Source organism: Oceanobacillus sp. FSL K6-2867 (assembly GCF_037963145.1).
Taxonomy (GTDB): domain Bacteria; phylum Bacillota; class Bacilli; order Bacillales; family Amphibacillaceae; genus Oceanobacillus.
This window is the reverse complement of the sequence record NZ_CP150144.1, coordinates 1,614,802-1,672,472: the sequence shown is the minus strand read 5'-3', so window position 1 is coordinate 1,672,472 and position 57,671 is coordinate 1,614,802. Positions and strand designations below refer to the sequence as shown.

Below are 57,671 nucleotides of genomic sequence, written 5' to 3'. Positions count from 1 at the left end.
TCGAGTTCTCATTGGAAGATATGCTGAAATTTGAAGGAGCAACTGGACCTTACGTACAATACACACATGCAAGAGCCTGTTCCATCTTAAGAAAAGCCGAATATGAAGATACAGTAATGAACGGCTTAAATGATAGCTCTAGCTGGTCTGTTGTGAAACTGTTAATGGAGTTTCCAGCAGCCATTGAGCGAAGCTTTAATTATCATGCGCCATCCCAAATTGCAAAATATCTCATTGAACTATCGCAGGAATTTAATAAATACTATGGAAATGTTAAGGTTTTAATTAAGGATGAGGAACTAGAAAGCCGGCTGGCATTGGTAAAAGCTACAACGATTGTGTTAAAAGAGGGATTGCGATTGCTAGGAGTAAATGCCCCGCATGAAATGTAACGTGAAAATGGTGCTCCCCTCTATATTAATAGAGGGGAAGAAGTCTTACCCGACCGGTGTACCATTTTCGACGACTTCATCAGGAGCAAGCAGGATGACGTCATTTGCCCCTGCAACACCACCAAGTACCAATACTTCTGATTTATACCCCGCAATACGCATTGGCGGGAAATTGACGACTGCAACGACTTGACGTCCAATCAATTGCTCGGGTGTATAGCGCTCGGTAATTTGAGCAGAGGAATTTTTCCTGCCCACTTCTGCTCCGAAGTCAATTTCCAGCTTTATTGCAGGCTTGCGTGCTTCTTTAAAAGGCTCCGCGTGAATGACAGTACCAACTCGAATATCTAGTTTTTGAAAGTCTCCAATTGTTGCCATGTAGATACGCTCCAATTCATAAATGTTTTTCTATTACTATACTACAAGTGTTTCATAATTGAAAAAATATAATACTTAGTTGTGTTGAAAAACAGTACTGTAGTGATAAAAATGAAAGCAATATTAAAAATCCAACTATCACTCTAGAAAAATACAATAATTATTCTTTAAAGAAGTGTGACATTTTCCAAATGTTACACTTCTTTTACTTTTTCCTGTTATAACTGTCCGTAAGATTTTATCTTATTCACTAAGCCTTAAGGCTTAGTGAGATTCAGCCCTAAGCGCAATGTTAGGAATATTTAGTTAGATTATAATCAGATTAGTTATGAATAGAAAGAAGGAGGACTAAAGAATTGTAACATTTTTGTAAATAAACAATAAAAAACAGATAATTTTAACTATTTTGATCTATACTTATTTGGATGTTATCAATTCAGTTGAAACTTTGTTTGGGGATAGGAGGATTTTCATTGGTAAAGTTTATTTTAAAAAGGAAGATTCTGGTAAGCTTGTTAACAGTTTTGGTTCTTATTTTAGGTGTTTATGCTTTAACAAAGTTGGATGAAGAATTAATGCCAGAAGTTGATTTTGATGGGGCATATGTAAGTGTTAGTGCAGGAGATATGGCCGCCATAGAAGTAGAACGAAATATAACTACGCCCCTTGAGCAAAGTTTTCTAGGAATTGATGGGGTAGAGGATGTTTTCTCAACAACTAACATTGGATATAGTAGTATTCAAATAATGATTGAAAAGGGGCGGGGTGAAGAGGTTTCTAAGGAAATTCAATCGATAGCGAATAGCATCAAGGCTAATGTCTCAGATGTGACAGATGTTATCGCAGATCAAATGAGTATGAGCTCCAGTTACGAGTTTTTCATGGATGTTTCAGGAGGAGATATGGATGAAATGACAACTTTTGCAAAAGAGGTACTCGAAGCTCGTTTGGAGGACTTGTCAGAAGTAAAAGATGTTGCCTTAATGGGAATTCAAGAATATGAAATGGTCGTAGCGTTTGATAGAGAAGAGCTTACTGAGAACACATTAGATAGCACGCAGGTTATCTCCATTATTCAACAAGCCAATACGGAAGCAACCTTAGGAGAATTTACTGGTGAAGAAGAGCAGCCAGCACTCCGCTTTGAAACCGAGCTTTCTTCTGTAGAAGATGTTGAGAGTATTCCGATACAGACACAAAATGGATTGGTCCAAGTAGAAGATATCGCTACTGTTTCCTTGCAACCATTAGAAACCTCTTCCAATGTGTGGAAAGAAGGATCAAAAGATTTTATTTTTGTTCAAGTTGGTCGTGCAGCGGATGTTACACAAATCGAGATGGCAGATGCGATTAGACAAGAGCTTCAGGAAGTAAAAGATGAAGGATTAGTAGCTGGATTTGAATTAAATGAGCTTGTCGCACAAGCGGATTATGTAGAAGACTCGATTGATGGAGTAACTGAAAATATCCTCATAGGAGGTATTATCGCTATCATTGTGTTACTCCTATACTTACGTAATGTTCGTGCAACGGTTGTTATCGCGATTTCCATTCCAACTTCTATACTATTAACATTTATTACGATGTGGTTATTGGACTATAGCTTTAATATGTTAACCTTGATTGCGCTTGGATTAGGAATAGGAATGATGGTTGATTCCTCCATTGTTATCTTAGAGTCTATCTTTAAGAAAAAAGAACAGGGACTTGCAGCATTTGATGCGGTAGTGAAGGGAACGAAGGAGGTAGCATCGGCTGTTATCGCTTCTATGCTAACTACCATTGTTGTGTTTTTACCAATTGGGTTAATGGGTGGTGACGTAGGGCAGTTTATGGTAATGCTGTCTGCTGTTGTTGCAATAACCTTGATCAGCAGTGTGATAGTCGCCTTTACTATTATTCCAGCACTATCTGAGAACTTCCTGAAAACCGGTAAAAATAAAAAAGCAAAGGAAGGCATATTGATCAGGGGTTATGGTAATTTTATTTCATGGGTTGTTAAGAAAAAGCGTAATAGCATTGCCATGATTGCAGTATTCTTCCTTATGTTAGTTGGTTCCATCTTTTTAGTATTTAGAATACCAATGACGATTATGCCAGATGTATTAAATCGTTATACGGAATTAATGATTGATCTGGAAACAGGTGTATCTATTGATGAAAAAAATAAAGTGGCAATGAAAATAAGTGAGACATTAGAGGAAGTTGAGGATACGGAAACCAGTTATATTATCGATGATGGATCCATGTTTTTCATGCTTATTAATATGACAAAGGGCGATGAAATCACAAGAGAACAAAAAGAAGTCAATGAGGAAATATTAAGTTCTTTGCGCGAGTTAACAGATGATTATCCAATTAAAAGTGTACAGAGTGCGATGTCTGTAAGTTCCGGCCAGCCTGTTCAGATTCAAGTTAAAGGAGAAAGCTATGAGGAACTGCAAACACTTGCTGCAAATGTCACGGAACGGTTAGAAGGAATTGAAGGAGTAGTTGGAATTACGAATTCAGTTGAGCGGACTTCAATAGAAAAAGTGGTAGAGCTGGACTATGAAGCGATGGAGGATAGAGGAGTAACAGAAATGCAGCTTCTCCCATTCGTTCAAGAAGCCTTTCTTGATATGCCAATAGGTGAAGTAACGGCAAATGAGGGTACAGTTCCTTTAGTAGTGAAGTGGGATGAGCAAATAGTAAATGAAGATGAATTACTCGATTTGAAAGTTCCTACAGTAGAAGGAGAAACTCGTTTATCTACTTTTATCGATTTACGAACTGTGGATACACCGAATGAAATCTCTCATAACAATGGTGAAAGGTATATAACCGTATCTGCAGATATTGAGGATACAGATTTAGGAACAGTAAATAGAGAGGTTCAAAGGATGATTAATGACCTGGATACACCAAGTGGATATACAATCTCTGCTGGAGGGGACTTGGAGACACAGCAAGAGCTCTTAACCGATTTGATTCTTATCTTCGTTATCTCTATTTTTCTGGTATACCTAGTAATGGCCGTGCAATTTAACCATTTAGCACATCCAATTATTGTAATGTCGGTTATTCCAATGGCCTTTGTGGGTGTTGTTTTAGGTTTATTCGCCACGCAACGGGAGCTAAGTATCATGTCAGGTATGGGGGTTATTATGCTTATTGGGATTGTATTAAATAATGCAATTCTGCTTATTGATCGAACAAACCAATTGCGCAGAGAAGGTATTCCTGTGAATGATGCAGTAGTCAGGGCGGGGAAAGATCGTATTCGGCCAATTTTTATGACGACTTTTACTACGGTTGGTGGCATGCTGCCACTTGCATTAGCAACTGGAACAACTGGAAATTACCAAGCACCAATGGCAACAGCAGTTATTTCTGGACTGATGTTTGCAACATTGATTACATTAGTTTTAGTTCCAGCAGTTTACCGTACATTCAATGCAATAGGATATGGTTTAGGTCGATTGTTTAAAAGAAAGAGTAAAGCACAAGAAACAGTAGAGGATGAAGCGGTATAAAAGATAAGAGTTCCTTCCAAAATAGAATTGGGAGGAACTTTTTATGGATTGCTATTTTCAAGCTATAATGTAAAATAACAATCAGCATTTACATAAAAATTAGTACCAGTTACTAATACTATATGCTAAAATAGATATATACTATTATTATAGAAAAGAGGAATAAGCCATGTATTATTTTGCAGCTTATTTATTAAAGTTCATTCTAAGCTTATTTGGCAGAATCAAGGTATACCAAAAAGAAAACTTACCTCAATCCGGAGGATATATTATAGCATGCACCCATACAGGATGGGTTGATATTTTATGGTTAGGTGTATCCGTATTACCAACAAAAATTTATTATATGGCAAAAAAAGAGCTATTCCAGACCGGTTTTACGAAATGGCTAATGGAAGGCCTGCACGCCTTTCCGGTTGACCGGGAAAACCCTGGACCAAGTTCGATAAAAACACCGCGAAAATTACTAAGGGATAACAAAGTAGTCGGGATATTTCCCAGTGGGACGAGAACAAGTGAAGAAACGCCATTAAAAAGAGGGGCAGTAACAATAGCAGCACATTCGAAGGCTCCGATTGTTCCGGTTGCTTATACTGGACCAAATAATTTCCCAGAACTATTTAAAAGGAAAAAAGCAAAGATTATTTACGGTGAACCTATTTACCTGTCTGCAGATCACCCGAAAAAGGAAGCAATGGAAATCATGATGAATGAATTGAATGCGGAGATGAATCGGCTGCAGAAGGAGATAGAGTAATAGCAGGCCAGGCTCCATCTATCAATTCGGAAAGTAAAAGTTACTTCTGGAAACTTTTCACTCCCTAAATTTCACGGCGGTTAATATTGAAGTGTAGGAACGAATGTTCTATAATGGGATTAGGTATCAAAATATGGAGGGGATATTGCTGAGGCCTAATTTAACAAAAGATATGAGTATCCAAAGTTTCGAAGATTTCTATTGGCTGAAAGAAGAATTACAAGCATTTTGCAAAGAAAATGGAATAAGTGCATCAGGATCCAAATTAGAGATTTCTGACCGGATTGAATCTTTTCTTCGTACAGGAGAGATAAAAAAGCCAATTCGAAAAGCAATGGAGAACAGAACAGTGCTACAAAGAGAATTAAGTCTTGATACAGTCATTTCAGAAAACCATCGTTGCAGTCAGCGGGTAAGAGCTTTTTTCAAAACCGTTATCCCTAACTTTCATTTTTCTGCTTATATCCAAAACTATTTCAAAAACAATACTGGAAAAACGTATCGTGATGCTGTAGAAGCTTGGTATAAAGAGGAGGAACGCAAGAAAGACCCATCGTATAAAAGACAAATTGCACCTCAATTTGAATATAATCAATATATTCGTGATTTTTTTGCTGACCCGGCTAATCAAGGAAAGAGCCGAAAAGAAGCAATCGAAGCATGGAATACGATTAAAAAACTTCCTGGAAGCAATAAATACATGCCCGATTATTAATTATTGAGGCAACTCTTATACTAAAGGGAAAAAGCAAGCATATGGATAGTATGCTTGCTTTTTTATACGCATATTGCTTTTTAAGAAACCGAATAAAGCTCAATTCGCCAAATAGATGTATCTGATTCAAAGGTTTGCTCATGCTCTAGCCCGAGTTCTTCCGCATTCTCAATGGGAACAGCTGAAAGAATATAGTCCCCGCCCAGGTTTTTCAATGCCTCAGTGTCGATATTCAGCTGGTTGATGGCTCCATCCCTGTTCTTTGTAAACATATAATCTTTGCCATGTTCCGCAACATACATATATAATCTTCCACCCCATGTATCAAAGTAGTTTTCTAATGTTGCACTTTTATCTAGTTCACCAGCAATAACTTCTCTGAATGCATGCTTGTATTCGAGTGGAAAAGAGTTGTTGTACGTATCGAGTGTATAGAATCCGTTATATTGTGCGATTGTTGGGTGCATGCCAATGCTAACAACTCGGTATTCCGACTGATCTCTTGCGATATATGCCTCAATTTCGTCAAAAAGATCTTCAGAATAAAACTCTTTAAATGTTGGTGTGTTAATAGCTTCATATCTTAATTCTTCTGTAGTCCCAAATGCCAGGAAACATTGGAGCGAGATAAGAATGCAAGCAATGATTTTTCCAAATTTCAAATGCCTCCAGAAAATTACTAAAGCTAATGCAAAGCAAATATACCAAATTGGCGGATCAAGAAAATGCACTCGAGCAAAATTGAATGTATTTGCTAGTGAGAAATGATCCTTCACAATTCTTAAGCCTTCCCAATACCAAAATGCGTACCAAACAGAAATAACAAAATTAAATACGAAAAGGCTCATCAACAGTCTCGGTTTTACATTACTAAAGGCCGCAACGAGCAAGGCAATTAAAATTGTTGGAATGATCAAATACGTTTGCAATGCCATATCATGCGTATGACCGTATAGAAAGTTTTCCCATGATAGCTCAACACTGCGTTCAAACGTATTATAACCAAGGTCTAATTCACCACGATGGGAGGTAAAGCCCTTATCAAAAAACATCGATACGATTAGCAAATAATCTTTGATTAAATAGATGCCTGTCATTGCTGCAATAGCAATGAAAAATGGCCAATTTACTTGTTTTTTCTTTATCCAGTCAATCAGCCAAAAAACGCCTAGTAATCCAAGGAAGAAGATAAAGCTAAGTACAAAGTTTGAAAAGAATGGGATGATAAATAAGAGAATCCAGTAATATTTCGGTACATCCCAACCATCTTTTCGTATCGTTAAAAACAAATGCAATGCAAGTGGGATACCAGCAATCGACAGTACGCCTGAAGGCCAGTATGGAAGCATTGCGAAACCTAGAGAAGCTCCGACTGTAATGATGTGTATGTACGTATTACAACCGGAACGAAAAATATGCCTTGAAAGCAGGAAATACATTCCAAAAAATGCGGCAAACCGCATGATCGTTTGGCTGATACTATAAGCTGTCATTGGTTCAAACAGAACATAGAGCCATACGACAGCATCGAAGCCAGAAGGAAGAGCGCTTCTTGGTAGACCATTAATCACATTCGGTAATGCAGTGTCTGTCAATGTGAAAATCTGCCCGCTTTCGGCAAGGATTTTATACCAGACGATATTTGAATCTAAATTATCATGCATGCGGATATGCGTGTCCTCGCCTAATAGGTAGTAGGGGAGGAGGTAGCCTATTAGGATAAGGGTCGCAATCAGCATGTATTTATTTTTGATAAAAAAGTTTAATGGTTTCGATAACATGGCTGACATCCTTTGTGTTTATTCCATAGTAAAGCGGCAGTCGAATGATTCGTTCGCTATCTGTCGTGGTATACTGATCCATCCCAATAAATTTCCCGAACCTTTGCCCAGCCATAGCTGTATGTAATGGGACATAATGGGAGACAGCCATTATATTATTTTCTTTTAAATAAGATGTTAGATCAGAGCGTTCTTGCTCATCCTTTGCTTTGATATAAAACATATGAGCGTTATGCTCACAATCGTCCGGTATATGTGGCCCTTCAATAATCCCTTCCTCGATTAATGGCCACAGTCCGGTTGCATACTGGTCCCACGTCTGTAAACGATCGTTATTTATCAATTCCGCATGCTCAAGCTGAACGGCCAAATAGGCGGCATTCAACTCGCTTAATAAATAGGAAGAGCCAATATCTCGCCATGTATACTTATCGACCATGCCTTTCATAAATTGTGAGCGGTCAGTTCCCTTCTCTTGTAAAATTTCTGCCCGTTCAATAAGAGATGGCTCATTAATAATAAGGGCACCACCTTCTCCAGAAGTATAGTTTTTGGTTTCATGAAAGCTATACGTTCCAAGGTGCCCAATTGTTCCAAGAGCCTTCCCTTTATAAGTACTCATGACACCTTGTGCAGCGTCTTCAATCACCCAAAGCCCGTGCTTATTTGCAATTTCCATAATCGCGTCCATATCACAGGAGACACCTGCATAATGAACAACGACGATTGCCTTTGTTTTATCTGTTACTGCCGCAGCAATTTTATCTGGCGAAATGTTCATCGTGTACGGGTCTACATCGACAAAGCGCAAGGAAGCTCCCCGAAGTGCAAAAGCATTCGCTGTGGAAACGAATGTATAAGACGGGAGGATTACTTCATCACCTTCACTTATCTCTGTTAGTAATGCGCTCATTTCAAGTGCAGCAGTACAGGAAGGCGTTAGGAGTGCTCGTTTACATGGAAGATTGTTTTCAAACCAGTCTGTACACTTTCTCCCGAAAGGGCCATTTCCAGAAAACGTATTATTAGTTAAAGCTTGTTGGATTGCTTCAATTTCGGTACCAATTTTGCATGGCTGGTTAAATGGAATCAATTTTCATCACCTCATTACGATAATTCCAAGCACAACAAATCCCATACCAATCGCTTTCTGTACGCTGATTGGTTCGTGAAAAAGAAAGGCTGACAAGATGAACACAAGGACAAATGATATGCTCATAAACGGATAGGCATAGCTAATATCAAACTTTGTCATGGCGGCCATCCAGCATAGGGCAGCGCAAAATGCCGCAATAAACCCGGAAATAATCCAAGGATTTAAGAGTAGCTGCAGCAAGAAAATAATCTTATCCATAAAAGGTTCAGGTAAGCTTCCTTGCTGGTCAATTTTCCACTTTAAAATAAGCTGCCCATATACGGTAAATCCGATAGTTCCAAAAATATATAAATAACCCATATGTCAGCCTCCATAAGGAATGGAACCATTTAATTTATGGTACACATCGGTTGATTTTCGAAGTCGGAATCCTAAGCTAATAAACACGTTTAATGATGCGACATTAGACGGTGAAATAGATGTTTTTAATTCCGAATGTCCCATAGCAAATTGCTCTTGTACACAATAGCTTGTAAATGCCTTAGCGAGACCTTTTCCTCTATAGTCCTTCGACATAGCAAGGAGCAATATTTTATCCTGCTCATAAGCATAAAAGCCGGCGGTTTTCCCTTCATAGATAAGTGCTATTATAAGATCCTTTTCTATTAGATCATGCACCCAGTTCATGTAACGTTTATCTGCCATATGATTGGGAATATTAAAGTCACGATGGAAGCGACCGCCTTTAAACGCTTCTTCTGCGATTTCCAAGATTTCATTTCGGTCATAGTGACGCGACATTTCAATTCCTTGCTGTTCATACGGCTCAAAGTTCTCAGCCTTACAAACTGGTTCTGTAAGTGTATCTGCATAATAAAAGCTATATTTCTTTAGATTTTCCGTGTTTTCCAACGGATCGATTTTTAATGTAAAGTGACCTTCTATGTTATTCGTTTGTTGTAATGCCTCCTCTGAACTGGAGGTTACCTCGTACGTATCAATAATAAAGCTCCGTTTGTCCCACGGAGTAGGCTGTAAGTAATTTTTCATTGTTCTATCAGCTCCGATTTTCCATGTTGTTGTTAGTCGTTTCCCGAATTAAGTATAGTGGTCTTCCTTTTACTTCGTTAAAAATCTTCCCGATATAAAGTCCAAGGACGCCGAAATTGAAAAAGATTAACCCCGCAATGAAGAAAAGGGATACCATGACACTTGTCCATCCTGGAACAGATACATCAAGAAAGAAGTAGCGTATAAACAAATATAACCCATAAAGAAAAGAGCCAACGGCAAGCAAAAAGCCAAATTGAATCGATAAACGCAGCGGCTTATTTGATTGGGATATGATCGCATCGGTTGCCAAGTTAATGAGCTTCTTAAGATTGTAGGAAGACTTTCCTTCCTTTCTCGCATCATGTTCAATAGGAATGTGAATTGTTTTATATCCCATCCATTGAATAAATAAAGGGAAGAAACGATTTTGTTCTCGCATTTTGCGGAAGCCCATGACAACCTTCTTAGCGTTAATACTAAAGTTGGCTGCCATATAATCAGAATTGCTGTTTGTAAAATAATCATATACACGGTAAAAGACTTGTGATGACTTTTTCTTCCACCAGTTGTCCTGTCGTCGGATTCGCTTACCGAAAACAACTTCATAGCCTTCCAGTGCTTTAGCATATAATTTAGCGATTTCTTCTGGGCGGTCCTGGAGATCACAATCCATTACGACAACCCAGTCACCGTTCGCATAATCAAGTCCGGCAGTAATGGCATGGTGCTGGCCAAAGTTTCGCGCAAAGTCAATTCCTTTTATATTGCTATCCTGTTCACTTAATTGTTTAATCGTCTCCCATGCATGGTCTGGACTTGCATCATTTACTAAAATAATTTCGTATTGGGCTGGAATAGCTGTTACAGTATTTTTTATTCGATTGCAAAGCTCAACTAAACAAGTCTTACAACCATAAACAGGAATGACAACAGAAATTAATGGGTTAGGCTTGTTTGCCGCCATTTTTGTACATAGCCTTCCACTGTTTTCCGAAGCCCTTCTGTAAAGTCCTCGGTTGGTTTCCAGCCCAGTTCAGTTGTTAGTTTTTCAGCATCGACAGCATATCGGCGGTCATGTCCCTTTCGATCTTCAGTAAAAGTAATTAATTCTTTAAAACTAGTGATAGAAAGTGCTGACTTTCTATTGAATGCCAGTTCATCCAGGATGTCACAAATCTGTGTTGCTATTTCAATATTTGTTTTTTCATTGTTTCCGCCGACATTGTAAGTCTCAAGCTTCTGGCCGCAGTGGTAGATTAAATCAATTGCTCTGCAATGGTCGTTTACGTAGAGCCAATCACGAATATTCTTTCCGTCTCCATAAATTGGAATTGGTTTTCCTGCTAAAGCGTTTGAAATAATCGTCGGAATTAATTTTTCCTCATGCTGTTTTGGTCCATAGTTATTGGAACTGGAGGAAATTACAACATTTATGCCATATGTGTATCCGAAGCTTTTAACCAATAAGTTTGCGCTTGCCTTCGAAGCACTGTAAGGATTACGTGGATCATAAGGAGTTTCTTCTGTAAATACGCCCTCGTTATCTAAGGAACCATAGACTTCATCGGTAGAGATTTGATGAAAGCGTCTCGCAGTAAGCTCTCCTTTTTTCTCCCAGTCTAAACGTGCTGCTTGCAGAAGTGTCAGTGTCCCTAGAATATTGGACTGACCAAATGCTTTCGCATCGTTAATTGACCTGTCAACATGCGACTCCGCAGCAAAATTGATAACTCCGGTTATATCATGTTCTTGAAATAGTTGGTTAACAAGGATATCATCCGCAATGTCGCCATAAATAAATTGATAGTTTTCAAGGTTTTCTACTTCCGTTAAATTGTCTGCCTTCCCTGCATAGGTAAGTTTGTCTATGTTTAAAATTTGTCTGTTTGGATATTTTTTCATGAAATAAGTAATGAAATTAGAGCCAATAAACCCGGCTCCGCCTGTAATGAGTAAAGTTTCTTTTCGTTTATTCATTTTGCACCAGTCCTAACATTGGATGATGTTCAATTGAATCCCAGTATTGCTGTGTATACTTGCGATCTGCAATCTCCAGTAAATACTGGCCATAATCATTCTTCTCCATTGCCTTCCCTTTTTCATAGAGTACTTCCTTGGAAATGTAGCCGAGGTAATAAGCGATTTCCTCTAGGCAAGCAAGCTTAAAGCCTTGGCGTTTCTGAGTAATTCGGATAAATTCAGTAGCTTCAAATAGGGATTCATGGGTGCCAGCGTCCATCCATGTAAAACCTCTTCCGAGTAACTCTACATCTAGTTGGTTGCGTATTAAATATTGTTTGTTTAAGTCTGTGATTTCTAACTCGCCACGGTTAGAGGGTTTCAGTCTTTTGGCTAGTTTGACAGCCTGCTGATCATAGATATAGAGCCCAGTAATGGCGAAATCTGATTTTGGAGTCTCTGGCTTTTCCTCAATAGAAATGACTTTTTGATGATAGTCAAAATCAACGACCCCGAAACGCTCTGGATCCTTTACACGGTATCCAAAAATGGTTGCGTGCCGATGATTTTTGATTGCCTTTCGGAACAGTGTGGTAAAACCATGCCCAAAGAAAATGTTATCGGCAAGAATGAGTGTTACCTTGTCGTCCGCAATAAAGTTTTCTGCAATTGTCAATGCTTGTGGAATACCCTTCGGCTCGTGCTGGACTTCGTATTCGATTTGAATGCCAAATGCAGATCCATCACCGAGCATTTCTTCAAATCTACCAACATCTTCTGGTGTACTAATAATCATAATCTCTCGAATACCACCGAGCATCAGTACGGATAATGGATAATAGATCATCGGCTTATCGTAAACAGCTAATAAATGTTTGTTTACAGAATTTGTACTAGGGTATAGTCTAGTACCACTACCTCCAGCTAAAATAATCCCTTTCATTCCAAATCACTCCCTTAAAAGCGGTGCATCCTATGAAACGAACAAATGAGAGTTTCCTGTTCATTAAAGTAGTTGCTTCTAATCTATGCCCTCCTCACAAAAAAATAATCTTACACTCTGATTACAATTTGATGTCATTTGTAAGAAAAGATAGGAAAAAGAGATTACTTTTAACAGAAAGAATCGCTTTTATAAGGAGAAGAATTTACTTTTTCATATAATTTATAAAGATAATATCCGCCATGAAGCTGTTCCATAATTAAATAATCCATATAGATAAGAGAGTCCTTGGCTATTTTTCTAGCATTTGTGAGATTATCCTGATCGATTTCATTCACAACATCACGGACAATATCTAAATAAAAAACAGCTGATCTTATTGTACGAATGATTAATAGCTTTCTTATGTCGGAGCGGTTATAGATTCGATAACCATTTTCAGGATCACGTTTAGGAGCAATTAATTTTTCCTTTTCCCAATGCCTCAGTGTTGAAGGTGGTACATCAATTTTCTCTGCCACCTCACGTATCGAATAACTTTCCTTTGTTAACCGGGTAGAGAAGTGCTCAAGCTCTTCCAATTCCAATGCTTGAAGTGCCTGCTCTGCTTTACGTTTTTCCTCATGCTGCTTTGCTTGAGCTTCATTTACAATCCATAAAGCCTCTGTTAGTTTATTTTCCTGAATAAGTGGCATAATTTGACGTATTAGGTGCATGCCAAAACCTGGATTCATTGCACGTATACATTCAAAGTAAGCAACGTGCACCTCTGTGTACATGCGATAACCATTAGCTGAACGTTCTGGAGGCGGAACGATTCCCCATGATTCATAATGCCGCAATGCACTTGTACTAATACCTAACTTTTTAGCAATTTCAATTGGTTTAATCAAAAAAGAATCACCCTTACCTCATCCTGATTTTAAGAAATTAATCCAGCCATTCAGAATATGGCCACTATGTAAAAAAACCTTCAAGTACCATGACGGATCAATTTATAAATATCCAGTATTGTCAATCGTTATTTAATTTAACCTTATCATTTGCATTAATGTTATACAATTATACTGTAAGTTAAAAGAATTAGGAGGAATGAATTTGAACGAATCGATACGTATAAAAGGTGCGCGTGAGCACAACCTGAAAAATATTTCCTTAGAAATTCCGAAGCACAAGTTTGTTATTTTAACAGGCCCTTCAGGATCAGGGAAGTCAACATTGGCACTGGATACACTGCAACGCGAATGCCAACGACAGTACATGGAATCAATGGGGATGGTTACAGACGGCATCAGTAAACCTAAAGTTGACTCCATGATTGGTCTATCCCCATCGATCAGTGTTGGGCAGCATGTCACGAATCGAAACCCTCGCTCAACCGTTGGAACCGTAACAGATATGTATACCTACCTACGCCTTATTTATGAAAAGCTAGGCGAGCGCCCATGCCCAAACTGCCAGCATATGATTTCACCAACTATTGATAAAGAAGAATATGACGAAGAAACAGGATTCAAGCAATTTATTCATTGTCCGCATTGTGATTACCTCTTGGTAAAATTAACACGATCTCATTTCTCTTATAATAAGCCAGAAGGTGCTTGTGAGACATGTGATGGACTTGGAAAAGTTTCTGAAATTCATCTTAAATCGGTATTTGATCAGGAGCTTAGTCTAAAGGAGGGCGGCGTTAAAATTTGGGCAGGAGCATATGGCGATTATCTAAGAGATATTGTAAAAAATGCTGCTGCTTATTATGGGATAGCCTTCGATGATAGCCTGCCATTAAAAGAATTAGATGATGTCACTCGTGATTTGCTCTATTACGGGGTAGAGGATGAGAAATTCACTGTTCATTTCCCAAATACAAAGCCGCCCAAAACAGTTGCTAAAGGTAAATTTGAAGGTGTTTTAACAGGAATGTGGAGAAGGTACATTGAAAAGGGTGGAAATTCAGGAGAAGCGGCACTCTTCTTTTCTAGTCAATGTCCAGACTGTAAAGGAAAACGACTAAAGAAAGAAATGAGAGAAGTGCTTGTTGCAAATAAATCGATCACCGATGTTTCAAGTTTTCCCTTGGAAGATATGCAAACATGGCTAACAAATCTTCACGCATCTTTATCTCAAGAAGCAGGTGAAGTCGTTGAAACATTTTTACTGGACTTGATCGAGAAGGTTACTCGAATTATTAATGTAGGCTTAGGCTATTTATCATTAGATCGCCAAACGGTATCACTATCGGGCGGGGAAGCGCAGCGACTCCGATTAGCCTCGATTATTGGTTCTGGATTAACTGGTGTACTCTACATTCTGGACGAACCGACAGCTGGGCTGCATCCAAAGGACACAAAAGGTCTCGTAAGTGTAATGAAACAGTTACGTGACTTAGGAAATACCGTTCTTGTAATCGAGCATGATGCAGATGTGATGCGTGAAGCTGATCATATTATTGATATGGGACCTGGCGCTGGCAGTCGTGGTGGAACCGTAATTGGAGAAGGTAGCTTAGAGGAGCTGATGAACCAAGAAGAGTCAATTACTGGGGCTTACTTAAAAGAAGGCCGTCCACAAGCAAGGCAACGTCGTGAAGGAACAGGACAGTATTTAACCGTTCATCATGCAACAAAACACAATTTAAAAGATATTACTGTATCCTTTCCTTTAGGTAAATTTGTCTCTGTAACAGGTGTATCCGGTTCAGGAAAATCAACGTTAGTTTTTGACCTGCTTGCTTCATTTGAAACGGGTGTATATAACGGCTGTGAGGAAGTCTCAGGTCATGAAAATATTGAACGAGTCATCACGGTAAATCAATCACCGCTTAGTCGTATGCAACGATCCAATATTGCTACGTATACGGATGTCTTTACACCATTACGCAACCTGTTTGCAAGCTTACCGGAAGCGAAGGAAAAGAAACTTAAACCAAAGGATTTTTCTTTCAATACAGTTGGCGGAAGATGTGAACATTGTCAAGGGCTTGGATTTGTAACAACCAATATGCATTTCCTCCCAGATCTTGAAGTACAATGTCCGGTTTGCCGTGGCAACAGATTTAAAGAAACCATATTAGAAGTAACGTACAAAGGCTATTCGATTACGAAGCTGCTTGATATGTCGATTGAAGAGAGCTTGCCTCTTTTTAAAGGACAAAAGAAGATATTCCAGGTAACCCAGCTTTTATGTGAAATTGGACTCGGCTATTTAAATTGGGGCCAATCCGTTAAAACGCTATCTGGCGGGGAAGGACAGCGTCTCAAATTAGCAAAGGAATTAAATAAACAGTCGAATAAACGGACACTTTACCTGTTGGACGAGCCATCGACAGGCTTGCATCCAAGTGATGTCAAACGACTGCTGCTTTTATTAAATCGACTTGTAGATGTAGGAAACACGGTCATTATTGTAGAGCATAATAGTGACGTAATTCGTGAATCAGACTGGGTAATTGATCTCGGACCAGAAGGTGGCAATGCTGGAGGTATGCTTGTAGCTCAGGGCACACCGGAAGAAATTTCAAAAGCAGAAGCTTCTCATACAGGATCATTTCTGTAAAACGTAATGAAGATAAATGGAAACTTAATATTTCAGATTACCTCTTGAACCTCCAGTTACGTGAGGTCTTATAATAAGAATATGTTTATATAAGGGAGGAATCGTTATGGGTGAAAATAACAATTATTCTATTGGGGAGTTTTCTGATAAGACTGGGGTATCAATTCGTACCTTGCATTATTATGATGAAATTGGACTGTTGCAGCCGGAAAAGAATCAGACGTCAGGTCACCGCATATACAAGGATCATGATATTCTCGTCTTACAAAAAATTGTCAGTCTAAAGTTCCTAGGATACAGCCTGGAAAAAATCACGAATTTATTACATCAATCGATTATTACAGTTGATTTAAATGAGACATTAGCCCTCCAGTTAGAAGTATTAAAAAAAGATAAAGAACGAATCGAACAGTCCATGACAACGATTCAGAGGGTCATTAAGTTACTGGAAGAAGAAGGAGAAGTGGATAGTGCCATTTTATTCAGTTTAATCCATAATATGCAAACGGAAAGTGTGCAAAATGAATGGCTGGAACGCCATAACTTAACAAACGTGTTGGAGAACTTGTCAAAGAAAACCGAAGAGGAAAAGATAACCTTAGATCAAACCTTTATTCAAATGGCTAAAGAAGTTAAAAAACTATATGGAAAACCAATAAAAGATCCAGAAGTGCAAGAAATGATTAAAGCATATATAGAAACGTCATTTGAATTTCTTGGCGAAGATTTGGTGCAGCAGCTAGCCGATGCAAACGTGGAAGAGCTGGATATTCAAGAACTTGAAAATTTAACCCCTTCTCCATTCACAGAGGATGAACAGGAATGGCTTAATCAAGCAATGGAATATTATATGAAGGAAGCTGGGATGGAGTAGAACCAAATGAACATTGTCCCGATATTTTAAGGAAGAGCATGTTCCTTATGAAGTATGCTATATTATTTATAGGAATTTAGTAGGGGTTAAAAGTGAGGGGAAGAATATTCCCTCTCCTTTATAATTAAAAAGAAAGACAGGAGTTATCCAATGGAAAAATCGCAGAAAAATGGTGTTAAACCCTTTTTATCTTTAATTGTATCTGCAAAAATCCCAAAAGCTGCATTGACTTTTGGTTTGATTGGAAGTGTTATTACTACACTTGTCGGACTGACAATTCCAATGTTGACGAGGGAACTAGTAGATGGATTCTCTGTAGCGTCTTTGAGCGGAACACTCGTTATTGCTATTCTGGCAGTCTTTATTATTCAAGCAGTAATTGATGGGCTGTCCACCTATTTACTTGCTGCAGTTGGACAAAAAATCGTTGCTAGACTGCGCCAGAAAATGTGGCTCAAGCTGATCCGTTTGCCAGTTAGTTATTTTGATAAACAAGCAAGTGGGGAGTCGGTAAGTCGTGTGATTAATGATACAGGGATTGTGAAGGATTTAATCTCACAGCATTTCCCGCAATTCATTACTGGTCTTATCTCCATTATTGGTGCAGTCATCATTCTATTTATTATGGACTGGAAAATGACGTTAATAATGCTGATTGCTGTTCCGGTTACGGTAGCAATCATGGTGCCATTAGGGACGAGAATGGCTAAGATATCAAAAGGCTTGCAGGATGAGACGGCAACATTTAATGGGAAAATCCAACAAACAATCAGTGAAATCCGTTTAATGAAAGCATCTACTGCGGAACAAGCTGAAGCAACAAAAGGGATTAATGGTATTGGGAAATTATTAAGCTATGGATTGAAAGAGGCGCGCATTTTTGCGTTGATCGGTCCGTTTATGTATACCATTGTCATGTTAGTTATCGTTGTCATAATAGGTTATGGCGGGATCCGGGTTGCAGAAGGGACGATGTCCACAGGTTCACTCGTTGCGTTTTTACTGTATTTATTCCAAATCATTTTTCCAATTACAACCTTTGCAATGTTTTTCACAGAATTGCAAAAGGCAAAAGGTGCTACAGAGCGGATTATTGAGATTTTAGAAATCCCTGAGGAAGCTGGCCAAGAAGGCAAAGATAAAGATATTGCGAACCAACCAATCGTTGTTTCGAACATGTCATTTGCATATAGTGATGACGAACCAGTTATCAAGAATGTTACCTTCGAAGCTTTGCCGGGTGAAATGATTGCTTTTGCAGGTCCGAGCGGTGGTGGGAAGACGACCCTATTCGGATTGATTGAAAGATATTATGAACCAACAACTGGAGAGATACGAATTGGGGACACACCAATTCAGGAATTATCACTTACATCTTGGCGCAGTCAAATTGGTTATGTTTCTCAGGAAAGTGCTATGATGGCTGGAACAATCCGGGAAAATTTAACGTACGGGCTAAGTAATGCAGCAGAAATTTCCGACGAACGCTTATGGGAAGTTGCTAAAATGGCTTATGCCGATCAATTTATTAAAACATTTGCAGAAGGCTTGGATACAGAAGTAGGGGAGCGCGGTGTGAAATTATCTGGCGGACAACGGCAGCGGATTAATATCGCGCGAGCATTCTTACGGAATCCTAAGATCTTAATGCTGGATGAAGCAACGGCAAGCTTAGATAGCCAATCAGAGCATGCTGTCCAAGAAGCATTAACACGATTAATGGAAGGCCGTACAACATTCGTCATTGCCCACAGGCTATCAACAATTGTTGATGCAGATAAAATTATTTTTATTGAAAAAGGGCACGTAACAGGAATGGGTACACATCAGGAATTGACAGCGTCACATTCGCTGTATCATGAGTTTGCCGAGCAGCAGTTGACGTGAATAAGAATCGGAAACCACTGTTTCAAAAGGAACGGTGGTTTTTTGATTACATTTATTGTCTGGTGTGGGGGCTGAAACTCAATCAAAAATATTAGATGGTGAATATTTTCTTAAAATATTTATAATTTGTTTTCCATCACTAGCATGCTTTTCAGAGTATTGCACAGGGAAAAGAGAAAAGAACATATAGTAAATAGTAAAGTAGCCAAACTGATAGAAAAATTGCGTCTCGGGCAACCAGCCTATAATAATAAACAGATTGACTAAAAGAATAGAAATCAAGTTTAATAATACGCCTCCGCCATGAACGAGCAGATGTGTTAAACGCGTATTTTTTCTCAGGGATTCATAATGGCAATAGGAATCTAAGAAATAATATCGATTCACTGTAATGGTGCCTATTTTGAATAACAATTTCCCTCTCCCTAGAATTATTTCTGACCTCCCGCCAAATAAAAGTGCCATTAAATAATGACCTAATTGATGTATAAGTGCGACTATTGGAAGCAATACAAAGAACGCCCAAAATGCAGTTATTAAATCTTTCCATTCGAACATTATCTCAACCCCATCTCTACAATGGACTAATATCCGATTTTTCACGTTTTTAAACCGTTCCTTTTTTAAAAATTAGTTTATATGGTTTTTGGATATTATCAGATGTTTCGAATGAAAAGCTAAGCAGAATTCTTTCTGCTTAGCCTGTCTGAATGCTATTTTTTGCGATTCTTAACGACTTGCTGACCAACAAGCCCAATAATTAATATGATAATTGAAATGATGCTGTAGTCTATAAAAAAACTTGTGAACGGGAGATCGAGTAATAGAAATACCGCTGTTAGAATCCGGCCCAGCAGCAGTATCAGTCCTACAACGATCATCCAATCAAATAACTTCGTTAGCATATCTAATCTCCTTTACTAGCTTCTGGGGGAGGAAGCTTAATTCATCTTATTGTATCTGTTTTATAAAATTAGCATAAGTCTTCAGATATCTTTTCAATATGCTATACTACGTCTAAAAGCATACGGCTATTACATGGTTATCCATACTATAATAATGGTTGACACTATGTTTAATATAGCACGAATCATTTAATGGGGCTTCCCTAATTCGTAAAAGCTGGCACAGACAAGAAAGTAAGATAGTTATGAAGGGGTGGGAGTATGGAGGCATGGGATGTTTACGATAAAGACAGGAAACTGACAGGTAAGCAAATGAATCGGGGGGATCCATTCGAACAAGGTGCTTACCATTTAGTGGTTCATGTCTGTCTATTTAATCAACTTGGAGAAATGCTGATTCAACAGAGGCAACCAAGTAAGGGAAATTGGAAGAACATGTGGGATATTACCGTAGGCGGCAGTGCAATAACAGGTGAAACAAGTCAACAAGCTGCGGAAAGAGAAGTGAAAGAAGAAATTGATTTTGCGCTTAACCTGCAAAATAAGCGCCCATCTCTAACTGTTAACTTTGAATATGGATTTGATGATTATTATCTTATTGAAACGGATTTAAACATCGAAAGTCTTTCATTGCCAACTGAAGAAGTAAAACAGGTAAGATGGGCGTCGCAGAATGACATTATCAATATAATTTCAGAAGGTCTATTTATACCTTATCATAAGTCGTTAATTGCATTGTTGTTTGATATGAGATACAGCATGGGAGCGCACAACCAAAGAATCGGTCAATAAATTCAGGAATATAGGATCCTATAATAATAAAATGAAGAAGGAGTTGGAATTCTTGTCCCATACAATAACCATAAGGCAGCAAACCATCGGAGAAGGTGCTCCGAAAATATGTGTTCCATTAGTTGGCGGAACTCATGCTGAATTAACGGAAGAAGCGACATTTTTAACGTCCTTGGATGTGGATTTAGTGGAATGGCGTGTGGACTTCTTCGAGATGGCAGAAGACATTGAGAAGGTTAAATCAGTACTTATTGATCTCCGAGAGATATTGGGGGATATGCCGCTTATATTTACGTTTCGCAGTGCGAAAGAGGGCGGAGAAAGAGAACTCTCATCTGGTTCATATTCGGCGCTAAACACAGCCATGATTAAAACTAGATTAATCGATATTGTTGATATTGAGCTATTTAATGAAGAACAAACCGTGAAATCATTGATACATATTGCACAGGAGAACGGAGTATATGTAATCCTGTCTAACCATGACTTTAAAAAGACTCCAACGAAAACTGAAATGATAGGTCGTTTAAAAAAAGCTCAGGAACTTGGAGGAGATATCCCTAAGATTGCAGTAATGCCAAAGAATGCTGGTGATGTCTTAACATTATTAGAAGCGACAAACGAAATGAAGGAGCGCTATGCAAATCGCCCGATTATAACAATGTCGATGGCTGGTGCGGGCGTAATTAGCCGTTTGACAGGGGAACTATTTGGTTCCGCGATTACGTTTGGAGCAGCGAAAAAAGCATCTGCACCCGGACAGATTGATATCCATGAATTACGATCAATCTTAAATGTTATTCATAAAAATCTATAGCTTGTTAAAAGAGTCTCTTTCCTATTTTAGAAAGGGATTTTTTATTTTTTAGACAAAAGTAAAACCAGTCATGTTAAAGATCCGCGAAATAACCCATCCTCTCACATTTCAAAGTCTCGTAGAGCAGCTGGATTTGTCATCAATAGGAGTTTTACTTCACCAAAACATTGTACAGTAAATGTTTCCTTAGGGAAAAATAATACACTATAACAAAAACACTTGACAACAGCTAATAATAGGATTAAATTTATAATTAACAAATAAAGTTTACCAAGAGAAAAACTAAAGGGAGGATACAAAATGGGAGGTTTTACACAAAAGATATGGAGGTTGGCATTATTTGCTGTGATTATTTTGCTTGCAGCGTGTAATTCAGAAGGTGGAGCATCTGGGGAAACGGATGGACCGGGAGATGAAAAAATAAAGGTGCTAACGACGATTGCCCAAATAGGTGAACCACTATCGAAAATTGGTGGGGATCGTGTAGATGTTGAAAGTCTAATGGGGCCATCGGTGGATCCGCATCTTTACAATCCGACCCAAAGCGACATTTCAAAGGTAAATGAAGCGGAGGTTATTTTTTATAACGGCTTAAATTTAGAAGTGAACATGGTTAAAGTATTTGATTCAATTGGTGATACTAAGCCTGTCCTGGCAATTGGTGATAGTCTTTCAGAAGATGCTTTATTACATGATGAGGACGGAGCGATTGATCCGCATATCTGGTTTGATCTTGATTTGTGGAAGGCGGCATTGGATGCAGCAGTTGAGGAGCTGAAAGCATACTCACCAGAGGATGCGGATTACTTTGAGGAAAATAAAACGCAATATTTTGCTGAATTGGAAGAGTTAAAGCAAGAAGCAGAGAAGCTAGCGGATATTCCGGAAAGTGGACGTGTTCTGGTGACAGCACATGATGCATTCGGGTATTTTGGCAGAATGCATGATATGGAAGTAATAGGTCTCCAAGGGTTGAGTACGGAAGATGAAATTGGGATTTCTGATATTAACGATACAATTGCAATTATTAAAGAATACCAGGTTCCTGCAATATTCGTAGAAAGCAGTATTAATTCAAGTTCTATTGAGGCTGTAATTGAAGGTGCTAAAAGCGAAGGGGTGGACATTGAGTTAGGTGGAGAACTATTCTCTGATGCGATGGGTTCACCTGAAAGTGAAGAGGGGACGTACATTGGAATGTATCGTCATAATGTGAATACAATTTATGATGCATTAACTGGGGGAGCTGAGTAACATGGCAACACCAATTTTACAGGTAGAAAATTTATCCGCTTCATACCGGAAAAATACGGTGCTTCATGATGTTAATTTTGAAGTGAACGGAGGTTCTTTAACAGGAATCGTTGGACCGAATGGAGCGGGAAAATCAACATTATTAAAAACGATATTAAATCTTCATCCTTCCTTAACGGGATCTGTAAAATTTTTCGATCTTCCATTTGCAAAAGCAAAGAAACGGATTGGGTATGTTCCACAGCGTGGTTCTGTCGACTGGGATTTCCCAACGGATGCACTTGATGTCGTGACAATGGGACTGTATGGGCAAATCAGATGGTTGAGAAGACCATCCCGTTTGCATAAAGAAAGAGCATATGGGGCATTGGACAAAATGGGAATGGCAGATTATGCGAATCGGCAAATAAGTCAGCTTTCCGGTGGTCAGCAGCAACGCGTCTTTTTAGCCCGAGCTTTAGTACAGGATGCGGATTTTTACTTTATGGACGAACCGCTTGCCGGTGTAGACGCTGCTACAGAGCAAGCAATCATGAAGATTTTAAAAGAGCTGAAAGCAATAGGTAAGACCGTTATGGTTGTTCATCATGATTTGCAGACGGTAGAAGATTACTTCGATCACGTCCTATTGTTAAACCGCACTGTTATTAAACATGGAAAAACGAAGCAGATTTTTACTAGAGAAAATATTTCCAATACTTATGGAGGGAATATGCGCTGGATGGGAGAGGAAAAACGTCATGCTGTCCATTCTATTGAATAGTAATACAGGGTGGGTGCTGTTGAGTACGATGATCTTAGGTATTGCTGCAGGGACCATAGGTTGCATGGCTTATTGGAAACGGCAAAATCTGATGAGTGATGCATTATCGCATGCCGCATTGCCAGGTGTTGTAATAGCCTTTCTTATTATTGGAGAGAAAAATCTGCTTTTACTTATAGTTGGGGCTGCAATCAGTGCATTAATCGGTGCATTTTTAATCCAGTGGATTACAACAGCCAGCCGGATTTCAGAGGATTCAGCTATGGGGATGGTGTTAGCTATCTTCTATGGTTTCGGAATCATGCTCTTAACCGTTGCCAATCGATCTGCGGGAGGAAATCAAAGTGGATTGGATGGCTTTATTTACGGGCAGGCTGCAGCGATGGTTCGTACAGACGTAATCACGATGCTGCTGTTAGCGCTGCTTGTTGTTTTCATTGTATTTCTTGGTTTTAAAGAATGGAAGCTTTATCTCTTTGATCAGCAGTTTGCCAAGGGAATAGGACTATCTATTAAAGGGATGAATACATTATATACGGCATTGCTTGTTACAACCATTGTAGTTGGAATTCAAGCTGTCGGTGTTATTTTAATGGCAGCGATGTTAATTATTCCGGCTGTAAGTGCTCGTTATTGGACACAGTCTTTTAAGGTCATGATTCTATTATCTGCAACCTTTGGCGGACTAGCGGGTGCAGCAGGCACGTTAATCAGCGCGTTGGGGAGCGGTCTTCCTACTGGTCCGTTTATTGTAGTTGTAGGTGCCGGATTTTTTGTTATATCACTTGTTTTTGGTAAAGAAAAAGGTATTCTAATCAATTATTTGCAATTTAAGTTGCATCAGAGGACAGAGCAAACAAATGCTCAAACACTGAAACAGGAAGGGTGGGAGAAATGACGTATACAGTATGGATTATTTTAACTGCTGCCCTGGTAGGGCTTTCCTGTGGTGTTATCGGCGTTTTCCTTATATTAAGGAAAACAGCAATGATGGCAGATGCAATTAGTCACACGGTTCTATTAGGTATCGTAATCGCCTTTATTATTACACGTGAAGTAAGTGGGACTGCAATGTTAATTGGAGGGATACTGGCAGGGGTTTTTACAGCTTTTCTTGTGCAGTGGCTGCATTCTTTGAGTGTACAGCATGATGCATCAATGGGAATTGTTTTTACCACATTATTCGCTGTTGGAGTTATATTAATTGCTACCTCAGCTGGAAATGCACACTTAGATGTAAAGCATGCATTAATGGGAGAAATAACATTTATTCCATTCCATACTATTACTTTGCCGTTTATCGGTTCCATACCGGCAGCGACAGCGTTACTATTAGCAGTTCTGGCGGTTGTTCTATTTTTTATTATTGCTTTTTATAAAGAATGGAAAATTACATCGTTTGATCCAGCATTAGCGGCAAGTCTTGGTATACCAGTAATACTCATGCATTATCTTTTTATGGGCCTAGTATCAGTAACAACAGTTGCTTCATTTGATGCTGTAGGAGCGATTATGGTTGTAGCTATGTTAATTACGCCTGCTGCCTCGGCTTATTTATGGACGGATAGGCTATCCTTAATGCTTTTGCTAAGTGGTGCCTTTGGGGTGATTTCTGCAGTATCTGGGTATTATATCGCAGCTTGGATTGATACATCGATTTCAGGTTCAATGGCTTTCGCAACTGGCTTGGTATTTATGATAAGCTTTATTTTTTCGCCGAAGCATGGTTTGATTGCAAAACGTGTGCGACCGATTGAAACAATGTAAAAGCGCTGCTTTTAAAGCAGCGCTTTTACATTGTTTGTTATTCTGTGGTCTAACCATGATCCTGAATTTTAATAAGGCTCTGCATCATGTCCTTTATCAATTGCCTCTTTTACTGCTTTTCCAGCATCCTTCGCACCAAGCGGATGTATTTCTTCAGCAGATTCCATCTTGGTAGAACTTGACTTCTTGCTTGCTTCAGCTATTCCTTCGCGTAATCTACGTCCATATTCTTCGTCAGCTTGCTCTGCTAATGCAATCATTTTGTCCTGGATTACCTTTGCGCAGGTTGAAAGGTCACCAACAAGATTGGAAATTAATTCGTCTTTTTCCCATTGTTCAAATTTACGATATGTTTCTCCTGCTTGCTTTGTATTATCATTTCGATCAATGGATTCCCGTACAAGATTGCCTTCAACCTTTGGTGTGTACTCTTTTCCTGTTTGTTCACCTTCTTTTAATCCACCTAAGCTGGATGGCTCATAATTCACATGAAGATTCTGGCCTGGCGCTTTGTCGTTATGGTAACGTAATTGCCCGCCTTCTTGATTTGTTGCTACTCGCTTTTTAGCGGCGTTTATTGGAACTTGCAAATAGTTTGCACCTACCCGATACCGCTGTGTGTCAGAATAAGAGAATGTGCGGCCCTGTAACATCTTATCGTCAGAGAAATCAAGTCCATCAACAAGGACACCAGTTCCAAAGGAAGCTTGCTCTACTTCATTAAAGTAGTTTTCCGGGTTTTTATTTAGAACCATTTTTCCAACTGGATGCCATGGAAACTGATCATCTGGCCATAATTTCGTATCATCGAGCGGATCAAAGTCTAATTCAGGGTGAGGGCCATCCTCCATAATTTGTACGAACAGTTCCCACTCCGGATAATCGCCTTTTTCAATTGCTTCATATAAATCCTGTGTAGCATGGTTGAAATTTTTCCCCTGTATTGCTTCTGCTTCTTTCATTGTTAAATTTTTGATCCCTTGTTTTGGTTCCCAGTGATATTTTACAAGAACCGCTTTACCTTCATTATTTACCCATTTATACGTATTAACGCCAGAGCCTTGCATCATTCGATAGTTTGCTGGGATCCCCCATGGTGAATAAATAAAGGTCACCATATGAAAGGATTCTGGAGAGTTTGCACAAAAATCAAAGAAACGCTCACTATCCTGGATATTTGTTACTGGGTCTGGTCGGAAGGCATGGATCATATCTGGGAATTTCATGGCATCCCGGATAAAGAAAATCTTAATATTGTTTCCAACCAAATCCCAGTTTCCATCCTCTGTGTAAAATTTGACTGCAAATCCACGAGGATCACGAACTGTTTCTGGAGAGTGGACACCATGAACAACCGTTGAAAAACGTACAAAGACAGGGGTTTGTTTACCTTTTTCCTGGAAAACCTTAGCTCGTGTATATTTTGAAACAGGGTCATCACCTACCGTGCCATATGTTTCAAAGTAGCCATGTGCTCCAGCACCTCGTGCATGCACAATCCGTTCAGGAACCTTTTCACGATCAAAGTGACTAATCTTCTCGATAAAGTCATAGTTCTCAAGTGTCGCCGGACCACGGTTGCCAACCGTTCGGATGTTCTGGTTGTTTGTAACTGGATGTCCTTGGCGGGTTGTTAACGTATCTTCATTTTCAATATTTGTCTTGGAATTTTCATATGATGGATCTTTACCCATTAAAACATCTCCCATTCTTCGTGTTATTTCCAATTAAAGTTTATCCATCATTAGCGTTTCCATATAATCCAGAATTAATCAGATATTTTCAGATGGAAATGGAATTACTCATAACTAATAAAGCTGGACCACGTCTTTAAATAGCGTATATTTACAAACTACGGTCAATAGGCTATTTATAATTGGTCACTATTTTTCAGTTTTCATTGTGAACATAAGAATTCGGCTAGTGTAAAATCAGCCATGCAAATACCATGAAAAGTGATACAATAAAGAACGTATTGCTTTGTATAGAAAGGGAGAATCATAGATGACAACAAAGGTGACGCAACCTCTTATAACACCTTTAAATGACCCGTGGGAAGCCTATATGGATGTAGAAGCATATGGCGAAATGACTTTATCAAATATTGAATTTACTACAACTAACATGTGTAATATGCGCTGCGCTCATTGTGCGGTAGGTTATACGCTGCAAAACAGTGATCCGGATGCACTGCCAATTGAGCTGCTTATCAAGCGTTTAGAGGAAATCCCAAAGCTTCGCACACTAAGTATTACCGGCGGAGAACCGATGATGAATAAAAAGATGGTTCGTAACTATGTAATTCCTTTACTAGAATATGCCCGTCATCGCGGTGTAAAAACACAGATGAACTCTAATTTAACATTGCCTTTCGCACGTTATGAGGATATTATTCCTTACCTTGATGTATTGCATATCTCTCACAACTGGGGGACTGCTGAAGAGTTTGCTCAAACTGGGTTTGCGATGATGGAACGTAAGCCGTCACTTGAAAACCGGAAAAAATACTTTGATCGTTTAGTAGAAAATTCGCAGCGTCTGTCAGCGAATGGTGTCATGGTTTCAGCAGAAACAATGCTGAATAAGCGAACATTCCCATATTTAGAACAAATTCATGACCATATTAATGAAATGGGCTGTGCAAGACACGAGGTGCATCCAATGTATCCAGTTGATTACGCAAGCACAATGGAAACGTTAAGTTTAGAGGAAATGCGAACAGCAATCGAGAGACTTTTAGAACATCGCAACCCTGATATGTGGATGCTGTTTGGAACGTTGCCGTTTTATGCTTGCAGTGCAAATGAAGCGGACTTAGCATTGTTGAAACGCCTCTATAAAGAAAAAAACGTAACGGTTAGAAATGACCCAGATGGCAGATCACGCTTAAATGTCAATATTTTTACGGGCGAAGTAATTGTGACAGATTTTGGTGACGAGCCATCCTTAGGAAACATACAAACGACTTCTTTGCAGGAATCGTATAATCGATGGATGGATACGAAAACAGCTAAAAGCTTAAACTGCCATTGCCCTGCAGTGAAATGTCTTGGACCAAATGTTTTAGTGAAAAATGCATATTATCCCGATGTTGATTTTCAGAGACGAGAAGCAATGATTAGACTTTAATTTGTTTATTCTTGTTATAAAAAGTATAAACTCTGCTTTAGGAGCAGGGTTTATGCGATCCAAATCGTGAGAAAATCGAATACCCCCTGCCAATTTTAAGCCGCTTTGCCAAAAATTCAATATTCATTCTAAGAAGAGCCATCCTATTAAGCGAAATTATCAAAATATAACTAAACTTTTAACTTGAATTTTTTATTGTAGGTATTACAATGAATAATAACTTAATAGTATTTTTTCCGGAGGGGGATCATATAAAAATGCCGATTAGAATACCGGGACAATTGCCGGCGAAGGAGATTCTGGAGCAGGAGAATATATTTGTAATGGAAGAAGAGCGTGCGGTTACGCAGGATATACGACCATTGAATATATTAATACTGAATTTAATGCCTGAAAAACAAAAAACAGAAGCACATCTCCTTCGGTATCTTGGAAATACGCCAATTCAAGTAAATGTATCTTTTTTAAAGATGACAACACATTATTCTAAAACAACGAGCAAGTATCATTTAGACACATTCTATAAAACATTTTCTGAAATTAAAGATAAACGCTTTGATGGAATGATTATTACGGGCTCTCCTGTTGAGCATTTACAATTTGAAGAAGTAGATTACTGGGAAGAATTGCAAGAAATTATGAATTGGTCAAAAGAAAACGTTACCTCGACACTGCATATATGCTGGGGAGCGCAGGCGGCGCTTTATCATCATTATGGAATTAATAAGCATGAACTGCCACAAAAATGCTTTGGTATTTTTGAACATGAGGTATTACACCGGAATGAGAATCTCGTTCGTGGCTTTGATGATTATTTCCTTGCTCCGCATTCAAGATATACAGATATTTCATACAAAGAAATCGCTAATCATCCAGAGTTAAGAATCTTGGCCCATTCCGATAAGGCGGGTATTTTTCTAATGGCATCAAAAGATGGAAAAAATATAATGGCAACGGGTCATCTGGAATATAGTGCAACTACATTGGCAGAAGAATATCATCGGGATCATAAAAGAGGCATTCCGACGCAATTGCCGGAGAACTATTTCCCGAATGATAATCCAGAAGAAAAACCATTACATCGCTGGAAAAGTCATAGCAGCTTATTATTCTCGAACTGGCTGAATTATTATGTGTACCAAACAACACCATATGAATGGGATTGATTAATAGAAATTCGGGCTGTGCATCCTCGGCAAGGGAGGTTGTTGCAGCTCTTTTTGCTTGGAAAGGATAAAATTTATTAACAGTGCGCCCTGAGATTTTGCTCTTGACATAAATCTATAAATGACAAGAAAAATAGGATATACTATGAAAATAGATTGACTCGGAGGTAGCAATATGTTTTGGAAGGAAATTTTTACATATGAGCATTTAATTCAGATTGGAGTCAGTATTGGTATATTTCTGCTCTTCCTTTTATTAAGGAAGCTGTTTACGAAATATGTTTTTTCTATATTGCTGAAGGTGACTCAAAAAACACGGGCAGATTTTATCAGGGCGATATTTCTTGCATTTGAAAAGCCGGCACAATGGTTATTTATCATTATCGGGCTTTTTATCGCTATGATTTATTTTCCATTTCTAAGTCATACGAATGACTTGTTTTTAAAAATAATCCGATCCTTCATTATTATGATGATTACCTGGGGACTGTATAATTTAGCATCTTCGTCATCTGTATTTTTTACAAAAGTAACTCAAAAATATCAATTTGATGTGGATAACCTGATCATTCCGCTGCTATCAAAAGCACTTCGATTTATCATTGTAGCCATTAGTATTACTGCAATCCTTCAAGAATTCGATTATGAAATTAGTGGATTTATTGCTGGTCTTGGGCTTGGAGGGCTAGCGATTTCACTGGCTGCAAAAGATGCTCTTGCCAATATGTTTGGCGGTATTGTGATTATTATGGAGAAACCTTTTCGAATTGGGGATTGGATTATGACACCGAGTGTGGAAGGAACGATTGAAGAGATTACGTTCAGAAGCACTAAAATAAGAACCTTTTCAGATGCTTTAGTGACCGTTCCAAATGCAACGTTGGCTAATGAATCAATTACAAACTGGAGTAAAATGGAAAAGAGGCAAATTTCCTTTAATGTACAATTCCCTCCTGATACGCCAAGCGAAGAATTGCAAGATTTTATTAGACAAATGGATTATTTATTGAAGAATCACTCTGGAATTGATCAGGAAACAATTCTTGTAAACTTTGATAAGTATCAAGCGGATGGCTTGGATGTATTTCTGTATTTCTTTACAAAAACAACGGTATGGAAGGAATACTTAGATATAAAAGAAGAGATCAATTTCCATATTCTTGATTTACTTCATAATCAAGCAACAATCGAAGTGATGGAAAATAGCACGGTTGATCAGTATGAAGCAGAGGAAGATTAAAATCCGGATGGAATGGTACGGGATAGTCAGAAATGAATCATTCTTTGCTTCCCCCCTTTTTCAACAGGGGGAAGCAAAGAATGATTTGATGTTTTTAGGAAGTAGTAATTGTTACTTTCGATTCCTCTAAAGCTGCTTCTTCATAGCTGGCGATTAATCCCTTAGCTGAAAGATCATTCTTTGATATAACTTTTTGTTTCACGATAACATCAAACGGCTCTTCAAATGGAAAATCATCCAGTACAACTGTGTTCCCATTTTTCCAATGCAATTGTAAGGTGGAATTGCAAAATTCGTGCAATGCTTGATTCATGGGAATTCCTTCTTTAAAAAAAGGATGTTCTGCTTCTTTATCAATGCCAGGTTCATTCACACAAAGATATAAAGAAAGGTTATCACTGAATTGAATAAGACCGTAATGAAAATTAAACAAACGTTTGTTGAATGCATTTCGGGTATCAATAATTGCCTGTTGTCGTGTGTTTTCTGTTGTAACAAATTCCTGAGCTTCTAATGAGGTATGATTCATAAGGAAGCGTTTATAGTGCTCGCTGCATAAGAGAGCCGCATATGAATCTACCTGTTCGACAACATCAATCCCATGCTTATAAAGAACAATTTTTGGCTGAATGGGGAAATCGAAAAAAGAGTAGGGGATTCCTTTTTCATCGTTCAGAAATGGTTGTTTGTCAAACTCCTTCCAGCCACAGTCATGCTGGTATGCTGCAAATTCAACAGAGCTTCGTAAATCAACTCCTGGAAAGTAATCTTTTTTCCATCGTTTCACAATATCACCGGAAATAGCTGCATGGTGATCCTGCTGAATCAATATAAAATCGTGATCACGTTCTCGAACAATCATGCTATCCATCCTCTCCGACTTTACGTAACCTTAGTATAAGCAAAATCTGCATATGATGGAAATAAAACAACCCCTTCATTCGCATGCGAATGAAGGGGTTGTTTTAAATAAGACGACCAAATTTTAATCGCTTATTGAGGGCGTAAATAATTGGAATACCGATAGCTAATACAACGAACTCACCAACAGCGGTTGTATACCATGTCAACATGAATGGAAATTGTAAAGCTAGCTTCAATTCAAATGCGATAATAAACATATTGAACGTAAAGACTATAGTATTCGCAGCGAGCAGCACCCAAATATTTTTAATATATTTTGCTAGTAGGATGATGATAGCTAATGAAATTGCGGAATGTGCTACGCCAAAGACTAAATCAAACCACCCTAAAGGTGAAAATAATAGGTTATATAAAAATACCCCTATTACAATTCCGAAAAAATACCGCTTATCGAATACGATAAGATGGTTAAATACCTCAGAAACCCGGAATTGGATGTTTGTAAAACCGAATGGAACAATAAGTGCGGAAACAGCAATATATAACGCTGCTATTAGCCCATTCACCACAAGGGTTCTTACTTTCATTGTTAATCTCTCCTTAGTTTTTTATCGTGGGATGTTTTCGAACCACGTGAAACATATGCTATCATACCAGTGTTTATAAGCTGTTGTAAATACTATTGTGTAAAATTTACTAATGGAAAAGATAGGCACATTACATAAACACTCCTCATACAATGAATTTGGAATAGTAATGAAGGGAATGAGTAAAGTGTATTATTTTTATCCTTATCCTTTGCCGTACTATACGAACATGCCGCATTATCCTTACGATAGACAGTTCTGTTATGGAAGTCTTATGAATGAACAATTACAAGAGAAACAAGATTTTCGAATTAAGGATTATGGCCCGCAGCCATTTGTTATTAATATTAACCAGGCTGCAAGAAATAATAATACGTATCGTACTGCCATGTGGACAGGAGAGCATCTGCAAGTTACATTAATGAGTATTAATGTTGGTGATGATATTGGTTTAGAAATGCATCCCGATACCGATCAATTCCTGCGAATAGAGCAAGGGCAAGGGATTGTAAGAATGGGGGAAAGCAGTAATAACTTGAATTTTGAACGAAGCGTGTATGACGATTCGGCAATTATGGTGCCTGCTGGAACATGGCATAATGTAATCAATACAGGCAATATTCCATTAAAGCTTTATACCATATATGCACCCCCGCATCATCCGCATGGTACTGTGGAGGCAACTAAGGAAGAGGCAATGCTGGAAGAATAGAATAGTGTTTCCCTGTTAAGGACACTGGAAGCTGGTATGTAGAGATAAATTATATCCAGCAATATGAAAGTTTAATTATTTAAGAACAGTTTACGCTTGTGTGTATTTTTTCCGTTTTCTGTATTTAAAGGCTAACCATGCAGTTTTCAATGAAGAATAGGTTCCAACTGCCGCAGAGCCATAAAAAGCACCCATAAATATACCGGCCCATAAATCTCCCCTATGACTGATGAAGATGGAAATAATAAATCCGATTACGCTTGCTATGGTAGGAAAGTATTGACGTGGAATAGGAAATAATTTAAAGCACTGGGTTAATAACACGACAGCAGGTACAGCAATAACACCGTCCCAGAAATTTGTATGAATAGTTGGGAAGTCCATAAGAATCGATTCCTTTCCTGTTAAATACTTAAAAACTTCAATTGAGCGATTTATTTTCTAAAACAATGATTTTACTATTTCTTGAAATACTTGCTTTCTTGGTCTGTTCAACTAATCGATTAATACGATTGCAGCACTGTTTAGCACCAACTATAAGTAATGGAACACCGATAAAGTCAATATGCAGACCTCTAGAGAAAAATCCTCCGATTGACATTGCTAAAGGTACAGTTGGTGAAGTATTGGATATTATTATTTTTTCATTAAAACTATTTTTTTTCTGTATTAGTTCAATAAAGGTTTGTAATGCAGGAACAACATATTTATTATTCTTTCTGCCTATGGTATAAACAGCATTTCTATCTTCATCTAAGCCATGAAATATCAATTTCCCAAGATCGTGTTTTGTTAATTTATTAAAATAATCTACATTCATAATCTCCTCTTTTGAAAGAACTTTGTCAGTTGGGATTTTTTTTAGATGATATGCTGCTGCGAGTGAAGTCGTATGTGTTCCGCCATAGTCATTGTATATAAATATCACGATAATCATCCTCCGCTATTAGTTTAGCCCAAGATCATCTATTTTATAAAAAAGAGAATGCATGTAAGGCTTTGTGTAACAAGTTTAAAATGATTGCATAAAGGTTATAACACCGATTGATTTTAATCGCATGTCGAGGCTGGGACAAAAGTATTTTTATGAAGTAAAAGCCGAACATGGTTGGTACAAATAAGCCGCTCCGAAAATATACTCCACGGACCTTAGGGTGGCTGGTGAGCCCCTATGCTAACGCACTACGGTGTCTCACCTATACTTTTCCTTCCGCAGGAGTCTGCGTATATTTCCTTCGCTAAGTTCGTGCATTGTTCGTCTCGAATATTAACACTTTAGTTATGTCCCAAACCTCTATTTATGTTTAGAGAATAAGCCATGTATGGAAGGCAATTGACCAGAAAAAAAAACCAAATTTAGATTAATAACAAACCAAGTGTTTGAGTAACACGTTTATTTAAAAACATAACACATATAAAATCGATATATATTATCACCCAAGTCTTAAAATATATTTTATTTATTGACTGTATGAAGCCAAAATGATAAATTAGAATAACTATTAAGTCGCGTAAAAAGTGCAATTTTTTTCGATGTTTCAGTGTTACATAATCAACAATTCGTGTTACTGACGTTTTTGCAAGCAATACAATAGAATAAGAGCAATTATTTAAATTGAGGTAATAAAGGTGATTAGTTAAGGAGGAAATCATGGACGATTCAGCATTAAAACGGTTTAGTGTATCAATGGAAGGACATTTGCTTCGAAAATTTGATGACTTAGTAAATCAAAAAGGTTATGAAAACCGATCAGAAGCAGTTCGTGATCTGGTGCGAGATGCATTAACACAGCATTCGTGGGAGCAGGATGAGCAAATTGTTGCAGGAAGTGTTCTTTTATTTTACAACCATCATCAGCGAAATTTAGTGGACGAGCTTACAAAAATCCAGCATCGTATGCATGATAATATCCTTGCTACAACACATTTTCATCTGAATCAAGCAAGCTGTTTAGAGCTGATTATTGTAAAAGGAAAAGCAAAAGACATCCAGCTGCTGAGCAATCAGTTAACAAGTATAAAGGGCGTTGACTACGGTAAGTTTACCTTAGCACCTGTTGAGCGAATCTAATTTTGAACTAAAAAATATATATGGAGTGGTGTGAATGAATAGAAAAATTATTGGATCTGGTTTATTGACCATGCTTATTTTTACTATCTTATTAGCAGGCTGTACACAATCGGAATCAGATCAAGCAGACGATGAAACAAACAAAAATGAGGAAAATAAAGATGAGCTTGTATTAGCACTTGGATCAGAGCCGGAAACTGGATTTGACCCAACAACAGGGTGGGGACGCTACGGTTCTCCGTTATTTCAAAGCACGCTCTTAAAAAGAGATGATGATTTGCAGATTGTAAATGATCTGGCTACTGATTATGAAGTTGATGGTGAAGTTTGGACCGTAAAATTACGTGATGATGTGACATTTTCAGATGGAGAGCCTTTAACTGCTGAAGATGTTGTGTTTACATTTGAAACAGCGATGGGTAATGGATCTGTGGTAGATCTTAACAACATAGAGAAGGTAGAAACGGTGGACGACTATACTGTGAAGTTCACGTTAAAACAACCGCAATCAACATTCGTTAATGCTCTTGTAGCAACAGGGATTGTACCAAAGCATGCCTATACAGAGGACTATGCTGAAAACCCGATAGGTTCAGGACCATTCCAGCTTGTGCAGTGGGATAAAGGGCAGCAATTGATTGTTGAGGCAAATCCTGAATATTACGATACACAACCTTATTTTAAAAGGATTGCCTTTTTATTCTTAAGTGAGGACGCTTCCTTTGCTGCTGCCCAAGCAGGTGAGGTGGATATGGCGTACATACCAGCAGCATTTAGCAACCAAGAGGTGCCTGGTATGAAGCTGGAGTCAGTGGAGACAGTAGATAATCGTGGAATTGTCTTTCCGTTTGTAGAGTCAGGAGAAGTTACAGAGGACGGTTTACCAATTGGTAATGATGTCACAGCTGATGTAGCAATTCGTCAGGCAATAAATATTGCAGTGGATCGCCAAGCCTTAGTGGATGGCGTGTTAGAAGGATATGGAACTCCTGCATATACATCTGTTGATGGTCTGCCGTGGTGGAATCCAGACACTGTTATAGAAGACGGTGATATGGACCGCGCACGAACCCTATTACAAGAAGCTGGTTGGGAAGATACAGATGGTGACGGAATTTTAGAAAAGGACGGCTTAAAAGCTGAATTCTCCCTTTATTACTTAGCAAGTGATGCAATACGGCAATCCCTTGCAATAGCCGTTGCTGATATGATGGAGCCGCTTGGAATTAAAATTAATGTCGAGGGTGGAAGCTGGGATGTTATTGGCCAGCATATGTATTCAAGTGCTGTATTAATGGGCTGGGGAAGTCATGACCCGCATGAAATGTATAATATCTATGGCAGCGATAATGTAGGGATCGACTATTACAATACTGGCTATTATGGGAATGAAACCGTGGATGCTTATTTTGAACAGGCGCTTGCAGCTTCTAGTGAAGAAGAGGCAATCGAATTTTGGAAAAAAGCACAATGGGATGGCGAAACTGGCGTAAGTGCACAAGGTGATGCTGCGTGGGCTTGGTTAGTAAATATTGACCACTTATACCTAGTAAAAGATAATTTGGATATTGGTGAGCAGCGTATTCACGTCCATGGTCATGGATGGCCGGCGACCGATAATATTGCTGATTGGAAATGGAGCAACTAAAAGTTATGTTTAAAAAGGAGGATAAAAAGACCGAGAAGTTCGAGGCGGTGAAGCTTTGAGTATCGGGCTTCCACACGATATGGTGACTTCGACGTTCGACACAGGACGTGTCGGTAGTTAGTCGAAGATTCCATGTTCTCGATGTGTCATTTTTACCGGACTTTTTGAGCAACCTCTAAAAGGTGTGTTTGAAATGATTAAAAAGATAAGCTTTTTTCTTCTAATGAAAGGGATACGAATGGCTACGTTATTAGTAGCCATTTGTTTTATTTCCTTTTTATTAATTAAAAACTCTCCGATTGATCCGATTCAAGCTTATATTGGAGCAGATATGCTAAACGTAGGTCCTGAACAACGTGCCAAAATAGCAGCATACTGGGGGCTTGATCAACCAGTCGGTGTGCAATTTTTAAACTGGGGATCTGCAATTCTTTCAGGTGATTTAGGTACATCAATGATTTACCGACGTCCTGTCGCTGATATTATTGGGGAGCGATTTGTCAATTCCCTTGCACTGATGCTAACAGCTTGGGTGCTATCAGGGATTATTGGGTTTGTTCTCGGTGTTGTTGCCGCAATGAAAAAAGGTACTTGGCTTGACCGCATTATAAAAGGTTACTGTTACACACTAGCCTCCACACCAACATTCTGGATGGGGTTACTTGTGTTGATTGTTTTTGCTGTATGGCTGAAATGGTTCCCGGTTGGTATGGGTGTGCCTGCCGGTGTGCTTGCTGAGAACGTCACATTACTTGATCGGATTAAACACCTCATTCTCCCTGCATTAACATTAAGTATTCTTGGAGTGGCGAATGTAGCCCTCCATACACGTCAAAAAATGATTGATGTCCTTCAAAGTGATTATGTTTTATTTGCTCGTGCAAGAGGTGAGGGTGGGTTTGTACTTTTTTGGCGGCATGGACTCCGTAATGTAGCTTTACCGGCGATTACCTTGCAATTCGCCGCGTTTAGTGAGTTATTCGGTGGCGCTGTACTAGCAGAGCAGGTTTTTTCTTACCCTGGTTTAGGGCAGGCAACTGTTGAGGCTGGTGTCAGGGGAGATGTTCCCCTTCTATTAGGGCTTGTTATTTTTAGTACGGTATTTGTTTTCATTGGAAATCTGATTGCGGATCTTATTTATTTAGTGCTTGATCCTAGGATGAGAGGGGGCAAACGTTATGCTTTCTACTCCAGAAAGAAAAAATAGACAACCACTCCTTAATCAAAGGAGACGGATGCTTATTATAATTGTGATTGCATTTCTATTTTTGATTAGTGTTGTTTTAGGTGGACTATTTATGGATGAAGGAAGGATAGTGACTAATCTGAATGAGCGAAATGCTCCTCCATCACTTGACCATTTATTTGGCACTGATTGGCTGGGAAGAGATATGTTTAGTCGGACAATTATGGGGCTTTCACTCAGTATCGGGGTTGGTTTATTAGGTGCGGCAGGCAGTGCGCTGATTGCCCTTGTCCTGGGTGTAGCTGCAGCATCGCTTGGGAAAATAGCGGATCGCATAATTTCTTGGATCATTGATCTTTTCTTGAGTGTGCCGCATTTAGTCACACTGATATTAATTGTCTTTACATTAGGTGGAGGCTTTAAGGGGATTGTAGTTGGATTGATGCTGACACATTGGCCAAGCCTTGCCCGGGTTGTTCGGGCGGAGGTGCTTCAGGTTCGTTCAGCAGAATACGTTCAAATGTCGAAACAGATGGGAAGACCGCGTTGGTGGATCGCATTGCATCATATTTTACCGCATATAACCCCACAAATTTTAATTGGTTTTATGCTGCTATTTCCACACGTTATTTTGCATGAAGCAGCTGTTACATTTTTAGGGTTAGGCCTTTCCCCGCATGAGCCAGCAATCGGAATTATTTTGTCCGAATCGATGAAGTACTTATCATCTGGAATGTGGTGGCTTGCTTTCTTCCCAGGGCTTTGTTTGTTAATTGTTGTAAGGACGTTTGACCAAATTGGAGAATATTTAAGAATGATGCTCGATCCGACAAGAGCCCAAGAGTAAAAGTGTTTAAAGGAAGTGGAGTTAACGAATGTCTATTCTCGAAGTAAAAAATTTATCCGTTTCGTTCAAACAATATACAACTGGAATGAAACAAAAGAATCTCCAGGTTATTTCCGATCTGAATGTTTCACTAGAAGCGGGAAAAATCCTTGCCGTTGTCGGCGCGAGTGGTTCAGGGAAAAGCCTGCTTGCGCATGCGATATTAGGTGTGCTTCCAAGCAATGCAAGAATCAGTGGATCGATGTTATATGAAGGCGAAGAGCTGACACATGCTCGGAAAATCGCATTAAGAGGGAAAGAGATTGCACTTGTTCCACAATCGGTTAACTATTTGGATCCACTTATGAAGGTAGGAAAGCAGGTGCGTACTGCTGCAAGAACTGGAAATCCAGAAGAAGCACAAAAGAAGGTGTTCGAACGTTATCAATTAAAACCTGAGGTGGCTGGAATGTATCCATTTCAGCTCTCCGGTGGAATGGCGAGGCGAACATTATTAGCCACTGCTATAGTCAGCGGTGCCAAGGTCATTATTGCGGATGAGCCAACCCCTGGACTTGATCCTGCTGTAATGAAAGAAGCGCTTGGGAATTTTCGGGAATTAGCAGATAGTGGCTGTGCTGTTATGCTGATTACTCATGATATTGATTCGGCTTTAACCATTGCAGATGAAATTGCAGTCTTTTATGCCGGTACAACGGTTGAGATTGCTTCTGTTGATGACTTTACTGGAAAAGGAGAAGCATTACGGCATCCATACAGTAAAGCATTATGGCGAGCATTACCCCAAAATGATTTCATTCCGATTAAAGGCTCGCAGCCACATGCAAGTGCCTTGCCTTCAGGGTGTTTATTCGAACCGCGCTGTCCGTGGGCAACGGCTGCCTGCGGAAAGGACCGTCCAGAGATGAGAGAATTAAGAGGTGGGACGGTGAGGTGTATCCATGCAACTTGAGGCGAAGAATGTAGGATTTCGATATGGAAATGGGAATTGGCTATTTCGCGGTGTGAATTTCACGATAAATCCCGGCGAGATTGTAGGGATCGTCGGGCCAAGCGGGCAAGGAAAAACCACCTTTGCTCGTATATTAGCAGGATTTGAGAAGCCGATTGAAGGGGATGTTATCCTTGGTCGCTTGCCATTACAGAAAAAAGGATATCATCCAGTACAGCTCGTGTTCCAGCATCCGGAAAAAGCAATAAATCCGCGCTGGAAAATGAAAAAAAGTCTGCGCGAAGGCTGGGAGCCAGAACAGGCTTTACTAGATGCATTCGGTATTGAAAAGGAATGGCTGATGCGATGGCCGAATGAACTGTCCGGTGGAGAACTGCAGCGTTTTTGTGTAGTACGTGCATTAGGGCCGAAAACACGCTTTCTGATTGCTGATGAGATGACAACGATGCTGGATGCAATTACCCAAGCACAAATCTGGCATGCTGTTTTAGAAATAGCGAAGAAACGAAATATGGGTGTTATTGTTATCAGCCATGAAGAAAAGCTGATTGAAAGACTTTGTGATCGGGTGATTACGTTAAGTACAAGTGATGAATAACGAGAAAGAAAATGGAAAGGATTGAGTGATGATGCTCGATCCTTTTTTTATTGGGTAATCCGCGTGATACTGTCTTCCTGGATGCCTTGACAGAGAAATGAATAAACGATATTATAATTACATAAAGTAACAAAGTTATAATTAGTTATATGTTAACCTAATTTATAAGAGGTGGGAAATCAAATGGAGAAGAAATTTTTTGAAGCACCAACGATTCATATTGGTAGTGTTGATATAAATGTACGTGACCTTGAAAATTCTCTTTTATTTTATAAAGGTGTCCTTGGTTTTCAAGTGCTGGAGCAGACAGATCGTAAAGCTGTCTTAACGGCAGACGGAAAAAATGCTTTGATCACAATCAACCAGCCTAAGGATGTGATTCCGAAGCAGCAAAGAACAACAGGCTTATATCATTTTGCCATCCTGCTTCCAAGTCGTGCGGATTTGGCTGCATTTCTAAAGCATTTTATTGGCACAGGTTTAGCAGACCGACTAGGCTTTGGTGCGGCTGACCATGTTGTTAGTGAGGCGTTGTATTTTTCAGATCCGGATGGAAATGGTATAGAAATCGCACATGATCGACCAGCTTCAGACTGGAGCTGGACAGCTGGACAGGTTACGATGCGAACAGATCCGCTGGATGGAGATGGAATTTTATCGGAGCTTAAGGAAGAATGGAAGGGAATGCCTGCAGATACTGTAATGGGGCATATTCACCTGCATGTTGATGATTTAGAGAAAGCAAGGGAATTTTATATTGATGGATTAGGATTTGATATAGTTACCAACTATCCTGGTGCGCTTTTCACATCACATAATGGCTATCATCACCATGTTGCAGTAAATGTATGGAGTGGGGTAGGAGCCCCTAGACCAGCTGTGAACAGTATTGGACTTAATTGGTATACGCTTGTTTTCCCAGATGACTCTAACCTGAAAGAAACAATTAATCAATTAGAGAACGTAGGTGCTACTATAACAAAAGAAATGAACGATTATATAACGGAAGATCCATCAGGTAATAAAATTAAATTAATCGTTCGATCGTGAAAAAAATTAATAAAACACCGTTCATACATAAGTCTGTGAACGGTGTTTCTTTTTAATTGCCATACCAGCTGGCTGCTGCTTTTACTTCGTTCATTGTTAGCTGATGTCCGTGATTTTCCCAATGCAATTTCACATCGGCACTGGCAGCGTCTAATAACGAATAGAGCTCTTCCGATTCTTGTGAAGGGCAAATTGGGTCATTTGTTCCCGCGGCGATAAACACCTGTTTACCAGAAAGATCAGGTAAGTCGATGCCTCTTCTTGGAACCATTGGATGATGTAAAATCGCTGCTTTTAAAGCATCTTGGTAATGGAACATTAAGCTTGCTGCAATGTTTGCTCCATTTGAATAGCCAATCGCTACAATATGATTGCGATCAAATTCATATTTCGCTGCCGCTTCATCTAAAAATTTATTTAGCTCTGTCGTACGGAAAATAAGATCCTCTTCATCGAAAACACCTTCAGCAAGTCTTCTGAAAAAGCGGGGCATTCCGTTTTCAAGAACATTTCCGCGTACACTCAATACATTGGCTTCTTTATCGATAATTTCAGCAAGCGGAAGCAAATCCTGTTCCGTTCCCCCAGTTCCATGCAGTAATAATAAGGTCGGTTTGGAAGGATTACTTCCTTTTTTGAAAATATGTTTCATTTTTTGAACTCCTCCTATTTCGGCCGTTCTAGAGAAAATAATGCTCCGGTTTTGGCGTAATTACTTCCTGCTAAACGACTTACAGCTTTTAATTTATCGTGATTAATTCTTCCCGCTTCATAAATATGCTCATCCACATGAAATCGAACGATTTTACCGATTAAAAGGTCGGTATTAATTGATTCACCATCGCCTAACTCAAGTGCTCGTTCTAGGATACATTCAAATCGAACCTTAGCCTCTTTGATTCCTGGTACATTAATCATTTCGCTATCAATAAGCGTGAGGTTCGTAAGGTCTAATTCGCTTTCTGCTTTTGGAAGTGATGCAGCTGTTTTATTTATCTCTTCGACGTTGTCTTCATCGACAATGTGGACGACAAATTGTTTTATCTCCTGGATATGCCGCGCGGTATCCTTTATCTGTCCATTTTTTCTCTGAACGGAGACAGAAAGCATTGGCGGATTAGACGAAACAACGTTAAAATAACTGAATGGAGCGGCGTTAATTGTCCCATCCTTTGCTAAGCTTGTTACAAATGCAATTGGTCGTGGAATGATGGTTCCGGTTAATAATTTATAATTATCTCGCTCTGAATTGTTTTGTGGATCAAAAGAAAGCAAAATCTTCCCTCCTTCACTAAATGGAATGGATTATTGCTGCTGATCTTATTGTTCTTCGCTTTTTTTGCCGACTGTTTTAAGGACGTGAATGATTGTCTTTTTCTCTTCTTCGGAAATACCATCAAATAAATCCTCGATTACTTTTTGATGCTTTGGAAAAATATTTTCCATCAGCTGCCGTCCCTGTTCTGTCAGTTGTATATAAACAACACGACGATCATCCTTGCAATTACTGCGTTCGAGCAGCTCTTTGTTTTCAAGCTTATCGATAACATAGGTAATGGACCCAGTATTAATAAGAACGGCTTCCGAAATTTGACGTATCGTTTGTTTGCCTTTGTGGTATAATGCTTCTAAAATAGCAAAATCAGAAGTACGCATCCCATGACTGCTAATATCCTTCTTAATTCTTTCTTCAATCGATTTATATGCCTTCATTAATACGACATAAGCTTTTAATGATAGGTTTTCACTCACACTTTTCCCTCCTAGGGCGTATCTAATATATGTTATTCAGATATAATTAATTAAAATATATTTAATTAATTATAATTATATAAAAAGTAATGTTTAAAGTCAACCATAATCATAACTCGCTTCAATCACCTGCTACAACTTGATTCTCTTTTCCAAATACATGTAAACTAAGATACGTAGCAATGGTTCGTCATGAAATGGAGGAAGGAGAAATGGATAATCAGCTAACGGACTTTATCATAAAATTACAGCAAATTGAATTTTTAGCTCCAAAAATGAATCAAGGAATTGGAGTTATTTTTGTGCTCCATGGCGAGCTGACCGTTGAAACAAATAGTCGGTTTTATAAATTGAAGGAAAAAGACGTACTTGTTATTAATCGAAATCAGGTATATCAAGCCAAAGGGAGTAAGGGAAATCATATTCTGTTACTGCAAATTTCCGATCGGTTTATGCAGCAGCATTACGAAGCCTATTCAAATAGCCGGTTTGAATGTTTCTCTGGTGATACAGATATGGAAAAGGAAGCTGTGATTAGCCGAATTCGTAAGCTATTAGCTGAATTAATGATTGCCTATTTTCGAAGGGCGGAGAGCTATCGGATTGAAATACAATCCCATGTCAGCCAAATCCTGCTTATTCTTATCCGACGTTTTAAGCAAAAGGGACAGCTCCAGGAATCGATTGACACTGGAGATCAACGAATCAGAGAAATTATTCATTATATGGAAGAAAATTATCATCAAAAAATTACATTAGATGGTGTTGCAGACAAGTTCTACTTATCGTCTAGTTATTTATCCCGTTATTTCAAAGAGAAGGTTGGAAGTGGATTTAACCGCTACTTGATGAACATTCGTCTGGAGCATGCAGTAAAGGAATTATTGTATACATCCGATTCGATTTCTTATATTGCGATGAATAATGGCTTTCCCAATGTAAAGTCATTTGTGCATTATTTCAAAGAAGCTTATAAACAGACACCGAAATTATACCGGAAGGAAAATCAGGAAACTGGTATGGATACGCTGAAAACGTATGATATCAAGGATGCAGTTGAAATCATCCAGTCATCAGCGATTATTGGTGAATTGGGAATGCTGCTCACGGATAGTGATGCAGCATACAGCAGCATTGAAACAGTGTCAGAAGAATTAAGGCTTGATATACGTCAGACTATCCCATCTAAGATTAGCCGTCCAATACATAATCTTGCCATTGGTGAGCTTAGTGAACTATTGAAGGAAGGGGTTAGGCTGCAAGTTTTAATGGCAAAAAGGGAAATTGGCCTGGATAATATTGCAGTACGCAATTTAATTGGTGGTTCTACATTTATCCCGCCAGTAGAGACGGATGAAATTATCGCGACTACTTCGCCATATTACAATGCTGATTTTGTATTGAACTTTTTACGAAAGCATGATTTAGGACTGTTTATTCGAATTGATTATGCTGAAATTTCCAGAGATGAAGAGAATTACATAAGGGAACTGCAAGATTTCATAAAGCATTGCTTGAATGTATATGGGGCTTCATATATTGAGAAATGGTACTTTATGTTTTATGAGCCATCTGCAACAGCTGTCCGTGTCAGTGAGCTTGAGCGTGTTTATTTGAAATTATATCGTTCACTTAAAGCGCTAGTTCCAAAAGTCAGAGTAGGAGCCTTTCTGCCATTTTCTTATAAGGATGAAAAAACGTACAGGAATCATACATGGTTAGTGGAGAAAAAAGTGCCACTCGATTTCTATGGCTATGAAGCAAATCAAAATGAAATAATCGATTTTGAAGAGCTGGGAGATGATCGATTTACGCTGGCGGAAGGGTATATAAAGGAAAAAACAGTTAAACTAAAAACGTATTTAAGAAAGCATGGGAAGAATCAGCCGATTAGCTTAATTAGCTGGAACACCCTTTCAGGGAATACAAGATTTACAAATGGAACTTTTTTTCGAGGTGCACTAGTGTTAAAAAATGCCTTGGACTTAGCTGATGAGGTAGATTCAATTGGTTTTTGGATTAATACAGAGCAGCATGAGAAATCGGGTCGTGACAGGAAAATTAGGATGGAAGGTCTGGAGCTTTTTCACTTTTTCAGCGGCAAACGTCCTGCGTATTTTGCGATGCAGTTTTTTGACAGATTAAATGGTGAAATTATTGCACGCGGGTCAGAGTATATTATGACGAAAAACGATCGTGGCTATCAGCTCGTATTAATGAATATTAATAATGTAAATCCGCATTTTACAATCGAGGAAACATTCCTGAAAAAATTAAATAAGGAAGTGAGAGTAACGATTTCTGGTATGGAACCCGGCGAATATCAAATTCGCAAGCGGGTTTTTGATAAAGATTTTGGGGCGCTCTATACAAAATGGTGGGATTTAAACAGTAAATATGGAATGGACGAAGAGGTTATTAATTATATAAATGAAACGAGTAAACCATCACTTGAATTATTTGATCAGATAATTGATGGTGATTGGACGATGTATGCATACATGTCATTAAATGCAATTCATTTCTTTGATATACGCAGAGCTTTTTAATAAATTTCAATAAAGTACTCTAAATGATAATAGTAAAAAAATAACCGCTATTTTTTTACTATTATTTTCGCATGTGAAATAATGAACATTATTTACAGCCTATTATAGTAAAAAATGACTTATTCCTGATAGGGGATTTACTTATACTAGAAGTGTAGTAAAAATGAGCTCACTGAAACACTACAGGCATTATTATCCAGTTATGAGTTGTTTGAGAAAGGTAACAATAAGGTTTATCGAGCAGTAATGGCAAGGAATGAAATTTAACATTATAGCTGAATTAAATTTTAAAAGGAGAGGTTGTGCAATGGATACAGCTTACAAAGGCACCAACAAAATGATTATTGGTATCGTGTTTGGGGTTATTACATTTTGGCTATTTGCTCAGTCAATGGTTAATATTGTACCTGCAGTCCAATCTGATTTAGGTGTTTCATTAAGTACCATTAACGTAGCAATTAGTTTGACCGCTTTATTCTCTGGAATGTTTATTGTAGTGGCTGGTGGTTTAGCGGACCGAATTGGACGAAAAAAAATTACGTATGCTGGTTTAATTCTTAGTATTATTGGATCTTTATTACTTGTTTTAGCAAATGGTTCTATACTTTTAATTTTAGGACGTATTTTCCAGGGATTATCAGCAGCGGCAATTATGCCTGCAACGATAGCTTTAGTAAAGGAATATTTTGAAGGTGAAGATCGTCAACGTGCACTTAGCTATTGGTCAATAGGTTCCTGGGGCGGTTCCGGTTTCTGTTCCTTCTTTGGTGGTGCAATCGCTACATCAATGGGATGGAAATGGATCTTTATCTTCTCGATTGTATTCGCCCTTTTGGCAATGTGGCTGATTAAAGATACACCTGAAAGCAAGGCGGAAACAACAGGTTCATTTAAATTTGATTTTGGTGGTTTAGGAATATTTATTGTTACAATGCTTGCTTTAAATGTATTTATTACACAAGGTGCAAGCTTTGGTTGGACAAGTTTCCTAACGATAGCACTTGCGGCAATTACCGTTATTGGTGTTATTGCATTTATCAAGTATGAAGCGAAACGTGATAATGCATTAATTGATTTTAAGATGTTTAAAAGCAAAGCATATACAGGTGCAACAATTTCTAACTTTTTATTAAATGCGGTAGCTGGTACATTAGTGGTTGCAAACACCTACGTACAGGTAGGCAGAGGGTTTTCGGCGTTTCAATCAGGTATGCTTTCAATTGGTTACCTTGTAGCGGTTCTTGGTATGATCCGAGTCGGTGAAAAAATTATGCAAAAGACTGGTGCAAGAAAGCCGATGGTTTGGGGAACATTTTTAACATTAATTGGTGTAGGTGTGATGGGACTTACCTTCTTGCCTGATTTAATGTATACAATTGTTGTATTCATTGGATTTATTCTTTTTGGATTAGGGTTAGGAATGTATGCAACACCATCAACAGATACAGCTGTAACCTTTGCTCCAGCAAATAAAGTGGGAGAAGCTTCCGGAGTTTATAAAATGGCAAGCTCTCTCGGTAATGCATTCGGAGTAGCGATTTCAGCAACAGTATATAGTGCAATCACAGCAATAAGCAGTGTAGAGGTAGCAGCATCTTCTGGGATTATCGTGAATGTAATCTTTGCGATATTGTCCTTGATTTCAATTATTATGTTAGTACCTAGAGAAGCAGGGGAACATGAAGATGATCCTATAAACACATCAAATGTTCACCCGGCCGGGGTAAAACATTAATAGTTGAATAATATAAAAGGAGGCAGTTGTAATGAGAAGTAAATTGATGGAAATGTTAGAAGCACGGAAAGATGAAATGATTGAAATTCGTCGTTACTTGCATGAAAATCCAGAGCTTTCATTTGAAGAGGAAAAAACTGCTCAATATATTGCCGACTTTTACAATGGTAAAGATGTAAAAGTGGAAACAAATGTTGGTAACGGCCACGGAATCATTGTAACAATTGTCGGTGGAAAACCAGGAAAAACAATCGGATTAAGAGCGGACTTTGATGCCCTTCCAATTACGGAAGAGGCGGATGTCCCTTTTAAATCCAAAAATGAAGGGGTTATGCATGCGTGCGGTCATGATGCCCATACAGCATACTTGCTTGTTCTAGCTGATTGTTTAATCCAGCTTAAAGAAGAGTTAAACGGTACGATTAAAATAATTCATCAGCATGCAGAGGAGGTTCCGCCGGGTGGAGCGAAAAGCATTGTGGAATCCGGTAAGCTAGATGACTTAGATGCAATTTTTGGTATTCATGTACTTCCGATGGATCCTGCTGGAGTCGTCGGGTACCGCAGTGGATATGCATTTAATGGCAGATCTTACTTTAAGTTGAAAATTCAAGGTACTGGAGGACATGGCTCATCACCACATACCGCAAATGACTCTATTGTCGCAGGTGCTCATTTTGTAACAGTGGTCCAAACTATTATAAGTCGCCGTTTAAACCCGATGGACCCTGGTGTTGTAACGATTGGATCCTTTGATGGAAAAGGAACATTTAATGTCATTAAAGACAGCGTGGAGCTTGAGGGTGACATTCGGTACATGAGCACGGAAAGTCAAAAAATTATTGAGACGGAGTTTAAGCGGATTGTAAAAGGGATTGAAGCAGAATTTGGAGTAGAATGTACCCTGGAATACAAAGCAGATTATCCGCCATTGTACAACACTCCGGAGTTTACACAGCTGGTAGCAGAAAGCTTGAATAACGCGAACGATAAAGATATTAAAGAGGTAAAACAATATCCACCTCTTGCACCGTCAGAGGACTTTGCTTACTATTTGGAAAAAATACCTGGCAGTTACTTTTTTATCGGATGTACACCAAAAGGCGTAGAAAAGCCTTACTTTAATCACCATCCGAAATTTGATATCGATGAGGACGCCATTCTTGTCGCTGCTAAAGCGGTCGGTCATGTGGTATGCAGTTATTTTGAAAAAAATGAATAACGTAAAGAGCTCCAATGCATATGTGTGTTGGAGTTCTTTCTTTCATTTGGCTGCCTCATAAGCGTTTGCTCCTGGTAGGATAGTAGCGGTTTTGACAACAAAGAAATAGAGGTGTATAATATACGCCTGTATCAAATAAAATTTTGAGGTGAACAATGTGAAGAAATTAATATCTACTAAGATGGGATTCTTCGCTATCGCTGTATTCCTATTTTGGATAAAAACGTATGTTATATATAAACTTGAATTTAATCTTGGTGTCAGTGGCACGATGCAAGAGTTTCTATTATTCTTAAATCCGTTAAGTACCGGATTAATATTTTTAGGAATCGCACTCTTTGCTTCTGGCAGAAAAGCAGGAATATGGATTATCATATTAGATGTGCTTCTAGCCTTCATCTTGTACGCGAATGTAGTCTACTACCGCTTTAACAGTGATTTTATTACAATTGCGACAATGATGCAGACAAGTAACTTTAGTAGTTTAGGCGGCAGTATTGCAAGTTTAGTAGAATGGCGCGATATTATTTATGCATTCGACTTAGTTCTATTAATCGGGTTGTATTGGAAAAATCGTACGAATTGGTCAATGGAACGAATGAAAATTCGCAAACCATTAATGGTACTAATGGCTGGTGTCATGGCTTTTGTTATTAATCTAGGATTAGCAGAGGCAGATCGTCCGCAACTATTAGAGCGTACATTTGACCGCAACTATTTAGTAAAGTACTTGGGTGCATATAATTTTATGGTTTATGATGCAATCCAAAGCTTTGAGTCATCGACACAACGTGTGTTGGCAGATAGCAGTGATATTACAGAAGTTGAAAACTATACGAAAAGTAAATATGCAGAACCAAATGAAGCTTACTTTGGAAAAGGCGAAGGAAAGAACATTATTAAAATCCATCTTGAGTCCTTCCAATCCTTTTTGATAGACTTTGAGTTACATGGGGAAGAGGTTACACCATTTTTAAATTCCCTGGTACATGAACAAGAGCAAGGATTCACGTATTTTGATAACTTTTTCCACCAAACAGAGCAAGGAAAAACGGCTGATGCAGAGCTGATTATGGATACATCACTCTATGGCTTGCCGCAGGGCGCTGCTTTTGTAACACGCGGGAAAAATACGTATCAGGGATTACCGGCAATTCTGGACCAAGAACAGGACTATACGAGCGCGGTATTCCATGGGGATGGTAAATCGTTCTGGAACCGTGATGAAGTGTATAAGCATCTTGGGGTAACAGATTTCTATTATGATATCTTTTATGATATGAGTCAGGATCAAGTAATCAACTATGGATTAAAAGATAAGCCATTCTTTGAAGAATCCATGCCATTATTAGAAGAAATGGAACAGCCGTTTTATGCGCATATGATGACATTAACACACCATCATCCATATTTGATTGATGAAGAGGATGCAACGATTGCGCCTGCTGAAACAGGGGATCGTTCGGTAGACCGTTACTTCCAAACTGCACGTTATTTGGATGAATCATTAGAACAGTTCTTTAATGATTTGAAGGAATCTGATCTTTACGAGGATTCAATTATTATGATTTATGGAGACCACTATGGTATCTCAGATAATCATAACCGTGCAATGTCGGAAATTCTTGGTGAAGAAATTACACCATTGAAAAACGCAGAGCTTCAGCGTGTGCCATTTATGATCAAAGTTCCTGGTGTTGAGGGACAAGGTACAAATCATACGTATTCAGGTCAAGTTGATGTAATGCCAACGCTTCTGCACATTTTAGGAATTGATGCGCGAGACTATATTCTTTTTGGTACCGATATGTTTTCTAAGGATCATAAAGATTATGTGCCATTCAGAAATGGCGGATATATGACAGAAGAATATAGCCTGGTAAATGGTGTTTATTACGATAATGAAACAAAAGAAGTTATTGAAGAACCAACAGAAGAGATGGAGAAATTAAGTGAAACAGTTCTTCATGAACTAGAGCTTTCAGACCGTGTATTAAACGGAGATCTACTTCGTTATTACACACCAAATGATGAGTGGAAGCCAGTAGATCCTGCTGAGTATGACTATAATTATAATTTGGATGACAGTGAAGAAGCGGAATAAGAGAAACGGCACTGACGGAGACGTCGGTGCTGTTTTTGTGTAAAGTGAATCTTCATGAAGCACTAGAATTCCATTCCTCGCAATTTTAGTCTTTCACTAATTAAAGATATTATATTCTGTTATTGCGCGATAAAGTCTAAATTAATGAAGTAAAATATGAAGAAGAAGGTGAACTTCATTTGGGACAAATGTTTCGGAGATTTTTAGTGTGGTTTTTGGCATTATTTGTATTGAATACCATCATTAATGTAATTTTCAAATCCTCTCTATACCTAACAACTGCTTTTTCCATAGCTTTAGGTGTATCAGCAGGTATAGTACTAGCAGGGAAATGGGCAGAAAATAGGTTGAACAGATAAGAAAGCATGCCAGGTTTATAGCCAAGCATGCTCTTATCAATTTAGTCCGCTTTTTCCAGCTCACGTTTTCTTTTTAAAAGCGCTTGAAATTCCTGGTCCAATGCTTCAGATGGCTCGAGACTAAGCTTGCTCAGGACTTCCGTTAGCTTTGTTTCAATGACAAGTAATTCTTCTTCTCTTGAATCTGCTGCTTGTTTTGGAACGTAATTTTTATATGCCTCATAGCTTCCTTCAAAAAACGTAATTTCTTGCTTTTCAATTGCTAAAATGTGGTCAGCGATATGCTCGATAAAACGTCGATCATGAGAAACGACGAGTATCGTACCTTCGTAATCTGATAAAAGATCTTCTAATGCTTCTACCGCTTCAATGTCGAGATAGTTCGTCGGCTCATCTAAAACAAGGGTATTTATATTGCTGACAAATAGTTTTGCAAAAGCTACTTTAACGCGCTCCCCGCCGCTTAATACTTCTACCTTTTTATACACATCATCCCGATAAAAATGTAACCTTGCAAGTACAGTGCGGATGAAGGTTTCATCCTGGACAGAGGTTAAGCGAACGTTTTCCAGAATGGTGTCTGCTGTATCGAGAACATCAAGGTTCTGACTGAAATAGCCAACCCGGGCAGCGGGTGATATTGTAAGGCCATCTGCATTGTTTATTATTTTCTTTAGCAGTGTTGTTTTACCAGCACCGTTTTTGCCAATGACCGCTATTTTTTGACCGCCGCGGATATAAAAGCTTGCTGGTTTCCAAAGCATGCGATTTGCAACATTTCCAGCTAGCTCCTCTGCACGGATAATAATCTGACCTGTGAAAGCTCCCTGATTCGGTAAATTCATTTTAATGGCAGGCATTTCTTTTACCTTCTCTACTTTTTCAAGCTTTTCTAATCGCGTTTCAATCGACTTTGCTGTTTTTTGCAGCTTCTTTTGCTTTTTTGCAAAGTATGGTTTTGCACCAGTAATTTTTGCCTCAGATGCGCTGACATGCTCCGGCTTTTTCGTTGCTCGTTGTGCTTTTTGCTCCTTTAACTCGAGTGCATTCTCCAACTGCTTTTTCTTTCGTTGATATTGTTCATATGCATTTTCTTGCTGTCTGATTGCCAGTTCCTTTTGAGCAATATAATCCGAATAATTCCCTTTATACACATTGATTTTCTTGTTATCAATTTCCCAAATTGTTGTACACAGTGTATCTAAGAAGCTACGGTCATGTGACACAATGACAATAGCTCCTTGCCATCTTTGTAATTGCTTTTCCAAGCCTTCAATATGCTCCGTATCCAAGTTGGTTGTTGGTTCATCAGCAAGTAAAAGGCCAGCTTGTGTTGCCAGCGATTGGTTAATATATTCCTGTGTAACCTCACCGCCACTTTTGGTTGTATTTGTATTTTTTAATTGGGGGAGCAATTCACAGGTTGTTTGCCGACTGATTATACCTTTTTCTGGTCGCTGCTTTCCTGCAAGTATCTCTAGCAAACTTGTCTTCCCACTGCCATTTCTGCCAACAAGCCCAATTCGATCTTTATTCTGGATTGCTAAATGATCCGCTGCAAAGAGTAAACGATCTTTAACTTCATATTTAAGTCCGCTTAATTCCATTATGACCATACCTATCATCTCCGTTCTTTTATGTGGAGACCAAAAAAAGCCTCCGATTCTTTTCAGAATAGGAGGCAGAGGTGTACAGGAAAAAAGAGAGACTACTCCCTTTAACTGGAACACAAAGATCTACAATCCTATCCTGAAAAAATCGGTGAAATGCATGACAAAAGAGCAGATAAATCCGCTGATGTTGACATACTGTTCACTTGAATGTTTTCGAAAAAATAGGATTAGTACTTCATGTCCTCTTTGTTCACCCTTCCGTCTTAAGTTGATTTTATTATAAACGAATAGAATGCTTTGATGCAACCCCTGCTTTTCGCCATTTGTAGAAAGTCCGTCACAAAAACAGCTGTTAACTTTGATAAAATTAACATGCTGAGGACAGGAGGGGCCTAAAATGGAAAAAGTAATCCGAAAGCAAGAGGCAGATACATTCATTGAAAATTTATATAGAGAGCTTGGCAAAACATCAGAAAAAATTGCTGAGAGACTGAGTCAAATTCACGAAGAGCTGGATGAAAAAGGGTACTATGAGCATACATATGAAGAGCTGTCTTATGGTGCAAAGCTTGCATGGCGTAACTCGAATCGTTGTATTGGCAGACTGTTTTGGGAAAGGCTGGAGGTAATAGATGCAAGGCATGCTGCACGTAGTGAGGAAGTATTTACTTATTTGCTTCACCATATAAGGAATGCAACCAATCATGGGAAAATCAAACCGATGATAACGATATTCCAGGCCGAAATCCATGGGTATAGACGGGTGAAGATTTGGAATCACCAATTACTTCGCTATGCTGGATATGAAACGGAAAATGGGATAGTAGGAGATCCAGCTTCTGTAGCTTTTACGAAGGAATGCTTGAGGCTTGGCTGGGCTGGTGAAGGGACTTCATTTGATTTGCTTCCACTCGTTGTTCAAATCGGAGATCATGATCCCGAGTTTTTGGAAATACCAAAGGAATATGTAATGGAGGTACCAATTGAGCATCCTGATTTTTCGCTGTTCGGGGATTTAGCGGTGAAGTGGTATGCAGTACCAATTATTTCGGATATGCGTCTTGAAATCGGTGGGATTGACTATGTAACAGCTCCGTTTAATGGCTGGTATATGGGGACGGAAATAGGAGCGAGGAACCTGGCAGACGAAACGCGATATAATTTGCTTCCTTCAGCAGCGAAACAGATGGGATTAGAAACAAAACATGAAAGCAATTTATGGAAGGATCGTGCACTTGTAGAGTTAAATGCTGCTGTATTAGATTCCTTTAAAAAATATGGAGTATCTATTGTCGATCATCATACGGCTGCAAAGCAATTTAAAGTTTTTGAAAATCGGGAACAGAAAGCAGATCGTAAGGTCACTGGAAATTGGACATGGCTGATTCCACCGTTGTCACCAGCGGCAACTCATATCTTCCATAAGCCTTACGATAACCATATTCAAAAGCCGAATTATTTTTATCAAAAGAATTACTATGCGTAATCAAAAAGAAAGGCATGCTCCAACCGGACCATGCCTTTCACTTCCCCTAAAAAAGGGGACCACGCGGAAAATTAAATTCATCTTTTCCAAACTGTTCTTTCTGACGAAAATTTTACAACCCGTCATTGCAGTTTGGTCTAACTGACTGTATTTATTACTTTAGAGACCGTTGGAAGAGCCTTCCAATCTGATTCTCCAGAATTCAGTCAGTTTACCAGTTGCACTTTCACAAAAAACTACTTACTGTTTTGAAAAACTAACTGTGAAATGGAACTCAAATCTTAAAGCTCCTGACGAGTCAAGCGTTCGCCAGTAAAGTAAATTTTCCGCCAAGGCTGTGCATTTCCTCATTGGAATTTATCTGTAAACAAGTTGGAAAATGAAGTGGTTACATTTTCACAAGTCGTTTGCAATAATCCTTCCAATGCAGTTCGCCTTGTACTATTTGTATTCCCGTATGTATATGAAGTAAACCTATTTCAGTTATTTTTTAAAGTAAATTTATCATTGCAGCTGGAGTTCATACTAATTTGCCCAGTTGCTATCTATATGAAATAATTATTTAAAAAGCAAGGAAGTCCTTTACATAAGGAAAAAATTCTTATATAGTAAAGATACCTAATAATTCTAGGTAGGTGAGAAAATGTTTAATCGCGAACTTGTAAAAGGGAGTACATCCTTGCTTGTGCTACAGCTTTTAAATGAACGGGACATGTATGGATACGAGCTTGTAAAGGAAATGGATCGTCGTAGTGAAAACCATTTGCAAATGAAGGAAGGTACGCTCTACCCAGCACTTCATAAGATGGAAAAGCAAGCGTACATTGAATGTTATTGGCAAAACCAAGAAAAGGGACCAGCTCGTAAATATTATCGTATTACAGAGCAAGGGAAAGAAATCCTTGCAGAAAGAACGTCGGAATGGCATCGATATGTTCAAGTGATGAACAACCTGATTGGGAGAAACGAGTCATGACCGAAGGGGAACAACATTTTTTAAATGAATTAGAGCAAGAGATTGGGCGTCATCCTGATAAGGAAGAGATTATAGCAGAATATCGCCTGCACGTATTTGACCTGCTCCAGGAGCAAGCGACCGATGAAGCAAAAGTATATGATGAATTGGTACATAGACTCGGTTCGCCAAAGGAGATTGCAGCACTATGGAAGCAGGAATCAGCCGTAACGCCTAAGAAAACGCAGCAATTATTTGTGTTTTGCAATATTGCCATTTTCACTTTTGGGGTGCTGCTTACAATTGGCTATAACGCATTTGATTGGTACTGGCTGGAAAGCTTATGGGCAGGCCTGACAAATGCTACCTCTATTATTATACTTATTTATGGATTCTTTTGGGCGTTGCTTGGCTATGAAATAGGCAGAGAGTTTGGTCCACGTGGTCATAAATTGTTGAAGAAGACATTTTTGTTTTCTGTCATACCTAATTTGATCTTAATGTATTTAATTGTTTTTAAGCTTATTCCACTTCAGTGGTTTCAACCGTTGTTGAGTACGCCGTTTATTATTGTTTGCATTCTTTGTACGGTCGTATTGTACCCAATAAGCTGGCTTGGGTATCGGTGGGGAAGGAAAGCTTCGATATGAAATGGGCTGAAGCCGAGTAATGCATTCAGTCCTGATTCGTTATTATTTTTTTGGCTATATACATAGTAATTCTATGTATATAGCTATACAATGTATTGGAGGGATATGGATGGATGTTCAAGTGACGAAAAGAGATTGGTTTTTTTTGATTGTATGTATAGGACTTGGAATACTTGCAGAACTGAGTTTTTTCCATGGAGAAATTGGCTTGTCATACCTTGTTTTCATCGCAGTGTTTTATACTGTGTTTTTCATAAGGATCAGCATACCGTTTCAGCGTCGCAGAATTGGTTTGATGCTTATGGCTGCTGTTTGGCTGCTGGCAGGGAGTTATCTTTTTTATAGCAGTACCTTATTTTACGCTTTAAATTTAGTGGTGATACCTGCTCTCGTTTTCTTTCATCTGATTATGATCACGAGTCAGAACAAGATTGTCTGGAGTAAACCTGCGTTTTTAATCTTATTTATAATGAAATTAAAAGAAGCAATTCAATATAGCGCGAAATTTTGTAGAAGAACAGTTAAACCAATGAACGAAGAAGCAGGCAAAACAATAAAACGTATTGTAATTGGTTTGATAACAGGTATTCCATTATTGTTGGTTATTATTGGACTGTTAATGTCAGCGGATAAAGTATTTCAGGATATGATTCTAAAATTGCCGTCGTTTATTATACGATTTAATTTTACGGAGGAGCTGTTCCATCTGATCATTGTCATCGGTCTTTCTCTCTTATTCTTCGGTATTTTTCAAGTACTGCCTAGAAGAACTGAGATAGAAACGAATAATGTGATGAATCCGGAAAAAAAGCATATATATTGGGATAGTGTTATTGTGGTAACAATCTTAGCGATGTTAAATTTGGTCTACGCCATATTTGTAGCTATACAGTTTGCGTATTTTTTCGGTGGGGGATTACAGGCCGAACTTACTTATGCAGAATATGCGAGAAAAGGATTCTTTGAATTGCTGCTCGTAACGCTGATTAATTGGACATTGCTGATTTTTGTTTTGAAACGCGTAAATACCCGCAATAAAGCTATGAAGCTCACATTAAAGATACTCAATTCCTTGCTCATTATAGTGAGTGGTATAATGCTTGTTTCTGCATTTAGGCGATTAAGTATGTATGAAGCTGCTTATGGGTTTACTGTGGACCGAATTTTGGCGCATGCTTTTATGATCTTTCTTATGGTGATTTTTGCATATACCTTTATTCGGGTATGGGTCGAACGGTTAGCGATATTACATTTCTATCTCATCACGAGTTTATTATTTTATGTCGTGTTAAATGTTATCCATATCGAACAACTTATTGTTACAAATAATTTAGAACGCTATGAACAAACGGAAAAGATTGATATTTATTATTTGAGCACCTTATCATATACCGGAATAGAAGGGCTAATCGAACTCTATAAAATAGAGCCTGATTATCCAGAGCTGCAACGTTTGCTGAGAATCGAACAACGAAAACTAGTAATGGAACAGCCGGAATCCTGGCAATCATTTAATTTTAAGAAGCAAGAAGTAATTGAAAAAATCCAACGTTTGGATTTAGAAGTATAGGGAGGTTTAGCACAGTGCAAAAAGTAATACCAAAGCATGTTGCTATTATCATGGATGGAAATGGAAGGTGGGGGAAGAAAAAAGGCCTGACAAGAAGTCAAGGTCATTATGCAGGCGCTCAGGCAATGGAGCGAATGATTGATGCCAGTATTGAATTAGGCATCCAAATCCTCACACTTTATGCATTTTCTTCAGAAAATTGGAGGCGGCCAAAGGATGAGGTTAATTACCTCATGCGATTACCAGTAAAGTTTCTCAAAAAAAAGCTGCCAGAATTTATGAAAAGAGATATTAAAATACTTGTTTCAGGTAACATAGAAGCTCTTCCGAAAGCCACAAGAGGGGCGCTGGATGATTCTGTTGAAGCCACCCAAAATAATACTGGCTTGATAGTGAACTTTGCTTTCAATTATGGAGGGAGAG

Annotated in this window: 53 protein-coding genes and 1 riboswitch (2 of these 54 only partly in view); of the genes, 33 read left to right on the top strand and 20 right to left on the bottom strand. The window is 38.7% G+C overall.

Annotated elements, in window-relative coordinates:
• Window positions 1-392: the final stretch of an arginine--tRNA ligase gene (argS, locus tag NSQ77_RS08240; RefSeq protein ID WP_339230963.1), read on the top strand. The gene continues 1,288 nt to the left of window position 1, outside the view; the window shows 392 of its 1,680 coding nt (coding positions 1,289-1,680); its start codon lies off the left edge, out of view; it ends in the stop codon at window positions 390-392.
• 45 nt (window positions 393-437) lie between these two features.
• On the opposite strand, the gene csaA is transcribed toward argS, so the two are convergent.
• Window positions 438-770, bottom strand: a complete 333-nt coding sequence (csaA, locus tag NSQ77_RS08235) for a chaperone CsaA (RefSeq protein ID WP_339230244.1) — start codon at window positions 768-770, stop codon at window positions 438-440.
• Between the two features lie 473 nt (window positions 771-1,243).
• Here csaA and NSQ77_RS08230 point away from each other — a divergent pair, with 473 nt between their 5' ends.
• From NSQ77_RS08230 to NSQ77_RS08220, 3 genes are all read left to right on the top strand, one after another.
• On the top strand, window positions 1,244-4,285 hold the full coding sequence (locus NSQ77_RS08230) for an efflux RND transporter permease subunit (RefSeq protein ID WP_339230242.1): 3,042 nt from the start codon (window positions 1,244-1,246) through the stop codon (window positions 4,283-4,285).
• A gap of 169 nt (window positions 4,286-4,454) precedes the next feature.
• Window positions 4,455-5,042 carry a lysophospholipid acyltransferase family protein gene (locus tag NSQ77_RS08225; RefSeq protein ID WP_339230241.1) on the top strand — a complete coding sequence of 196 codons (588 nt, stop codon included), beginning with the start codon at window positions 4,455-4,457 and terminating at the stop codon, window positions 5,040-5,042.
• A 148-nt stretch (window positions 5,043-5,190) separates the two neighbouring features.
• A complete protein-coding gene (locus NSQ77_RS08220) occupies window positions 5,191-5,757 on the top strand; it encodes a DUF6434 domain-containing protein (protein WP_339230961.1) in 567 nt (188 codons plus the stop codon).
• A gap of 80 nt (window positions 5,758-5,837) precedes the next feature.
• Here NSQ77_RS08220 and NSQ77_RS08215 read toward each other — a convergent pair whose 3' ends face one another.
• From NSQ77_RS08215 to NSQ77_RS08180, 8 genes are all read right to left on the bottom strand, one after another.
• A complete protein-coding gene (locus tag NSQ77_RS08215; protein ID WP_339230240.1) occupies window positions 5,838-7,538 on the bottom strand; it encodes a DUF6044 family protein in 1,701 nt (566 codons plus the stop codon).
• Complete coding sequence (rffA, locus tag NSQ77_RS08210) at window positions 7,501-8,631, bottom strand: dTDP-4-amino-4,6-dideoxygalactose transaminase (protein ID WP_339230239.1); 1,131 nt, start codon at window positions 8,629-8,631, stop codon at window positions 7,501-7,503. The genes NSQ77_RS08215 and rffA overlap by 38 nt, the downstream gene beginning before the upstream one ends.
• 6 nt (window positions 8,632-8,637) lie before the next feature.
• Window positions 8,638-8,994: an EamA family transporter gene (locus tag NSQ77_RS08205; RefSeq protein ID WP_339230238.1), complete on the bottom strand. Its 357-nt coding sequence runs from the start codon at window positions 8,992-8,994 to the stop codon at window positions 8,638-8,640.
• A gap of 3 nt (window positions 8,995-8,997) precedes the next feature.
• Window positions 8,998-9,684, bottom strand: coding sequence for a GNAT family N-acetyltransferase (locus NSQ77_RS08200; RefSeq protein ID WP_339230236.1), 687 nt, complete (start codon window positions 9,682-9,684; stop codon window positions 8,998-9,000).
• A gap of 7 nt (window positions 9,685-9,691) precedes the next feature.
• Window positions 9,692-10,651 (bottom strand): glycosyltransferase family 2 protein, encoded by a 960-nt coding sequence (locus tag NSQ77_RS08195; protein ID WP_339230234.1) that lies wholly within the window; start codon window positions 10,649-10,651, stop codon window positions 9,692-9,694.
• Complete coding sequence (gene rfbB / locus NSQ77_RS08190; protein ID WP_339230233.1) at window positions 10,624-11,664, bottom strand: dTDP-glucose 4,6-dehydratase; 1,041 nt, start codon at window positions 11,662-11,664, stop codon at window positions 10,624-10,626. The genes NSQ77_RS08195 and rfbB overlap by 28 nt, the downstream gene beginning before the upstream one ends.
• The gene (gene rfbA, locus NSQ77_RS08185; protein ID WP_339230232.1) at window positions 11,657-12,589 is read right to left on the bottom strand and encodes a glucose-1-phosphate thymidylyltransferase RfbA; all 933 of its coding nucleotides are present in this window, start codon (window positions 12,587-12,589) and stop codon (window positions 11,657-11,659) included. The genes rfbB and rfbA overlap by 8 nt, the downstream gene beginning before the upstream one ends.
• A 170-nt stretch (window positions 12,590-12,759) precedes the next feature.
• Window positions 12,760-13,482, bottom strand: coding sequence for a MerR family transcriptional regulator (locus NSQ77_RS08180; protein WP_339230230.1), 723 nt, complete (start codon window positions 13,480-13,482; stop codon window positions 12,760-12,762).
• Window positions 13,483-13,687: 205 nt separating this feature from the next.
• Here NSQ77_RS08180 and uvrA point away from each other — a divergent pair, with 205 nt between their 5' ends.
• From uvrA to NSQ77_RS08165, 3 genes are all read left to right on the top strand, one after another.
• Complete coding sequence (gene uvrA, locus NSQ77_RS08175) at window positions 13,688-16,144, top strand: excinuclease ABC subunit UvrA (protein ID WP_339230228.1); 2,457 nt, start codon at window positions 13,688-13,690, stop codon at window positions 16,142-16,144.
• Between the two features lie 106 nt (window positions 16,145-16,250).
• Window positions 16,251-17,018: a MerR family transcriptional regulator gene (locus NSQ77_RS08170; RefSeq protein WP_339230227.1), complete on the top strand. Its 768-nt coding sequence runs from the start codon at window positions 16,251-16,253 to the stop codon at window positions 17,016-17,018.
• A 150-nt stretch (window positions 17,019-17,168) separates the two neighbouring features.
• Complete coding sequence (locus NSQ77_RS08165) at window positions 17,169-18,905, top strand: ABC transporter ATP-binding protein (RefSeq protein ID WP_339230225.1); 1,737 nt, start codon at window positions 17,169-17,171, stop codon at window positions 18,903-18,905.
• A 78-nt stretch (window positions 18,906-18,983) separates the two neighbouring features.
• Here NSQ77_RS08165 and NSQ77_RS08160 read toward each other — a convergent pair whose 3' ends face one another.
• Entirely contained in the window at window positions 18,984-19,463 is a 480-nt protein-coding gene (locus tag NSQ77_RS08160) for a hypothetical protein (protein ID WP_339230224.1), read from the bottom strand.
• A gap of 155 nt (window positions 19,464-19,618) precedes the next feature.
• Window positions 19,619-19,810 (bottom strand): hypothetical protein, encoded by a 192-nt coding sequence (locus NSQ77_RS08155; RefSeq protein ID WP_339230222.1) that lies wholly within the window; start codon window positions 19,808-19,810, stop codon window positions 19,619-19,621.
• Window positions 19,811-20,071: 261 nt separating this feature from the next.
• On the opposite strand from NSQ77_RS08155, the gene NSQ77_RS08150 reads away from it, so the two are divergent.
• The 6 genes from NSQ77_RS08150 (at window position 20,072) to NSQ77_RS08125 (ending at window position 25,203) form a co-directional block, all read left to right on the top strand.
• Window positions 20,072-20,602 carry an NUDIX domain-containing protein gene (locus tag NSQ77_RS08150; protein WP_339230220.1) on the top strand — a complete coding sequence of 177 codons (531 nt, stop codon included), beginning with the start codon at window positions 20,072-20,074 and terminating at the stop codon, window positions 20,600-20,602.
• A gap of 52 nt (window positions 20,603-20,654) precedes the next feature.
• Entirely contained in the window at window positions 20,655-21,419 is a 765-nt protein-coding gene (gene aroD / locus NSQ77_RS08145) for a type I 3-dehydroquinate dehydratase (RefSeq protein WP_339230219.1), read from the top strand.
• Between the two features lie 300 nt (window positions 21,420-21,719).
• Window positions 21,720-22,673, top strand: a complete 954-nt coding sequence (locus NSQ77_RS08140) for a zinc ABC transporter substrate-binding protein (RefSeq protein ID WP_339230217.1) — start codon at window positions 21,720-21,722, stop codon at window positions 22,671-22,673.
• 1 nt (window position 22,674) lies between these two features.
• On the top strand, window positions 22,675-23,436 hold the full coding sequence (locus NSQ77_RS08135) for a metal ABC transporter ATP-binding protein (protein ID WP_339230215.1): 762 nt from the start codon (window positions 22,675-22,677) through the stop codon (window positions 23,434-23,436).
• Complete coding sequence (locus NSQ77_RS08130; protein ID WP_339230213.1) at window positions 23,414-24,334, top strand: metal ABC transporter permease; 921 nt, start codon at window positions 23,414-23,416, stop codon at window positions 24,332-24,334. Before NSQ77_RS08135 ends, NSQ77_RS08130 begins: the two co-directional genes overlap by 23 nt.
• Complete coding sequence (locus tag NSQ77_RS08125) at window positions 24,331-25,203, top strand: metal ABC transporter permease (protein ID WP_339230211.1); 873 nt, start codon at window positions 24,331-24,333, stop codon at window positions 25,201-25,203. Before NSQ77_RS08130 ends, NSQ77_RS08125 begins: the two co-directional genes overlap by 4 nt.
• Before the next feature lie 68 nt (window positions 25,204-25,271).
• Here the strand turns inward: NSQ77_RS08125 and NSQ77_RS08120 are convergent, their stop codons facing one another.
• Window positions 25,272-26,897: a catalase gene (locus NSQ77_RS08120; RefSeq protein WP_339230209.1), complete on the bottom strand. Its 1,626-nt coding sequence runs from the start codon at window positions 26,895-26,897 to the stop codon at window positions 25,272-25,274.
• 310 nt (window positions 26,898-27,207) lie between these two features.
• Between NSQ77_RS08120 and yfkAB the strand changes: the two genes are divergently transcribed.
• The 3 genes from yfkAB to NSQ77_RS08105 all read left to right on the top strand — a co-directional run bounded on the left by yfkAB (window position 27,208) and on the right by NSQ77_RS08105 (window position 30,738).
• Entirely contained in the window at window positions 27,208-28,332 is a 1,125-nt protein-coding gene (gene yfkAB, locus NSQ77_RS08115; protein WP_339230207.1) for a radical SAM/CxCxxxxC motif protein YfkAB, read from the top strand.
• A gap of 257 nt (window positions 28,333-28,589) precedes the next feature.
• The gene (gene metA / locus NSQ77_RS08110) at window positions 28,590-29,498 is read left to right on the top strand and encodes a homoserine O-succinyltransferase (RefSeq protein WP_339230205.1); all 909 of its coding nucleotides are present in this window, start codon (window positions 28,590-28,592) and stop codon (window positions 29,496-29,498) included.
• Between the two features lie 175 nt (window positions 29,499-29,673).
• A complete protein-coding gene (locus NSQ77_RS08105) occupies window positions 29,674-30,738 on the top strand; it encodes a mechanosensitive ion channel family protein (protein ID WP_339230204.1) in 1,065 nt (354 codons plus the stop codon).
• Window positions 30,739-30,832: 94 nt separating this feature from the next.
• Here the strand turns inward: NSQ77_RS08105 and NSQ77_RS08100 are convergent, their stop codons facing one another.
• Window positions 30,833-31,600, bottom strand: a complete 768-nt coding sequence (locus tag NSQ77_RS08100) for a DUF3891 family protein (RefSeq protein WP_339230202.1) — start codon at window positions 31,598-31,600, stop codon at window positions 30,833-30,835.
• A 103-nt stretch (window positions 31,601-31,703) separates the two neighbouring features.
• Window positions 31,704-32,189, bottom strand: a complete 486-nt coding sequence (locus tag NSQ77_RS08095; protein WP_339230200.1) for a QueT transporter family protein — start codon at window positions 32,187-32,189, stop codon at window positions 31,704-31,706.
• Between the two features lie 7 nt (window positions 32,190-32,196).
• A riboswitch (PreQ1 riboswitch) is annotated at window positions 32,197-32,241 on the bottom strand.
• 126 nt (window positions 32,242-32,367) lie between these two features.
• Here NSQ77_RS08095 and NSQ77_RS08090 point away from each other — a divergent pair.
• A complete protein-coding gene (locus NSQ77_RS08090; RefSeq protein WP_339230198.1) occupies window positions 32,368-32,901 on the top strand; it encodes a cupin domain-containing protein in 534 nt (177 codons plus the stop codon).
• A gap of 90 nt (window positions 32,902-32,991) precedes the next feature.
• Here the strand turns inward: NSQ77_RS08090 and NSQ77_RS08085 are convergent, their stop codons facing one another.
• Both NSQ77_RS08085 and NSQ77_RS08080 read right to left on the bottom strand, forming a co-directional pair.
• Window positions 32,992-33,285: a hypothetical protein gene (locus NSQ77_RS08085; protein ID WP_339230196.1), complete on the bottom strand. Its 294-nt coding sequence runs from the start codon at window positions 33,283-33,285 to the stop codon at window positions 32,992-32,994.
• A 37-nt stretch (window positions 33,286-33,322) separates the two neighbouring features.
• The gene (locus NSQ77_RS08080; RefSeq protein WP_339230195.1) at window positions 33,323-33,829 is read right to left on the bottom strand and encodes a DUF3189 family protein; all 507 of its coding nucleotides are present in this window, start codon (window positions 33,827-33,829) and stop codon (window positions 33,323-33,325) included.
• A 723-nt stretch (window positions 33,830-34,552) separates the two neighbouring features.
• On the opposite strand from NSQ77_RS08080, the gene nikR reads away from it, so the two are divergent.
• The 7 genes from nikR (at window position 34,553) to NSQ77_RS08045 (ending at window position 41,253) form a co-directional block, all read left to right on the top strand.
• Window positions 34,553-34,972 carry a nickel-responsive transcriptional regulator NikR gene (gene nikR, locus NSQ77_RS08075; RefSeq protein ID WP_339230193.1) on the top strand — a complete coding sequence of 140 codons (420 nt, stop codon included), beginning with the start codon at window positions 34,553-34,555 and terminating at the stop codon, window positions 34,970-34,972.
• Window positions 34,973-35,006: 34 nt separating this feature from the next.
• Window positions 35,007-36,620 (top strand): ABC transporter substrate-binding protein, encoded by a 1,614-nt coding sequence (locus NSQ77_RS08070; protein WP_339230191.1) that lies wholly within the window; start codon window positions 35,007-35,009, stop codon window positions 36,618-36,620.
• 193 nt (window positions 36,621-36,813) lie between these two features.
• On the top strand, window positions 36,814-37,827 hold the full coding sequence (locus tag NSQ77_RS08065) for an ABC transporter permease (RefSeq protein WP_339230189.1): 1,014 nt from the start codon (window positions 36,814-36,816) through the stop codon (window positions 37,825-37,827).
• A complete protein-coding gene (locus tag NSQ77_RS08060; RefSeq protein ID WP_339230187.1) occupies window positions 37,799-38,653 on the top strand; it encodes an ABC transporter permease in 855 nt (284 codons plus the stop codon). The genes NSQ77_RS08065 and NSQ77_RS08060 overlap by 29 nt, the downstream gene beginning before the upstream one ends.
• Before the next feature lie 28 nt (window positions 38,654-38,681).
• Window positions 38,682-39,605, top strand: a complete 924-nt coding sequence (locus NSQ77_RS08055; protein WP_339230185.1) for an ABC transporter ATP-binding protein — start codon at window positions 38,682-38,684, stop codon at window positions 39,603-39,605.
• On the top strand, window positions 39,595-40,203 hold the full coding sequence (locus NSQ77_RS08050) for an ATP-binding cassette domain-containing protein (protein ID WP_339230183.1): 609 nt from the start codon (window positions 39,595-39,597) through the stop codon (window positions 40,201-40,203). The genes NSQ77_RS08055 and NSQ77_RS08050 overlap by 11 nt, the downstream gene beginning before the upstream one ends.
• Before the next feature lie 183 nt (window positions 40,204-40,386).
• Window positions 40,387-41,253 carry a VOC family protein gene (locus NSQ77_RS08045; RefSeq protein WP_339230181.1) on the top strand — a complete coding sequence of 289 codons (867 nt, stop codon included), beginning with the start codon at window positions 40,387-40,389 and terminating at the stop codon, window positions 41,251-41,253.
• A gap of 52 nt (window positions 41,254-41,305) precedes the next feature.
• Here NSQ77_RS08045 and NSQ77_RS08040 read toward each other — a convergent pair whose 3' ends face one another.
• From NSQ77_RS08040 to NSQ77_RS08030, 3 genes are read right to left on the bottom strand one after another with little or no spacing between them, the layout of a single operon-like run.
• Window positions 41,306-41,905: an alpha/beta hydrolase gene (locus tag NSQ77_RS08040; RefSeq protein WP_339230179.1), complete on the bottom strand. Its 600-nt coding sequence runs from the start codon at window positions 41,903-41,905 to the stop codon at window positions 41,306-41,308.
• A 14-nt stretch (window positions 41,906-41,919) separates the two neighbouring features.
• Complete coding sequence (locus tag NSQ77_RS08035) at window positions 41,920-42,528, bottom strand: flavin reductase family protein (RefSeq protein WP_339230177.1); 609 nt, start codon at window positions 42,526-42,528, stop codon at window positions 41,920-41,922.
• Between the two features lie 45 nt (window positions 42,529-42,573).
• Window positions 42,574-43,005, bottom strand: a complete 432-nt coding sequence (locus tag NSQ77_RS08030; RefSeq protein WP_339230175.1) for a MarR family transcriptional regulator — start codon at window positions 43,003-43,005, stop codon at window positions 42,574-42,576.
• A gap of 212 nt (window positions 43,006-43,217) precedes the next feature.
• Between NSQ77_RS08030 and NSQ77_RS08025 the strand changes: the two genes are divergently transcribed.
• From NSQ77_RS08025 to NSQ77_RS08010, 4 genes are all read left to right on the top strand, one after another.
• Complete coding sequence (locus NSQ77_RS08025; protein WP_339230173.1) at window positions 43,218-45,554, top strand: helix-turn-helix domain-containing protein; 2,337 nt, start codon at window positions 43,218-43,220, stop codon at window positions 45,552-45,554.
• 307 nt (window positions 45,555-45,861) lie between these two features.
• Entirely contained in the window at window positions 45,862-47,289 is a 1,428-nt protein-coding gene (locus tag NSQ77_RS08020) for an MFS transporter (protein WP_339230171.1), read from the top strand.
• A 31-nt stretch (window positions 47,290-47,320) separates the two neighbouring features.
• Window positions 47,321-48,511 carry an amidohydrolase gene (locus tag NSQ77_RS08015; protein ID WP_339230170.1) on the top strand — a complete coding sequence of 397 codons (1,191 nt, stop codon included), beginning with the start codon at window positions 47,321-47,323 and terminating at the stop codon, window positions 48,509-48,511.
• 157 nt (window positions 48,512-48,668) lie between these two features.
• The gene (locus NSQ77_RS08010) at window positions 48,669-50,615 is read left to right on the top strand and encodes an LTA synthase family protein (protein WP_339230169.1); all 1,947 of its coding nucleotides are present in this window, start codon (window positions 48,669-48,671) and stop codon (window positions 50,613-50,615) included.
• A 400-nt stretch (window positions 50,616-51,015) separates the two neighbouring features.
• Here the strand turns inward: NSQ77_RS08010 and NSQ77_RS08005 are convergent, their stop codons facing one another.
• A complete protein-coding gene (locus NSQ77_RS08005) occupies window positions 51,016-52,590 on the bottom strand; it encodes a Vga family ABC-F type ribosomal protection protein (protein WP_339230168.1) in 1,575 nt (524 codons plus the stop codon).
• A 394-nt stretch (window positions 52,591-52,984) separates the two neighbouring features.
• Here NSQ77_RS08005 and NSQ77_RS08000 point away from each other — a divergent pair, with 394 nt between their 5' ends.
• The 5 genes from NSQ77_RS08000 to uppS all read left to right on the top strand — a co-directional run.
• Window positions 52,985-54,073 carry a nitric oxide synthase oxygenase gene (locus tag NSQ77_RS08000; protein ID WP_339230167.1) on the top strand — a complete coding sequence of 363 codons (1,089 nt, stop codon included), beginning with the start codon at window positions 52,985-52,987 and terminating at the stop codon, window positions 54,071-54,073.
• Between the two features lie 643 nt (window positions 54,074-54,716).
• Window positions 54,717-55,049 carry a PadR family transcriptional regulator gene (locus NSQ77_RS07995; RefSeq protein WP_095312113.1) on the top strand — a complete coding sequence of 111 codons (333 nt, stop codon included), beginning with the start codon at window positions 54,717-54,719 and terminating at the stop codon, window positions 55,047-55,049.
• Window positions 55,046-55,678, top strand: a complete 633-nt coding sequence (locus tag NSQ77_RS07990; RefSeq protein ID WP_339230165.1) for a hypothetical protein — start codon at window positions 55,046-55,048, stop codon at window positions 55,676-55,678. The genes NSQ77_RS07995 and NSQ77_RS07990 overlap by 4 nt, the downstream gene beginning before the upstream one ends.
• Window positions 55,679-55,787: 109 nt before the next feature.
• Window positions 55,788-57,248 carry a DUF4173 domain-containing protein gene (locus NSQ77_RS07985; protein ID WP_339230163.1) on the top strand — a complete coding sequence of 487 codons (1,461 nt, stop codon included), beginning with the start codon at window positions 55,788-55,790 and terminating at the stop codon, window positions 57,246-57,248.
• 14 nt (window positions 57,249-57,262) lie between these two features.
• Window positions 57,263-57,671 carry the 5' portion of a polyprenyl diphosphate synthase gene (gene uppS / locus NSQ77_RS07980; RefSeq protein ID WP_339230161.1) on the top strand. 308 nt of this gene lie beyond the right edge of the window, so only the first 409 of its 717 coding nucleotides appear in the window; its start codon is at window positions 57,263-57,265; its stop codon lies off the right edge, out of view.

Coding starts and splice junctions, on each gene's coding strand:
- NSQ77_RS08090 (WP_339230198.1), top strand. CDS start 32,368: ATGAGTAAAGTGTATTATTTTTATCCTTATCCTTTGCCGTACTATACG.
- NSQ77_RS08215 (WP_339230240.1), bottom strand. CDS start 7,538: ATGTTATCGAAACCATTAAACTTTTTTATCAAAAATAAATACATGCTG.
- rfbB (WP_339230233.1), bottom strand. CDS start 11,664: ATGAATAAACGAAAAGAAACTTTACTCATTACAGGCGGAGCCGGGTTT.
- NSQ77_RS08025 (WP_339230173.1), top strand. CDS start 43,218: ATGGATAATCAGCTAACGGACTTTATCATAAAATTACAGCAAATTGAA.
- NSQ77_RS08130 (WP_339230213.1), top strand. CDS start 23,414: ATGCTGTCCATTCTATTGAATAGTAATACAGGGTGGGTGCTGTTGAGT.
- metA (WP_339230205.1), top strand. CDS start 28,590: ATGCCGATTAGAATACCGGGACAATTGCCGGCGAAGGAGATTCTGGAG.
- rfbA (WP_339230232.1), bottom strand. CDS start 12,589: ATGAAAGGGATTATTTTAGCTGGAGGTAGTGGTACTAGACTATACCCT.
- NSQ77_RS08095 (WP_339230200.1), bottom strand. CDS start 32,189: ATGAAAGTAAGAACCCTTGTGGTGAATGGGCTAATAGCAGCGTTATAT.
- NSQ77_RS08165 (WP_339230225.1), top strand. CDS start 17,169: ATGGAAAAATCGCAGAAAAATGGTGTTAAACCCTTTTTATCTTTAATT.
- NSQ77_RS08195 (WP_339230234.1), bottom strand. CDS start 10,651: ATGGCGGCAAACAAGCCTAACCCATTAATTTCTGTTGTCATTCCTGTT.
- NSQ77_RS08055 (WP_339230185.1), top strand. CDS start 38,682: ATGTCTATTCTCGAAGTAAAAAATTTATCCGTTTCGTTCAAACAATAT.
- NSQ77_RS07985 (WP_339230163.1), top strand. CDS start 55,788: ATGGATGTTCAAGTGACGAAAAGAGATTGGTTTTTTTTGATTGTATGT.
- NSQ77_RS08160 (WP_339230224.1), bottom strand. CDS start 19,463: ATGTTCGAATGGAAAGATTTAATAACTGCATTTTGGGCGTTCTTTGTA.
- NSQ77_RS08045 (WP_339230181.1), top strand. CDS start 40,387: ATGGAGAAGAAATTTTTTGAAGCACCAACGATTCATATTGGTAGTGTT.
- NSQ77_RS08000 (WP_339230167.1), top strand. CDS start 52,985: ATGGAAAAAGTAATCCGAAAGCAAGAGGCAGATACATTCATTGAAAAT.
- NSQ77_RS08015 (WP_339230170.1), top strand. CDS start 47,321: ATGAGAAGTAAATTGATGGAAATGTTAGAAGCACGGAAAGATGAAATG.
- nikR (WP_339230193.1), top strand. CDS start 34,553: ATGGACGATTCAGCATTAAAACGGTTTAGTGTATCAATGGAAGGACAT.
- yfkAB (WP_339230207.1), top strand. CDS start 27,208: ATGACAACAAAGGTGACGCAACCTCTTATAACACCTTTAAATGACCCG.
- NSQ77_RS07990 (WP_339230165.1), top strand. CDS start 55,046: ATGACCGAAGGGGAACAACATTTTTTAAATGAATTAGAGCAAGAGATT.
- NSQ77_RS08150 (WP_339230220.1), top strand. CDS start 20,072: ATGGAGGCATGGGATGTTTACGATAAAGACAGGAAACTGACAGGTAAG.
- NSQ77_RS08205 (WP_339230238.1), bottom strand. CDS start 8,994: ATGGGTTATTTATATATTTTTGGAACTATCGGATTTACCGTATATGGG.
- NSQ77_RS08135 (WP_339230215.1), top strand. CDS start 22,675: ATGGCAACACCAATTTTACAGGTAGAAAATTTATCCGCTTCATACCGG.
- csaA (WP_339230244.1), bottom strand. CDS start 770: ATGGCAACAATTGGAGACTTTCAAAAACTAGATATTCGAGTTGGTACT.
- NSQ77_RS08120 (WP_339230209.1), bottom strand. CDS start 26,897: ATGGGTAAAGATCCATCATATGAAAATTCCAAGACAAATATTGAAAAT.
- NSQ77_RS08005 (WP_339230168.1), bottom strand. CDS start 52,590: ATGGTCATAATGGAATTAAGCGGACTTAAATATGAAGTTAAAGATCGT.
- NSQ77_RS08225 (WP_339230241.1), top strand. CDS start 4,455: ATGTATTATTTTGCAGCTTATTTATTAAAGTTCATTCTAAGCTTATTT.
- NSQ77_RS08040 (WP_339230179.1), bottom strand. CDS start 41,905: ATGAAACATATTTTCAAAAAAGGAAGTAATCCTTCCAAACCGACCTTA.
- NSQ77_RS08155 (WP_339230222.1), bottom strand. CDS start 19,810: ATGCTAACGAAGTTATTTGATTGGATGATCGTTGTAGGACTGATACTG.
- NSQ77_RS07995 (WP_095312113.1), top strand. CDS start 54,717: ATGTTTAATCGCGAACTTGTAAAAGGGAGTACATCCTTGCTTGTGCTA.
- NSQ77_RS08020 (WP_339230171.1), top strand. CDS start 45,862: ATGGATACAGCTTACAAAGGCACCAACAAAATGATTATTGGTATCGTG.
- NSQ77_RS08085 (WP_339230196.1), bottom strand. CDS start 33,285: ATGGACTTCCCAACTATTCATACAAATTTCTGGGACGGTGTTATTGCT.
- NSQ77_RS08070 (WP_339230191.1), top strand. CDS start 35,007: ATGAATAGAAAAATTATTGGATCTGGTTTATTGACCATGCTTATTTTT.
- NSQ77_RS08100 (WP_339230202.1), bottom strand. CDS start 31,600: ATGATTGTTCGAGAACGTGATCACGATTTTATATTGATTCAGCAGGAT.
- NSQ77_RS08170 (WP_339230227.1), top strand. CDS start 16,251: ATGGGTGAAAATAACAATTATTCTATTGGGGAGTTTTCTGATAAGACT.
- NSQ77_RS08060 (WP_339230187.1), top strand. CDS start 37,799: ATGCTTTCTACTCCAGAAAGAAAAAATAGACAACCACTCCTTAATCAA.
- NSQ77_RS08105 (WP_339230204.1), top strand. CDS start 29,674: ATGTTTTGGAAGGAAATTTTTACATATGAGCATTTAATTCAGATTGGA.
- NSQ77_RS08200 (WP_339230236.1), bottom strand. CDS start 9,684: ATGAAAAATTACTTACAGCCTACTCCGTGGGACAAACGGAGCTTTATT.
- NSQ77_RS08140 (WP_339230217.1), top strand. CDS start 21,720: ATGGGAGGTTTTACACAAAAGATATGGAGGTTGGCATTATTTGCTGTG.
- NSQ77_RS08125 (WP_339230211.1), top strand. CDS start 24,331: ATGACGTATACAGTATGGATTATTTTAACTGCTGCCCTGGTAGGGCTT.
- NSQ77_RS08050 (WP_339230183.1), top strand. CDS start 39,595: ATGCAACTTGAGGCGAAGAATGTAGGATTTCGATATGGAAATGGGAAT.
- NSQ77_RS08065 (WP_339230189.1), top strand. CDS start 36,814: ATGATTAAAAAGATAAGCTTTTTTCTTCTAATGAAAGGGATACGAATG.